This is a genomic window from Streptomyces sp. NPDC054770 (assembly GCF_053611985.1).
In genome coordinates, this window is the sequence record NZ_JBSHBL010000029.1 from 1 (window position 1) to 55,598 (window position 55,598).

A 55,598-nucleotide genomic window follows, 5' to 3' on the forward strand; every position below is an offset into this window, starting at 1 on the left:
CCCGCGGGGCTTTCTGTGGCCCCCCCCCCCCGCGCACCCCCCCGCGCGGCGGGGGGCGGCCCCCGCCCCCGCCCCCCGGGGGGGGGGGCGCGCTCACCCCCGGCCCCCCCCCCCCCCGGTGAAGTCACCCTACCCAAGCACCTATAAAAAAGTACACTCAATTCAGCGTAAGGGCTGTCTTGCAGAGGAGTCGCGATGACCACGACACTCGAACCCGACGGAACCCACGACGGTGTCGCCGCCTACCACTTCGACAACCGGCTCGGCGGCCCGGTGCTCAGCCATCAGAACCGCTGGGACGAGATGGCCGCCGCGCACTCGGGCTTCCGCAGCACCGTCGCCGGCGGCCACTGGGTCGTCACGGACGGCCCGGCGGTGCAGAAGGCGCTCCAGGACTGGCGCACCTTCTCCAACAAGTCGGTGACGGCGCTCGATCCGGATCCGACGTTCCTGTGGATCCCCGAAATGCTGGACCCGCCCGTGCACACCGTGTGGCGGCGGCTGCTGGGCCACTATTTCTCCCCGAAGACCGTCGCCGCCCGCGAGCCGGAGATCCGCCGGGTAGCGGGCGAGCTGATCGACGCGCTGAAAGAGCGCGACGGCGCCGACGTCCTCGACGAGTTCGCGCGCCGTTTCCCGACCCTGATCTTCATGCGCCTGATGGGGCTGCCCGAGGAGGATCTGCCCACCTTCCTGGACTGGGTGCACGAACTGCTGCACCTCTCCCACAGCGAGGATCCGGACGGCAGCAGGCGGCTGGCCGCCATGCGGGCGGTGTCGGCGTACTTCGAGGAGCAGATCGCGCTACGCCGTTCGACTCCGCGCGACGACCTGCTCTCCCACGCCATGACCTGGACCGTCGACGGCATACCGATCAGCGACCGGGACATGCACGCCTTCTGCGTCCTGCTCTTCCAGGCCGGCCTGGACACGGTCCCGATCTCCATCGGCTGGGCCCTGTACCACTTCGCGACGCATCCGGAGCAGCGCAGGGAGATCGTCGCCGACCCCTCGCTCATCGCCACCGGCGTGGAGGAGACCCTGCGGGTCTACTCCTTCGTCGTTCCGGCGCGGAAGGCGACGCGGGACGTCGAGGTCGGCGGCTGTCCGGTGCGGGCGGGCGAGATGGTGATGCTCCCGCTGGCGGTCACCAACCGCGATCCCGACCGGTTCGACAACCCGAGCGAAGTGGACCTGCGGCGCAAGGCCGTCAACCACATCGCGTTCGGCTCGGGTCCCCATCGCTGCCTGGGTTCGCACCTCGCCCGCCTCGAACTCAACGTGGCTGTGGAGGAGTGGCACCGCCGCATCCCCGACTACCGGATCGCGCGCGGTCAGGATCTCTGGCAGCACGGCAACATGTACGGCATCAAGTCGCTCCGCCTGGAGTGGCGTGGCTGAGCGGGCTTGCTGCGCGGCCACGAAATGAGGGCACTCCAATCGTGGCACCGTCCCGTCCCTCCGGCGCGGGGACCCATAGACTCGGGAGCCGCGAGAGCCACCGGAGGAGTGACCCATGGCGACTGCCGTCGATCGCGAGTTCGCCGACGGCGAGACCGGTACCGCGGTCGGCAAACTCGCCGCGCAGACCGCAGCGCGGATCGAGGCCACCGTGATCCGCCGGGGCTGGCCGGTCGGCGAGTCACTCGGCTCCGAAGCGGACCTGCGGGAAAGCCTGGGCGTGAGCCGCGCCGTGCTGCGCGAGGCCGTGCGGCTGGTCGAGCACCATCAGGTCGCGAGGATGCGGCGCGGCCCGGGCGGCGGCCTGATCGTCCGCGCCCCGGACGCCGGACCGGCGACCCGGGCCATGGTGATCTATCTCGAGTACGTCGGCACCAGCGTCACGGACCTGCTCCAGGCCCGCCGACTGCTGGAGCCCATCGCCGCGGGACTCGCGGCCGGGCGCCTCACCGAGGCCGGGATCGCCACCCTGCGCACGGCTCTCGACGACGAACTCGCCCACCTGGACGACCCGTCGGTCCACTCGCAGGAACCACTCCACCCGATGCTCGGCGAGTTGTCGGGCAATCCCGTGCTGCATCTGTTCATCGACGTCCTCACCCGCCTCACCGCCCGGTACGCGCACACCTCCCGTCGGCTCTCCGGGGCGGAGACGCGCGCGGCGAAGGAGTTCTCGCACCGGGAGCATCGCGCGGTCGTCGACGCCGTGATCGCCGACGACGGTGCCCGTGCCCAGACGGAACTCACCGCGCACCTGGAGTCGGTGACCGCCTGGATCGCGAAGCACCGTGTGCGCCGCGGCCGGCGCGTCGAGGGGAACGTCGTCGAACCCGAACCGGTCGAGGGCCCGAGAGCCAAGCTCGCGGAGGTCATCGCCGCCCGGATCCACGACGACATCGCCGCGCGGGGCCGGCAGATCGGGACGGTGCTCGGTTCGGAGGCGGACCTGTTGGCCAGGTACGGCGTCAGCAGGGCCGTGCTGCGCGAGTCCGTCCGACTCCTCGAATACCACTCGGTCGCCCGGATGCGCCGCGGCCCGGGCGGCGGGCTGATCGTCACGGAGCCCGAGCCCCGGGCCAGTGTCGACACGATGGCGCTCTTCCTCGAATACCAGGGCGTCACGGCCGACGACCTGCGGATCGTCCGCAACGCCATCGAACTCGGCATCGTCGCCACGGTGACCGCCCGGCACGCCGAGGGCGACACGGAGGTCGCCGAGCGCCTGTCGAGGGCCGTGCGGTGGACCACGGAGGGCCCGGCCGGAGAGCCCCGCAAGGCCGATCTCTTCCACTCCGAGCTTGCGGCCCTGGCCGGCAACCCGGTGCTGTCGCTCTTCCTCGACATCATCACCGAGCTGTTCCGCCGGCACGCGTCCGGCCACGACCGGCCCCTGCCCGGTGACACGGCCGCCGACGAGGTGCGCCACGTCCACCAGCGCATCCTCGACGCGATCGTGCAGGGGGACACCGGGGTGGCAAGGCACCGGATGCGCCGTCACCTGGACGCGCTCATGCCCTGGTGGCACTGATCCCGACGCACGTCCGAACCCGGTCCTTCGCCCGATAAATAAGTATCCTCAATAGTGAAGCAAGCCCGGTAGAACGGAGTAGCTGAGTGAAGATCACCATCGATGCGGCGCAGTGCTCCGGGCACGCGCGGTGCGCGGCGGCGGCGCCCGGACTCTTCCGTCTCGACGACGACGGTTATGCGCTGCCCTACGACGGAGACGTCCCCGAGGGCCTGGAAGAGGCCGCCCGGGACGGGGAGTCGGCCTGCCCGGAACGGGCGATCACCACAGGGTGACGCCGTGCACGCACGAGCCCCACGGCCTCGGGCCGTGGGGCTCGCGCATGCCCGGTCGCTCAGCCGGCCGGCTGCGGCGGCGGCGTGAAGTGGTGCCCCCAGAACGCGCCGTCGGTGATCTCGTAGACGGGGACGGGCTCCGGCACCTTCAGGCCGTTCCAGCCGAACTCGACGGCGTAGTTCTCCGGTGACCACACGTAGAACGACACCATGTGGTCGTTCGTGTGCTTGCCGAGGCTGTGCATCATCGGCACCTCGTAGGTGCCGGCCCGGTCCAGGGCGCGTCCGACGTCGTCCAGCGTCGCCGCCTCGACCATGAAGTGCAGCAGGCGCCCGGGGCCCGGCATCGGGGTGACGCCGAGGGTGTGGTGCCGGGGATTGCAGCCCATGAACCAGGTCGTGCCGCCCGGCGAGCGCATGGTGTTCCGCTCGATGAAACCGAGCACGTTGACGTAGAACTCGAACGTTGTCCGTGCGTCCTCGGCGGAGACGATCGCGTGCCCGAACCCCATGTCCCCGGTGACGAACTTCGACACCAGGGGGGTGTGCACGGGCACGTGGTCGAGGACGGTGCCGTAGAAGAGCTCGACCGGGTTGCCGCCGGGATCGTTGAACTTGACGAAGCCGGTGACCTTCCGGTCCGCCGCCTCGGCCTCGGTGCCGGGCGTCACCTTGATCCCGGCCTTCTCGACGTCCGCGACCAGGCGTTCGAACTCGCGCTCGTCCAGGACCTCGAAGCCGATCGCCGTCATTGCGGGCTGGGCGCCCGGGGAGACGACGATACGAGCCGGGTAGTCGTCCATCCGGAAGGACAGCGACTCGGAGCCGCCGCCCTCGACCGGCATGAGCCCGAGGAAGTCGGCTCCGAAAGCCTTCCACTTCTCGATGTCGTTGGACTCGAGCCTCAGGTACCCGAGCGAATGAACTCCCATCCGACTCTCTCCTTCACGCTGGCCAGTCCGGGGCGGCCAGGGCCCCGGTTCCTCCATGTGCGCGACGGTAGGCGCTTGGCTGGGCCCGCTGCCCGGGCCGTCCCACTGACCGGGAGAGTCGGGGGCGATGGACACCGGCCGAGTGCGACCGGGTCGGGGCTCGAAGGTCCGTCCGTTGTGCCATCCACGAGGCGTTTATTGTATCGACCGGCTATTCTATTTTTCGCTCGAGAACGCGAAGCCGCGCAACGGGAGCGAGTCATGACCGACAAGGGCGCCGAGGGAACCGACCTGCGCGACGGGCGCATCGGCGAGGACCTCGCCGGCATCGGCCTCACCGGTGTCCGGGGGCCGCTGTGGGCTCGCGAGGGACTGGCCCCGCGCGATCGGAGCCTGGGCACCCTGGGCATCCTCATCGCCCTGGGGGCGGAGAGCGAGCTGAAGACCCACGTCCCGCTGGAGGACTGACGTGGCCGACCGTCCGCGGGGCGGAACAGCCGCCGTCCCGCCCCCGATTTTCCCCCATCCCCCCACTTCCACCTGGAGGAAAGACCATGGCCGAGGCCGACATCAAACCCGCCCTCGACGAACGGATTTACGACTACCAGGACGACCGGGACGCCAAGTGCCCGTTCGCCCCGCCGCCCGGGCTGCGTGCCCTGAACGAGAAGGCTCCCGTGACCCGCGGCCGGATCTGGGACGGCAGCACCCCCTGGCTGGTCACGGGCCACGCCGCCCAGCGCGCGATACTCTCCGACCCACGGGTGAGCTCGGACGACAAACAGCCCGGATTCCCGCTGCCCAACCGGGCGATGGCCGAGAACGTCCAGCACTATCCGCTGACCATCTTCAACGCGGACGGCGCGGACCACAGCCGCATCCGCCGCATGATGACCCGGCCGTTCACCCGTCCTCGGATGGAGGCGCTGCGCCCGGAGATCCAGCGGTTCACCGACGAGCTGATCGACAGGATGCTGGCCGGTCCCAAGCCGGTGGACCTGGTGACCGCGCTGTCGCTGCCGCTGCCCTCGCTGATGATCTGCGCGCTGCTCGGAGTGCCGTACGACGACCATGAGTTCTTCCAGGAGAACGCCTCCTTCGCCACCCGCAGCGACAAGACCGCCGAGGACGACCGGCGGGCCAACGAGGCGCTCGGCGGATACCTGGCGGCGCTGCTCCAGACGAAGATGGAGAACCCCGGCGACGACGTGCTCTCGGACTTCGCCGCGCGGATCAAGGACGGCGACCTCACCCTTCCCGAGGCCACCCTGCTCTCGATGATCCTGCTGATCGCCGGGCACGAGACCAGCGCCAACATGATCACGCTGGGTACCGCCCTGCTGCTCGAAAACCCCGAGCAGCTGGCCCGGTTGCGGGAGACCGACGACACGAAGGCCGTCGCGGGCGCGGTCGAGGAGATCCTGCGCTATCTGACCGTCGCCCAGTTCGGGCAGCGGCGGATCGCCAAGGAGGACTTCGAGTTCGAGGGCGTGCGCATCGAGGCCGGCGACGGCATCGTCGTCCCGCTGCCCGCCGGGAACTGGGACCCGACGGCGTTCCCCGAGCCGGAGAAACTGGACCTCGACCGCAAGGCGAGCCACCACCACGCCTTCGGCTGGGGCATCCACCAGTGCCTCGGCCAGCAGCTCGCCCGGATCGAGCTCCAGGTCGTCTACGGCACCCTCTACCGCCGTGTCCCGACGCTGCGCCTCGCGGTCGACCGCGACGAACTCGCCTTCCGCCCCGCCGACTCGCTCGCCTTCGGCATCAGGGAACTGCCGGTCACCTGGTAGCCGAGGCTCCGTCAGGACGTACCCGCGCCACATGAGTTCGGGCCGCCGCACCGCGGGTTGGGGTGCGGCGGCCCGTGCAGGCCACGGTGCGGTCGAGGTCCTCCGCTCGTGCCGACCTCATGGTCCAGGGACGGGCATCCCGGCGTTCGCGCCGGGGGACGGGATCAGGTGGCCTGGCCGACCTCCGCGTCCTGGAGGCGTTCGGCCCTCGGCACCAGGGTGACGCACAGCCCGCCGAGGGCACAGCAGCCGACGACCAGCCACATCCCGTTGGTGAAACCCTTGTCGAGGTAGAACTGGGTGCCCTTCAGGACCATCCCGTGCTGTGCCATCACCACATAGGCCACCTGGGAGACGATGATCTGCGCCACCCCCTGAGCGAGGTTCTGCGCGCCGTTGGCCAGGGCCTGCTCCTCCGGGCTCACCACTTCGATGATCATGATGGGCACGACGGCGACGACGATGCCGGTGCCGAGTCCCGCGACCACGCCCCAGGAGATGATCTGGGCGGCGGTGTGGTGGACTTGCGTGCCGATGCCGTAGCCGAGGACGGCCAGTGCGGCGCCGATGGCCAGCAGGATCCGGCTGTCGGCGCGGCGGGCGAGCGTACCCGTCCCGACGGCACCCACGATGATCATGACGCTGATCGGGCTGGTGACGATGGCGTTGTGCGTTCCGGACCAGCCGAGGCCGTCGGAGACGTGCGGGATCTTCGGCATCAGCACCAGCAACTGGATCACCACGCCGACGGCGCTGAGCGAACCGGCCGCCACGGAGGTGGCGAGCAGCGCCGTCCACACGGTGCGGCGCCGCGTCATGGCCAGCGGGAACAGCGGCTCGGCGACCCGGCGTTCGACGAGCAGGAAGGCGATCAGCGCGACCACCGCACCCGCGACGAATCCGATGAACTCGCCGCTGCCCCAGCCCCAGTCCGCCCCCTCGCCCACGGCGTAGACGAGGAGGGTGACGCCGCCGCCGAGGAGGATTCCACCGGCCCAGTCCATCCGGCCGCCGCGCTCGCGGACGGGGCTCTCCGGAACGAGGAACGTCACCAGGAGCAGGCTCACGGCCGTGCTGATCGCCATGAACCACAGAACGCCCCGGAAACCGTGGTTGTCGAGCAGCCAGCCCGACAGGAAGGGTCCGCCGAAGGCGACGAGACCCACACCGCCGGCCATGATCCCGTTGGCCAGCCCGACCCAGCGGCGGGGGAAGACGTCACGGGTGATGGCGTAGCAGATCGGAGTGGCGGCCACGTAGATGCCCGCGATGCCGCGTCCGATCAGCAGCGTGCGGTAGTCGGTGGCGACGGCGGCGACCAGGTCTCCGACGAGGCCCAGTGCGGTGGCGACGACCAGGGCGCGCTTCTTGCCGAACAGGGCCGCCCCCTTGACCACGAAGGGGAGGAAGAAGGTCCCGCTCAGCAGGGTCATCAAGATGAACCAGGCGATGTGGGTGGTCCGGAAGTGGATCGCGACCGCGGCCTGGGTGACGCCCGACAGCGCGGCCACGAGGGACACCAGCTGCACGGCCCACAACAGGGCGACGACGATGAGCATGTTGCGCGGGGTCGAGCGGGATCTCTCGGACGTCTCGGGTGGCGTGATCTGCGTCTGGGACATGGAAGGGCCTTCCGTGGGTGAGCGGAGGTCCAGGGAGCGGCTTTGTTCCGGGCGGCGTGGGGGACGCCGGGAGCAGGATCGATCCCTGTGGATGGTGCCGTTCCGAGCGATCGCGGTCCGGGAGGACGGGAGGGGCTCGGCTATGGCGTTCGGTTCGCCGTGTCAGGCCGGACCGGCGGAGGGAACCGACCGGTCGGGGCCGACGCAGGCTTGTCGGCTCCTGTCGCCGCGGCGATGTGGCTGCCCGTAAAATAGACCCAACGGTCGGTACAATCAATGGTTTGGTCAGGAAAAGCAGGCTGGGGCGGTGGCCGCTACCAGGCCGTCCAGCCTCCGTCGACGGTGACCGTGGTGCCGGTCATGAAGCGGGACGCGTCCGAGGCGAGGAAGACCGCGGCGCCGCCCAGCTCGTCGGCTTCGCCGACCCGGCCCAGAGGGGTTCCGCGGACGATCCGTTCGCCCCAGCGGCTGTCGAGCAGGCCGGAGCTGAGATCGGTGCGGAAGTAGCCCGGCGCGAGGGTGTTGACGCGCACTCCGTGCTCGGCCCATTCGACGGCGAGCGCCTTGGTGAGCGCCTCGACGCCGCCCTTGCTCGCGGCGTACGCGGCGATCCGCTCGAAACCGGTGCCGGCGTGCACCGAGGAGACGTTGACGATCGACCCGGAGCCCTGCGCCAGCATCACCTTCCCGGCTTCGCGGCAGCAGTAGAAGGTGCCCGCCAGGTTCACGTCGAGGACCTGCTGCCAGTCCCCGTCGGTGACGTACTCACTGCGGGTGAAGTGCGGACTGATGCCCGCGCAGTTGACCAGGACGTCGAGCCGGCCCGCCCACTCGGTGACACGCTCGACGGCCGTCCGTACGGCGGCCGAGTCGGAGACGGAGGCGGGCACAGCCAGTACCTTGCCGCCGTGGCCCGACAGTTCGCCGGCGAGCTGCTCCAGATCGGCCGCCGTCCGTGCCGTCACGGCCAGGGTGGCCCCCGCCTGGTGGAGAGCCACCGCCATGGCGCGGCCGAGGCCCTTTCCGGCTCCGGTGACCCATACGGTCTTGCCGTCCAGGCGCAGTCGGGTGTTCACGTCGGTCATGCCTGCTCCTCTGCGGGGATGTCGCGCAGGGTCCGCTTGAGGACTTTGCCGGAGGGGGTGCGGGGGAGCGCGTCGACGACGTCGAAGCGGGTGGGCACCTTGAACTTGGCCAGGCGGGCCCGGCAGAACTCGCTCAGTTCCTCCGGCCCGGCCGTGGTGCCGGGCCGGAAGACGACGAAGGCGCGGGGGACTTCACCCCAGCGGGGGTGGGTGAGGCCGACCACGGCGGCCTCCAGGACGGCGGGGTGCTCGTACAGGACCCGCTCGACCTCGGGTGTGGCGATGTTCTCCCCGCCGGAGACGATCATGTCTTTCTTCCGGTCGTCTATATAGAGGAAGCCGTCCTCGTCGACGTGCCCGATGTCACCGGTGTGGAACCAGCCGTCCTTCAGGGCGGCGGCGGTGGCCCGCTCGTCGCGCCAGTAGCCGGCGAAGACCTTCGGGCCGCGCAGGGTGATCTCGCCGAGCTCGCCCGTGGGGGCTTCCTCGCCGGAGTCGCCGACGATGCGGATCCGGGTGTGGGGCACGGGGCGGCCGACGGATCCGAGCTTGGTCAGGGAGTGCTCACGGTCGAGGAAGGTGTCACCGGAGACGGTCTCGGTCAGGCCGTAGGCGTCGGCGAACCAGGCGTTGGGGAAGGCGGTCATGGTCCGGCGCAGCACCGGTTCGGGGGTCTTCTCGCCACCGCCCAGCACGAAACGCACGGACGCGGTGTCGTACGTCTCGCGGTCCGGGACCTCCAGGACGGCGTTGACCATGGCCGGCGCCAGCCAGACGTTGGTGACCTGGTGTTCCTGGATCGCGCGCAGCACGCCCTCCGGGTCGAACCTGCGTTGCAGGACGACCGAGCCGCCCGCGTACAGCACCCCGAGGGCGGGCATGTCCAGCCCCCCGACGTGGTAGAGCGGGCCGCAGACCAGCGTGGTGTCCGCCGCGGTCAGCCCGAAGTGCACGATGTGGGCGAGGTTCTTGGCCTGCACGTTCCCGTAGGTGATGCACACGCCTTTGGGCCGTGAGGTGGTGCCGGAGGTGTACATCAGACGCTGCAGGTCGCCCGGGACCACGTCCACCGGCTCCACCCGGGCGCCCTTGTGGCGGGCCAGCAGCTCCTCGTAACCCGTCCACGGCGGCTGGGTGTCGGGATCGGCGTCGAGCTGGATCCGGTGCTCCAGGTGGCTCAGCCCCGGGTCGATCCGGGCCATGGCGGGGACGAACTCCGGCTCGGTCACGATCACCTTGGCGCGGGCGTGGTCGAGGATGTACTGCCATTCGTCTTCGGACAGCCGGTAGTTCAGCGGCAGGAAAACCGCCCCGATCCGGTTGACGGCATACACCAGCTCAAGGAACTCCGGCCGGTTGTAGAGCAGCAGCCCCACGATGTCGCCCCGGCCCACGCCGAGTTCGGACAGGCCCGCGGCCAGCTGATTGACCCGTTCATGCAGCTCGCGCACGGTCAGGCGCCGTTCGTCCTGTACGACGGTCACGGCGTCGGGCCGCTGGGTCACGTGGTAGTCGAGGATGCTCGCGAAATTGTGCACGGCGACTCTCTCGTTCGGCGACCGGCATTGTCCCGACCGGTCGGTTGCCCACTGAAAAGTTTTCGTGTACTCATTGGTCTATAAAACCGTAGCCGCACTTTACGGCGCTCCGCAGCCACCGACAACCGCCGTGCGGAGCGATTTCCCGCCGAGGAGGAGGGTCTCTGTGCCACGTATTCGATGGGAGGCCGACGGGCCGGTCGTGGTCCTCCGGCTGACAAACCCACCGATGAACGCCTTCGACTCGGAGCAGCGGCGCGAGCTGGCGGCCGCGGTGCGCGAGCTGGCCGACTCCCGTGACGTCCGGGTCGTCGTGCTCTACGGCGGTGAGCGGCTGTTCGCGGCCGGTGCCGACATCCAGGCACTGGCCGCGATGGGACCCGAGGAGATACGGAGCTGGAACCGGGCCCTGCAACGGACTTTCGACGAGGCCGCCCGGCTGCCGATGCCGGTCGTCGCGGGGATCACCGGCTACGCGCTCGGCGGCGGCCTCGAACTGGCGCTGTGCGCTGACTACCGGGTGGCGGCCAGGGACGCCCTGCTCGGTCAGCCGGAGGTGCAGCTCGGCATCATGCCGGGCTCCGGCGGCACCCAGCGACTGACCCGCCTGCTCGGCCCGGCACGGGCGAAGAACCTGCTGATGACCGGCCGCCGGGTGGGTGCCGAGGAGGCGCTGCGGATCGGCCTGGTGGACGAGGTGGTCCCGGCCGACGAGGTACTCGCCGCCGCCCTCGGCTACGCGAAGCGGCTCGCCGAGGGGCCCGCCGCGGCGCTGGAAGCGATCAAGGAGGCGGTGGACCACGGCGCCGACGCCGGCGTGTCCACCGGACTCGCCCTGGAGCGGTCCCTGTTCACAGGGGTCTTCGGCACCGCCGACGCGGCCACCGGACTGCGCTCCTTCCTCGAACACGGCCCGGGAAAGGCGACGTTCGGAGGTCCTGGACGGGACGGCGGCGAGACGGACGACGACACGGAGGGACGTGGGGCGTGAAGGCACTGCGCTGGCACGGTGCACGGGACCTGCGGCTGGACGAGGTACCCGACCCATCGCGACCGGGACCGCACGAAGCGGTCGTGGAGGTCTCCTGGTGCGGTGTGTGCGGCACCGATCTGCATGAGTTCCTCGAAGGCCCGCACATGATCCGCACGGGCCCGCACCCCCTCACCGGAGCGGAGCCGCCCCTGGCGCTGGGACACGAGTTCAGCGGAACCGTCCTCGCGCTGGGCACCGAGGTGCCCGGCATCGAGGTCGGGGACCGGGTGACCGCCGATCCCGTCTGGCGATGCGGCGTGTGCTACTGGTGCCTGCGCGGTGAGTACCACATCTGCCCCAAGAGCGGCTCCGTGGGACTCGCCTCCGCCGGCGCGTTCGCCGAGCGCGTCACCGTGCCCCTTGCGGGGCTGGTCCGGCTGCCCGACAACGTCACCGACGAGATGGCCGCGCTCGCCGAACCACTGGCGGTCGGACTGCACGCGGTGACCCGGGCCGGAGTGCGACCGGGCGACAACGTACTGGTGGTCGGCGGCGGCCCGATCGGCTTCGCGGTCGTGCTCGCCGCGCGTCTCGCGGGAGCGGCCGGCCTGTATGTGAGCGAGCCGCTGAAGGAGCGCAGGGAAAGGCTCCTGGAGATCGGTGTCACGGAGGCGTTCGACCCGGGGGAGACGGACGTACGCCGCGAGGTGTTCCTGCGCACCGGCCGTATCGGCCCGGACGTGGTGATCGACGCCACGGGTGTGGCGGCGCTCGCGGGACAGGCGGTCGCCACCGTCCGGCGCGGCGGCCGGGTCGTCCTCGCGGGGGTGGGCCACGGCAACGTCCAGGTCGACATGGGCCAACTGGTCTTCTACGAGCGGGCCGTGCTGGGAACGCTCGGCTACAACTTCGACATCCCCCGCGTCATCGACCTGATGAGCACCGGGCGCCTGGACGCATCGCCGCTGCTCACCGGCAGGTTCTCGCTGGCACAGGGCATCGGGGTCTTCGGGGACCTGGCCGCGGACCGGGCCCGTCATCTCAAGGTTCTGCTGACTCCCAAGGGGCTGTGACATGGATTTCGACCTGCCGGAAGAGACACGCGCGCTGCAGGACATGGTCCGCGAGTTCGCGGCCCGAGAGATCACGCCGCACGCTGCCGAGTGGTCCGAGAACGAGGAGTTCCCGACCCACATCTTCACCAAACTGGGCGAGCTCGGCCTGATGGGCATGCTGGTGCCCGAGGAGTACGACGGCGCCGGATCGGACCTCGTGTCCTACGTGGCGGTGATGGAGGAACTGGGCGCCGCCGACCAGTCCGTCGCCTCCTCCTGGAACGCCCACTCCACGATCGCCACCCTGCCGCTGCTCGCCTACGGCACCCAGGAGCAGAAGCACCGCTGGCTGGCTCCGCTGGCCCGCGGCGAGGCCATCGGAGCGTTCGGTCTGACCGAGCCCGGGGCCGGCTCCGACGCGGCCGGCATCGGCACCACCGCCCGCCGTGCGGACGGGGGCTGGGTGATCAACGGCACCAAGATGTTCATCACCAACGCCGGCACCGACATCAGCCAGGGCGTGACCCTGCTCGCGGTGACCGGACGCGACGACGGGGGTCGCAAGCGGTTCGCTACCTTCTACGTGCCGACGGACACGCCCGGTTACACCGTCGGCCGCAAACTGAAGAAGCTCGGCTGGCACGCGATGGACACCCGGGAACTCGTCTTCACCGACTGCTTCATCCCCGAGGACCATCTCATCGGCGAGGAAGGCGGGGGACTGCGCCAGTTCCTGTCCGTCCTGGACAAGGGCCGCATCAGCGTGGCGGCACTGGGCATGTCGCTGGCGAAGGCGGCGCTCGCCCTCGCGGTCCAGCACGCCAAGGAGCGCGAGCAGTTCGGCCGTCCGCTGGCCGCCTTCCAGGCGGTGGCCCACAAGATCGCCGATCTGGGCACGGAGTTCGAGGCCGCCCGCTGCATGGTCTACCGCGCCGCCTGGCTCGCCGATCAGGGGCGTCCGCACGCCACCGAGGCCGCGATGGCGAAGCTGTACGCCTCCGAGGTGGCCAACCGCGCGGCCTCTCAGGCGGTACAGATCCACGGCGGCTACGGCTACATGCGGGAGTCGGAGATCTCCCGCTTCTACGCGGACGCCAAGATCCTCGAGATCGGCGAGGGCACCAACGAGATCCAGCGCAACGTCATCGCCAGGGCACTGGTCGAGCGGGCGTGAGATCCGGGTGGCTCCGGCCCCGCCGTGCGGGGCCGGGCACCAGCTCCACAAGGGGACGCAGGAGTAGTGAGGACGCACCATGACCCTGGCACCGCAGATGACCGGAGTGAAATCCACCCACGCGGAACAACTCCTTGAGATGTACCGGCGGATGAGCCGCATCCGCCGGTTCGAGCAGCGGGCGTCGGACCTGTACAAGGCCACCGAGATCCCGGGCTTCCTGCATCTGTCGATCGGACAGGAGGCCAGCGCGGTCGGTGCCTGCTGGCCCCTTCGCGACAGCGACGGCATCACCTCCACCCACCGGGGCCACGGTCATGTGCTGGCCAAGGGGCTGGACACGGCGTCGATGATGGCCGAGCTGATGGGCAAGGAGGCGGGCACCTGCCACGGCCGAGGCGGCTCCATGCACATCGCCGACCCGGGCCTCGGCATCTACGGCGCCAACGGCATCGTCGGCGCGGGCCTGCCCATCGCCACCGGAGTGGCCACCGCCGCCAAGCTGCGCGACGCGGGGGACGTGGTGGTGGCGTTCTTCGGGGACGGCGCGGTCGCGCAGGGCATGTTCCACGAGGCGGTCAACCTCGCCGCCGTCTGGGACCTGCCGGTCGTCTTCCTGTGCGAGAACAACCACTACTCGGAGTTCTCGCCCGCCGCCGAGCAGCACCGGGCGCCGCTCTCGGCCCGCGCCGCCGGATACGGGATCGGCTACGCCCGGGTCGACGGGAACGACGTCCTGGCGGTGGCCGGGATCATGACCGACGTGGTGGAGCGGATCAGGCAGGGCGGCGGCCCGGTCCTGGTGGAGGCGGAGACCTACCGCTGGCACGGCCACTACGAGGGTGACCCGCAGCGCTACCGCAGCCCGGAGGAGGTCGCCGAGGCCAAGGAGCGCGACCCCCTGCTCGTGGCCCGTCGGCATCTGGCGGCGGCCGGGGTGGACGCCTCTCAGGCCGACGCGGTGGACGAGGAGATCGACAAGGAGATCGACGCGGCGGTGGACTGGGCGAGGAGCCTGCCCGAGCCCGCCCCGGAGACCCTCCACGACTTCGTCTCCGCCCCGCGTGCCGTCGTACCCGAGCCGGCCCCGCTGTCGGGCGAGGCGGAGATCTTCCGTTCCATGGATGCCGTACGGCTCGCCCTGGAGCATGAACTCGCCGCGGATTCCTCGGTGTTCGTGGCCGGGATCGACGTCGGAGCCGGCGGCAACGTCTTCGGCCTGACCCGAGGTCTGGCGCAGGCGTTCCCCGGCAGGGTGCGTGACACCCCGATCAGCGAGAGCGCGATCCTCGGTACGGCGGTGGGTGCCGCCATGGCCGGGATGAAGCCGGTCGTGGAGATCATGTACATGGACTTCATCGGTGTCTGCCTCGACATGCTGCTCAACCAGGCGGCGAAGCTGCGTTTCATGACCGGCGGCCGTGCTTCCATGCCGCTCGTCGTCCGCACCCAGTTCGGCGCCGGCCGCTCCTCGGGCAGCCAGCACTCGCAGAGCCTGGAGGCGCTGCTCGCGCACATCCCCGGACTGACCGTGGTGATGCCTGCCAACCCCGCCGACACCTACGGGATGTTGAGGGCCGCGATCCAGGACCCCAATCCGGTCGTCTTCGTCGAGAACCGGCTGCAGTACGGCCTCAAGGGACCACGGCCTCCGGCCGATCACCTGATCCCGCTCGGCAGGGCGAAGGTGGTGCGCGAGGGCACCGACATCACGCTCGTCTCCTGGTCCCGGATGGTTCAGGACTGTCTCGCCGCCGCCGAGCTGCTCAGCGGCGAGGGCGTCAGCGTCGAGGTCGTCGACCTGCGCACGGTGGCCCCGCTCGACCGTGAGACCGTCCTCGCCTCCCTGGCCAAGACGAACCGTCTGGTGATCGCCCACGAGGCGGTGCGGGACTTCGGGGTCGGCGCCGAACTGGCCGCGCTCGCCGTCGACGAGGGCTTCTGGCATCTGGACGCACCGGTCACGCGCGTGGCGCCGCCCCCGGTGCCCGCCCCGTACGCGCCCTCCCTGGAGCGTGCGTGGCTGCCCTCACAGGACACCATCGCCGAGACCCTGCGCCGTATCGCCGCGGTCTGAATCCGGAATGGACCGGGTGATCCAAAGCCCTTTCTCACCCGGCCCGCTCCCCGGCCGGCTGGTTACCGTGCCTAAAATGCTGAATCATGGCAAGACCACCAGGGCACGGACCAGGCTACGAGATCAAGCGTCAGGAGATCATCGACAAGGCGGCCGCGCTGTTCGCCGAGAAGGGGTACGCCGCCACAGGTATCGCAGAGGTGGGCGAGGTCGCGGGGCTGGCCAGGGGCGCGCTCTACTACTACATCGGCTCGAAGGAGCATCTGCTCGTCGAGATCCAGGACCGGGTGATGCGTCCCATGCTCGCCGGTGTGCACCGGATCGCCGCCCTGGACGAGGATCCGGTGCTACGGCTCCGGCTGCTGTCCCAGACACTGCTGGAGAACATCCTGGCCCGGCTGGACCATGTCCGGGTCTACGAACACGACTACCGGAACCTGCGCGGGGACAACCGCACCCGCCTGCTGAGCCAGCGCCGCGAATTCGAGGGCGTCGTCCAGCAGTTGCTGGTTGCCGCGATGGAGGACGGATCGTTCCGCAGGCTCGATCCCCGGCTGGCCACCCTGCAGTTCCTGAACATGCACAACCACACCTACCAGTGGATCAAGCCGGGGAGCGAGTGGGACGCCCGGCGCCTGTCCCGGGAGTACTGCGCGACGCTCTTTGCGGGATTCGCCGGTCCGGGCCGCCGGTTCGACGACATCGAGGACCATGTGAGCGACTTCCTCGCCAAGCGGGAGACCGCCGCTCCCGTGCCGATTCCTCGTTCCTCCGGCAAGGCGTGACACAGGGCCCGTCAGCCGTGTTCCGGGCGTTGCCTACCTCTGCGCGCGCCGATAGTGTGACAAGGATTTAATTCACCGACCGATCGGTCTAACCTCTTGTGTCCTGCTCAGCGGTGGGCGACCGCTCAGCACGAGGAGGGATGTTGAGTGGACTGGCGAACCGAGGCCGACGTCCTGATCGTGGGTGCCGGTACTACAGGCCTTTACCAGCTCTACCGTGCCAGAGCCGAGGGCTTCTCCGCGGTGCTGCTCGAGGCCGGCCTCGGGGTCGGCGGGATCTGGTACTGGAACAACTCCTTCGAGGCACGTTTCGAGGCGGAGAGCAGTGTCCGTGGACACCTCTTCTCGGCAGAGCTGGGAGGCGCGTGGGAGCGGCCCGAGGGAGGCGCCGGGCAACCGGTCATCAAGGGCTATCTCGACCATCTGGTCGACCGTCAGGACCTGCGCCCGCACATCCGGTTGGGCGCCACCGTGGGTTCGGCGGTCTACGACGACCCGACCGGGACCTGGTCGGTGCTGACCGGTGACGCCGTCGAGTACCGGGCACGCTTCCTGGTCGCCGCCACCGGGGCGCTCCCGGCATCCGGCCGGCTCTGTACGGGCGGCCGTCAGCAGGCCGGGGCCGGACGCCGCAGAGGCCGGGACGCCGGGCGGGGTCACCGGGTCGCCCGCCAGGAGCTGTCCGCCCCGCACGTCCCGGCCAACCGTTCGTCCGCGTTCAGCGACAGCGGTGTGTGCGCGGGGGGTCTCATCGTGGCCGGCGATGACGCGTTCAGCGGCGGCACGCTGAAGCGGCTCGGGGTGCGCGGCCGGGACGGCCTCAGGCTGGCGGGCTACTGGGCGGACGGCCCGCGGAGCTATCTCGGTGTCATGACCGCGGGTTTCCCGAACTTCTTCTTCCCCGGCGGCCCGCACTGCGTCCCCGACAACCCTCGTCACCCCGGCGATCAGGTGGACTTCATCACCGGTGCTCTCGTCCGGGCCCGTGAGCACGGGCGGGACGTCGTCGAGGTGGGGCTCGCGGCCGAGGAGCAGTGGACGGACCTGATGACCGGGGCGCCGCTCCCGTGGCGGCCGCACCCGTTGCCGGGATCGCCGCTGGGAGGGCTGGCCGGCGAGACCGCGGACGACGCGTACGGGGCGTTCATCTTCTCCGAAGCCGGACGGGTGGCCTGATGCGGGACCTTCGTGCTGCCGTGCGCACCGCGGGGTGAGCCGCGGGATCCGGCCGACGGATCCGCGCGGTCGTACGCACCCGCACGCCGATGCCCCGGGATGCGTTTCCCGGGGCACCGGCGTGATCGTGGGGGAGAGCGGGTGTCACGCGTCCGTCGCGCTGCCGGCCTTCGACAGGTCGAAGGTGTTGAAGTCGTTCTCCCGGACCTCCTGGATCAGCTCCTGGAGCTTCCACCGACCGGTGGGGTTCAGCAGCTGACTGACCGCCTTGCCGGGGATGTTGGCCCCGTAGAAGTAGCTGGCCTTCTGGAAGATCGACATGTTGTCGCTGTTGTTCATGAGGTCGGTCCACTCCTGCTCCGCGGCGGCCTTGACCTCGATCACGTCGTAGCCCTCCTTGTACGCGTGCAGCAGGGCCTCGTGCGCGAAGTCCACCTGGTCGCCGGCGTAGCGCGGGTTGTTGCCGAGTGCGCCGTGCGGGCCGCCGGGGAAGAAGAAGTTGGGGAACCCGGCCGCGGCGATCCCCAGGTAGGTGCGCGGGCCGTTCGCCCAGTGCTCCTCCAGCGCCAGCCCCTGCCTGCCGCGGACCCCCAGGCGGTTGAGCGCGCCGGTACCGAAGTCGTAGCCGGTGCCCCAGATGACGATGTCGAACTCGCGCAGGCCCGTCGAGGTCTCGATGCCCGTCTCGGTGAACCGGACGATGGGCTCCTCGGGCAGGGAGACGAGCGAGACGGCCGGTTTGTTGTACGCCTCGAAGTAGCCGGTGCCGAACGGCGGGCGCCGGGCGCCGTAGCCGCCGTCGGTGGGGATCAGCTTCTCCGCCGTCGCGGGGTCCTTCACGATGCCGCGGATCTTGCCGGCCATGAAGTCGCACCACTCGGCGTTCACGGTGGGATTGAACGTCATGTCGCGGTAGTGCTCGGTCAGCTTCGTGAAGCCGGGGCTGTTCCAGACCTTCTCGTAGAACTCCTGGCGCTCCTCGGGGCTGACGTCCGCGCCCATGACCGGGTTCATGGTGTGCAGGAACCCGCTGGGAGAGGTGTCGAGGGTGTCCCGGATCCGCTCGTAGTCCGCCTTGAGCCCGGCCTGCTCCTCGGCCGTGATCGGCCTGTTGTTGAGCGGTGTGACCCAGTCCGCCTTCATCTGGAAGACGGTCAGGGAGGCCACCTCGTCGGCGATGGCCGGCACGATCTGGACGCCGCTGGAGCCGGTCCCGACGAGCGCCACCCGCTTGCCGGTGAAGTCGATCGGCTTCTTGGGCCAGCGACTGGTGTGGTGCTGCTCGCCCTTGAAGTCCTCCCGGCCCGCGATGCCGGGGATGAAGGGGACCGAGAGGTTTCCGGTGGCCGCGACGAGGAAACGCGTCCGGACCGTCGTGCCGTTCTCCGCCGTCACCGTCCACGTACCCGACGACTCGTCGAAGACGGCCGAGCTCACCTTGGTGTCGACGGCGATGTCGCGCCGCAGGTCGAAGCGGTCGACCACGTGGTTGAAGTACCGCTCGATCTCCGGCTGCCCGGCGTACTGCTCCGACCACTCCCACTCCTCCCACAGCTCCTTGGAGAAGAGGTAGCCGTAGGTGTAGCTCTCGGAGTCGAAGCGTGCCTCGGGATAGCGGTTCCAGTACCACACGCCGCCGACGCCGCTGCCGGCCTCCAGCAGCTTCGCCGCGAGGCCCGCCTCGCGGGCCCGGTACAGCTGGTAGATGCCGGTGACACCCGCGCCGATGACCACGACGTCCAGCAGGTCGGCCGGATCGGCCTGACCTCCGGGTGCCGCGGCCGCCGTCTTCGTCGTCTTGCTCATCTGCCCTCCACAGTGCACAGGGGGCTGCTCCGCCCGCGTGAGCCCGAGTTTTTTATGTCGACCGATCGATCGAATATTGAGGTGAGAGTAGAGCAGGGCCCTGGCTCGAGCAATGGCCGTGCCGTGGGGAGATGCCTGCGGGGCGGGGTCGGCCCTCTGAATGTCTGCCGCGAACTCCGTCGCGGCCTGGTGACAGGTGATTCCTGTCCTGGTCGTTGATTATACCGACCGATTGGACTAACTTTCGGAGCGCGGGGAGGACACAGTGTCGTGCCAACAGGAGTCGCCCATGACGGCCGAGAATGTCGAAGAGCCGACCGATCTGCGCGGTGCCGGGCTCAAGGCCATGCGAGACGCACTGCCAGGGGTGTTCCCGGACGGGGACATCGACCTGCGGGACGGGCGTCTCGGGGAGGAACTGGTCGAGATCGGCCTGACCAGTGTGTGGGGATCCCTGTGGGCCCGGGAGGGGCTCAGTCCGCGTGACCGCAGCCTGGTCACCCTGGGAATCCTCATCGCGCTGGGCGCGGAGACCGAACTGCGGACCCACTTCCGGATCGGTGTCACCAACGGTCTGACCCGGGACGAGATCGCCGAAGTCATCTACCACGCCAGTGGCTACGCGGGTTTCCCGGCCGCGACGGCCGCCCGGAACGCGGCGCGAGAGGCACTCCCCGACTGACCGGGGGTGGCGCTCCGTGGGGCGCCGGACGAACGCACGGGGCACGTAGCCGGCCGAGCGACGGGGTCTGCCGGAGGCGCGTCGCGCGGTGTCACACGAGTGAGGAGCAGGGGTATGTCGTTGCAGGGAAAGGTCGCCGTCGTCACCGGCGGCGCGCGGGGTATCGGCCAGGCGGTCGCGACGGTGCTGGCGGCGCAGGGTGCGAAGGTCGCGGTGTGGGACCTGGATCTCGGCGGGGCCGAGAAGACCGTCACCGCGATCCAGGAGACGGGCGGAACGGCGATCGCCGTGGGCGGGGATGCGGCCGAGGCCGCTGCCGTGTCCGCGGCGGCGGGCCGGACCCGGGCCGAGCTGGGGCCCGTCACGATCCTCGTCAACAACGCGGGGATCACGGCCTACCAGCCGTTCACCAACATCACCGAGGACGCCTGGGACCGCATGATCGGCATCAATCTCAAGGGGCCGTTCCTGGTCACCAGGGAGCTGGTGCCCGACATGCTGGAGGCGGGCTGGGGGCGCGTCGTCAACATCTCGTCCTCGTCCGCGCAGACCGGTGCCCCGGCCATGGCGCACTACGCGGCCTCCAAGGGCGGGGTCATCGGCCTCACCCGGGCACTGGCCATCGAGTTCGCCGACAAGGGCATCACCGTCAACCACGTCCCCCCGGGCTTCATCGACACCCCGCTGGTCCGGCAAGGGCCGATCGACGTGGACGCGGTCGCGCAGACCATGCCGATGAAGCGGGCCGGCCGGCCCGAGGACGTCGCCTACGCGGTCGCCTATCTGGCCTCCGAAGAAGCCGGATACGTCACCGGGCAGACCCTCAGCACCAACGGCGGACGCTATCTCGCCTGACGTCCCGCCCTGCCGCTTTATTGTTTAGACCGCATGGTCTATTTTGAGAGAACGTATGAAGCAACATCGGAGTCAGCTATGAGGATCGAGCACGGTGTCCAGGCCGCCGGGGTGAGCGCATGACCGCCCCCGGAAGGGTCCTGGTGGTGGGCGCGTCGGCGTCCGGGCTCACCACGGTGGAGTCCCTTCGACGCAAGGGATACACCGGCGAGATCGCCGTGATCGGCGACGAGCCGCACGCGCCGTACGACCGGCCGCCCCTGTCCAAGCAGGTCCTCTCCGGCGCGTGGGAACCACAGCGGGCGACGCTGCGCACGGAGGAGCTCCTCTCCGGCCTCGCCGCCGACTTCGTCCTCGGTGACGAGGCGGTCGCACTGGACCCGGCGGCCCGGACCGTGCGCACCGCGTCCGGACGGGAGCTGTCCGCGGACGCGGTCGTCCTCGCCACCGGCGTCCGGCCTCGCACCCTGCCCGGTCAGGCAGGCCTCGCGGGCGTGCACGTGCTGCGAGGGCTCGACGACGCACTCGCCCTGAAGGCGGAACTGCGCCCCGGCGCGCGACTGGTCGTGGTCGGCGAGGGCGTGCTCGGATCGGAGATCGCGGCCACCGCACGCACGCTGGGGCTGGACGTCACCCTCACCGGCCCGCTGTCCGCGCCGATGGCCCTGCAAGTGGGCCCGATGGTGGGCGGTCTGCTGGCGGAACTCCATCAGGAGCACGGCGTACGACTGCGGTTGGGGGCCGGGGTCGCGGGGCTGAGCGGCCGGGACGGGCGGGTCACCGGGGTGGAACTGAGCACCGGGGAGACTCTCGCGGCGGACGTGGTCGTCGTCGCCATCGGGGCCTCGCCGGCCACCGAGTGGCTGGCGGACAGCGGCCTGACCCTGGACAACGGCGTCGTGTGCGACTCCCGCTGCCGTGCGGCGGACGGGATCTACGCGGTCGGTGACGTGGCCCGGTTCCTTCATGAGAGCTATGGCCGCCTGATGCGCCTGGAGAACCGTACGAACGCCACGGAACAGGCCGCGGCCGTCGCCGGCGTCGTACTCGGCGAGGACCGGCCGTATGCGCCCGTGCCCTACTTCTGGACCGACCAGTTCGAGGCGAAGCTCCAGGTCCACGGGCTGCTGCCCGCGGACGCCGACGTGGAGGTCGTCGAAGGCGACGTGGCGGCCCGCCGGTTCGTCCTCCGGTACTCCAGTGAGGGCGCGGTGACCGGGGTGCTGGGCTGGAACATGCCCAAGCAGACCCGCCTGCGCCGTCAGGACGTCGTCGACGCCCTGCACACCCCGGTCTCCACCCCCTGACACGAATGGGAGAGGTTTCATGAAGGTCCTCATCGACGAGGAGAAGTGCGTCGCCGCCGGGCAGTGCGTGAACGCTTCCCCGGACGTCTTCGACCAGCGGGAGGAGGACGGCATCGTCGTCCTGCTGAACGAGAACCCGTCGGCGGAGCTGGCGGACGACGTCCGTAACGCGGCGGCGGTGTGCCCCGCACTCGCCATCCGCATAGCGGAGTAGCCGGCCGTGGCGGCCCGGAAGACCCCGGAGGCCCGGGAGACCCGGAAGACATGGACGGCGGGACAGCGCAGTACGACAGGAGTCACCCATGAGTGAGTTCAGCTTCGAAGGACGCGTGGCCGTCGTCACCGGCGCGGGGCGGGGGATCGGGCGTGCCCATGCCCGCCTGCTGGCCGAACGGGGAGCGAAGGTCGTCGTCAACGACCTCGGCGGATCGATGGAGGGCGAGGGGACCGACGCCGGGCCGGCGCAGCAGGTGGCCGACTCGATCGTCGCGGCCGGCGGCCAGGCCGTCGCCGACACCAACGACGTCTCCACCGAGACGGGCGGCAAGGCGATCATCGACTCCGCGCTGGACGCCTTCGGCCGTATCGACATCGTCATCAACAACGCCGGCATCATCAGGTGGGCCGGTCTGCCCGAGGTCGACCTCGACAACCTCGAACGCCATCTCGCCGTTCACCTGATCGGTTCGTTCAACACCATGAAGGCCGCCTGGCCGCACTTCGTCGAGCAGGGGTACGGCCGCGTCGTACTGACGACGTCGGCAGGTCTGTTCGGGCTCGACAACAACCTGTCGTACGCGGCGGCCAAGGGCGGCGTGGTCGGGCTGGCCCGCAGCGCACGGCTGGCCGGCGAACCGCACGGCATCAAGGTGAACGTGGTCGCCCCGGCCGCCCTGACCCGTATGGGCGGCATCGAGGACGAGGCCGCGGCCGAGGCCGCCGCCCAGCAGGCGGGCATGCCCTCGGGGGCGGTGTCGCCGATCGTCGCCTATCTCGCGCACGAGGCCTGCCCGGTCAACGGCGAGATCTACGCGGCGGGGGCCAGCCGCTTCGCGCGCTTCTTCATCGGGTCCACGCCCGGCTATGTGCACGAGGACGGTCCGGCCACGATCGAGGACGTCGTGAAGAACTGGGACCTGATCAACGACGAGAAGGACTACTACGTGCCCGGGGACCTCATGGCGTGGACCGGGGCCTTCCTCGGGCACCAGTTCAGCGAGAAGCCGGGCGGCGCGGCCTCGTAGGCGCCCGCCCGACCGGCGGCGGACGCGGGCCGGGGCATCCGGCTCAGGCGTCCCCGCCGGGCTTCGGTCCGGCCAGGTCGCGGCCGATGATCTCCTTCATGATCTCGGTCGTGCCGCCGACGAGTGTCTGCACCCGTGCGTCGGCGTACGCCCGTGAGATCCGGTACTCGTCCATGTAGCCGTAGCCGCCGTGCAGTTGGAGGCAGGCGGCGACCACCCGGTTCTGGAGTTCGGTGGCCCACCACTTGGCCTTGGCTCCGGTCACGGCGTCGAGTGTCCCCTCGTTGAGGTCGAGGATGCAGCGCTCCAGATAGCCGCGGGTCACCTCGACCTCGGTGGTCAGCTCGGCCAGCCGGAACCGGGTGTTCTGGAGGTCGACGAGCCGTCGCCCGAACACCCGGCGCTCCCGCGTGTACGCCACCGTCCAGCGCACGGCCGCCTCCGCCGCCACCACCGCACGCCAGGCGATCGAGAGCCGCTCCAGGGGGAGTTGGGCGGTGAGCTGGCCGAAGCCCGCACCCTCCTCGCCCAGCAGGGACTCCGGGGGCAGCCGCACGTCGTCGAAGTACAGCTCGGCGGTGTCCTGGGCGTGCAGGCCCAACTTCTTCAGCTTGCACCCCCGTTGGAATCCCGGTGCCGTGGACGGCACGAGGAACAGGGAGAGCCGGGAGCGGCCGGCCGCCTCCCCGGTGCGGGCGGCCACGATCACCAGGTCGGAGCTGGAACCGCTGGTGATGAACGTCTTGGCGCCGTTGAGGATCCACTCCGTCCCCTCGCGCCGTGCGGTGGTGCGGATCCCGCGCAGATCGCTGCCGCCGCCCGGCTCGGTCATGGCGATCGAGGCGATCACCTCGCCCGCCGCCATGCCGGGCAGCCACCTCTCCCGCTGCCCGTCGGTCCCGAACCTGACCAGGTACGAGGCGACGATGTCCTCGTTGATGGAGAAGCCGGACGCCAGGGCGGCCGCCCCGACCTCGGCCAGCTCCTCCTGGATCACGCACCGGAAACGGTAGTCGTCGGCGCCCGCCCCGCCGAACCGCTCGGGTATGCGCAGTCCCAGCACACCTGCGGCGGCCGCCGCCTTCCAGACGGAGCGGTCGATGAGGCGTGCCTCCTCCCACTCCTCCAGATGCGGCGCCACCGAGCGTTCGACCAGGCTGCGCACGGTCCGGCGGAACGCGGTGTGGTCGTCCTCGTAGAAGCTGTACGGCATCGTCCGCTCCCAGGTCATTATCTAAAATCGTTAACTGATATACCCTATGGCGCGGGAGTCATCATAGGAGGACCGATGTCAGCGGTTCCACCCCTCGGCGATGTGCGGGTCCTGGAGTTCCTGGGCCTGGGGCCCGGGCCGTTCGCGGGCATGCTGCTCGCCGATCTGGGAGCCGACGTACTGGCCGTCACCAGGCCGCACACCGCCAGGCCCGCGCTGGCGGAGAACCGGCCCGTCGTCGAACTCGACGTCAAGTCGGCCGAGGGCCGCCAGCAGGCGCTGCGGCTCGCCGAGCGGTGCGACGTCCTGATCGAGGGCTTCCGCCCCGACGTCATGGAGCGACTGGGACTGGGGCCGGAGGAAGTGCGGGAGGCCAACCCACGGCTGGTCTACGCGCGCATGACCGGCTGGGGACAGCACGGCCCGCTGGCACCGACGGCCGGGCACGACATCAACTACATAGCGATCACAGGGGCTTTGCACCACGCGGCCCGGCACGGCGAGGTACCCGTCCCGACCGCCAACCTGCTGGGGGACTTCGGCGCGGGCGGCATGTACCTCGTGATGTCCGTCCTGGCCGCGCTGCACGAACGCGACCGCACGGGGTCGGGTCAGGTGCTCGACGTGGCCATCGTGGACGGCACGACCTACCTCACGACCATGCTGCACGAGTACCGGTCGAGAGGTACGTGGTCGGACGTCGCCGGCACCAACAGGCTGGACACCGGGGCGCCTTACTACGACGTCTACCCGTGCGCCGACGGCGGGCACGTCGCGATCGGTGCCCTGGAGGCGCCGTTCTTCGCGGCCCTCGTGGAGTTGCTGGACCTCGACCCCGTGTGGACCGGGATCCGTGAGGACCCGGCCAACTGGCCCGAGCTGCGCCGGGAGATCGAGCGGGCCGTACGGCGGCGCACCCGGGACGCATGGGCGGCGGCGGCCGAGAAGACGGACGCCTGTCTGAGCCCCGTGCTGAACCTGGCGGAGGCCGCCGGCCATCCGCACCTGCGCGCCAGACACGCGCTGGTGCCCGCGCCGGACGGCCGGACGGGATGGCGGCCGACGCTGGGCGGCCGGCGGTTCGCGGGTACGCCGTCGGCGGCGTCGGTGGAGGACACGCTCGCACGGTGGCGCCGGACCGGGCAGCCGGCGGCGGACGAGCCCGGGGGTGACCCGGCGCGCTGACGGGCCCGGCGAGCCCGGCCGGGTCGACACGCGGAACCTGCGATGTGGGAGCGAGGAGAGATGACGGCACGTCAGGCAGTGATCGTGGACGCGGTGCGCACGCCCATCGGGAAGCGCAACGGAGCGCTCAGCGAGGTGCACCCCGTCGACCTCTCGGCGGTGGTCCTGCGCGCGCTCGTCGAGCGCAACGAGGTCCCGCCGGAGTACATCGACGACGTGATGTGGGGCTGCGTCACACAGCTGGGCGACCAGTCCAGCAACATCGCCCGGTTCACCACCCTCGCGGCCGGCTGGCCCGAGAGCATTCCGGGCGTCACCTTCAACCGGGCCTGCGGCTCCAGCCAGCAGGCCGTCGAATCGGCGGTGCACGCCGTCGTCGCGGGCGCCTACGACTGGGTGATCGCGGGCGGCGTCGAGTCCATGTCACGCGTTCCGCTCGGAGCCGCCCGGCAGACCGGCCTGCCCTACGGGCGGACCGTCCTGGACCGCTACCGGACCGACCGGCTGGAACAGGGCACCGGAGCCGAGATGATCGCCCGCAAATGGGGACTCGACCGGCACCGGCTCGACGAGTACGCCTCGCGTTCGCACGCACTGGCCGCCGCCGCCATCGACGCGGAGGTCTTCGACGAGCAGCTGGTCACCGTGCCCGCGGCGCCGGATCTGACGCAGGACGAGGGACTGCGCCGGGGCACGTCCCCCGAGACCCTGGCGAGGCTCAAGCCGTCGTTCCAGGAGGACGGGGTCATCCACGCGGGCAACGCCTCCCAGACCTCCGACGGGGCCGCCGCACTGCTCATCACGACGGCCGAGCTGGCCCGCCGGCACGGACTGCGCCCGCTGGCGACGATCCGCGCGGGCGCCGTCGTCGGGGACGACCCGGTGATGATGCTGACGGCTCCCATCGCCGCCACCCACAAAGTGCTGCAACGCGCCGGCCTGTCGATCGGGGACATCGGCGCCTTCGAGGTCAACGAGGCCTTCGCTCCGGTACCGCTCGCCTGGCAGAGCGAGGTGAAGGCCGATCCGGACCGGGTCAACCCGCTCGGCGGGGCCATCGCGGTGGGACATCCGCTCGGTGCGTCCGGTGCGATCCTCGCCACCCGGCTGCTGCACCACATGCGCCGCCACGGCATCCGGTTCGGCCTCCAGACCATGTGCGAGGGCGGCGGCACCGCCAACGCCACCGTCTTCGAACTGGCCGAGTGACATGACCGCGACGCGGACACCTGAGGAGACGGCAGTGAGCGTGACACCCGAGCAGCGGCGGCAGGACCTGGCCGCGCTGCGGGAGCGCTGGTACCGGGAGGGCCACTACTCCTCGCGCACCATGGCCGATGCCCTGGAGGACGCCGGCCGGCGGGTGCCCGGGACGCGGTTCGTGTTCGCCTCGGAGGTCGAGACGACCACGGTGACCCTGGCGGACGTACTCGCGCTGGGCAGGCGAGCGGCGGCCGGGCTGCGCCGGCTCGGGGCGCGGCCCGGTGACGTGGTCGCCGTACAGGTCCCCAACCGGCTGGAGCTGGTGGTGTCGTACTTCGGCGCCTGGCTGGCCGGCGCGGTCGTGCTGCCCATCACCCACATCTACGACTCCGCCGAGGTCGGGGTCATCCTGCGCGACGCCCGGGCGAGGGTGCTCGTCCTGCCCGACGCCTGGCGCTCCATCGACTTCGTCGACCGCCTGGCCCGCCTCGACGCGGGGCCCACCCTCGAACACGTCGTGATGATCGGCGACCGGCCGGCACCGGACGCGGTCTCCTGGGACACGCTGCTGGCCCACACGGATGAGGCGCCGGCGCCCGTGGACGTACTCGCCGACGACGTGTGCGCGGTGATCTACACCTCGGGGACGACCGGCACGCCCAAGGGCGTGCAGCACACCCACAACACCCTGCTGCACGAGCTGCGCAAGGGCGACCTGATGAACGAGGCCGGACCCGACGACACCCGCCTCATCCCCTGGCCCTCCGGCCATGTCGCGGGGCTGCTGGCCGCGTGCAGCGGGATCGCCGGGGGCACCGACACGGTGCACATGGACCGCTGGAACGAACGCCGGGCCGTCGAACTCGTCGAGGAGTTCCGGTGCACCATCACCAGCGGTACCCCCCTGCACGTGGAGGCGCTGCTGAGGGCCGCCGAGGAGCACGGCCGCGACATCTCCAGCCTGCGGTTCGTCCAGATCGGTGCCGCCAACGTCCCGCCCGCGCTGGTCGCCAGGGCCGACGACGCGGGCATCGTGGTCGCCCGCGCCTACGGCAGCACGGAGCACCCCCGGTGTGCGACCTCCCCGCTGGACGCCTCGGCACGGCAGCGGTCCATGACGGACGGCCTGGTGCGCTTCGGCGACGAGATACGGATCGTCGACGACAAGCTGCGTCCGCTGCCGGTGGGGGAGGCGGGCGAGGTCGTGACCCGTGGCCCCAGCCAGTTCGTCGGCTACCGCAACCGCGCGTACGACGCAGCGGCGTTCCTGCCCGGCGGCTGGTTCCGTACCGGCGACGTGGGGCGGCTCGACGAGGACGGCCACCTGACCATCACCGACCGCATCAAGGACATCATCATCCGCGGCGGGGAGAACATCGCCTCCAAGGAGGTCGAGGACATCCTCACCACCCATCCACGGGTCCGGCACGCCGCCGTGGTCGCGGAACCCGACCCGCGGTACGGCGAGCGGGTGGCCGCCTTCGTGGTCCTCGACAGCGGCACACTCGACGTCGAGGAGGTGCGCGAGCTGTTCGCCCGGCACCGGGTGGCACCGCAGAAGGCACCCGAGCGCATCGTCGTCGTTCCCGATCTCCCGCGGGCCCCCTCGGGGAAGGTCCGCAAGTTCGAGCTGCGCGACCGGTTGCGGGGGGCGGGGGCCACGGAGCAGTCCGCCGAGGAGGCTCGTGCCTGACCTCCTCGCACCTCATCCCCGTGCCGCCGCGATCCGGTGCCGGTCCTGGCCCCGGCCCCGGCGGAAATAGAGAGGCTCCTCATGGACGTGGGACTGCTGATGAGCTACTCGGGCGGCTTCGCCGAAGCCGCCCGGCGGCTGGGCGACTTCGAGGCGGCCGGGGTCGACTCGGTGCTGCTGCCCGAGGCGTACACCTTCGACTCGGTGAGCCAGCTCGGCCACCTCGCCGCCCGCACCGAACGGATGCGCCTCGCGACCAGCATCCTCAACGTGTACTCGCGCACCCCCGCGCTCCTCGCGATGACCGCGGCCGGCCTCGACTTCGTGTCGGAAGGACGGTTCGAGCTGGGCATCGGCGCGTCCGGCCCCCAGGTGGTCGAGGGGTTCCACGGGCTGGCCCACACATCACCGCTGACCCGGATCCGGGAGGTGGTCGAGATCTGCCGGACCGTCTGGCGGCGCGAGCCCCTGCGGCACGAGGGCCGGGTCTTCCAAATGCCGTTGACCGCCGAGCGCGGGGGCACGGGCCGGGGGGGACGTGCCCTGAAACTCATCAACCATCCTGTCCGGCCGGACATCCCGATCGTCCTGGCGGCTCTGGGGCCCAAGAGCGTGGAGCTGGCGGCGGAACTGTGCGAGGGGTGGCAGCCCACGCTGTACTTCCCGGAGGCGGCCAAGGACGTCTTCGGTCCCTCCCTGGAGGCCGGGCGCGCCCGGCGCCGGGCCGGGCTGCCGCCGCTCCGGATCGTCGCCGACGTCAAGGTCCTCGTCAGCGACGACGAGGAGGAACTCGCGGCCGGACGGCAGCGGGTCCGCGAATACGTCGCCCTGTACGTCGGCGGGATGGGAGCCCGGGGCCGGAACTTCTACAACGCCCTCGTCGCGCGGTACGGCTTCGAAGGGCCGGCGGCGGAGATCGAGGAGCTGTACCAGAGCGGCCGCAAGGACGAGGCGGCCGCCGCGGTACCCGGGGAACTGGTCGACGCGGTGGCCCTGGTGGGACCGAGCGGACTGCTCGCGGAACGGGTCGCGGCGTTCCGCGACAGCGGGGTCACGGGGCTGAACGTCTCGCCGATCGCGGTCACCCACGACCGGCGGGTCGAGGACATGGAACTGCTCAAGCGGCTTGCCGGGTGACCGCCGCGCGTTCCAGGTGGGCGAGTACCCGCTGGTGATGGTGGGCGGCGGTGCCGTGGACCAGGGAGTCCACCGTGGCCCGCCGCAGATACAGGTGCAGGTCGTGTTCCCAGGTGAAGCCGGTGCCGCCGTGGGACTGCAGGGCCTCTCCGGCGACCTCGGGGAGGCGTTCGCCGGCGAATGCCTTGGCCACGGCGGCCGCCATGGTGGCGTCCTCGCGGCCCGCGTCGAAGGCCATGGCCGCGTAGTAGGTGGCGGCCCGCAGACCCCGCAGGGTGATCAGCATGTCGGCGGCCTTGTGCTTGACGGCCTGGAAGCTGCCCAGCGGACGGCCGAACTGTTCGCGCACGGTGACATGGCCGACCGTCATCTCCAGCAGCCGCTGCCCCACGCCCAGCGCGTCCGCGGCGGTGAGGACCGTCATCGCGTCCGCCCACCGGTCCGCGTCGTCGGGGCGGTCGGACAGCACCTGCGCGGCCGACACGGTCACCTCGTCGAACACGACGTCGTACCAGGAACGCGTCAGGTCCAGGGTGGTGCGCCGCTCCGTACGGGCAGCGGACGTCGGGACCAGGAGGACGTGCGGTTCGTCCCCGGTGAGCGTCACCAGCAGCCAGTCGGTACAGGCGGCGGCGTGCACGGCCGCGGCCCGGCCCGACAGCACGAGGCCCTGCCCCTCCCGGCGTGCGGTGAGGGAACCGTGGTGTACGAACCCCGCCTTCAGCCGCCCTTCGCCGAGTTCCGTCGCGGCCTGTGCGGAAAGATCGCTCAGGCCTGGGCCCCACGCGGCGGCCATCGACGCCAGGGCCGTCTCCATGAACGGGCCCGGCGTCGCCGCGCGTCCCAACTCCTCGGCTACCAGGCAGAGTTCCGCCAGCCCCTGCTCGGCGCCTCCGTGGCCCTCGGGGGTCGCGAGGCCCGTCCAGCCCATGCGCGCGCCCCTGCTCCACAGCTTCTCGTCGACGTCCAGTCCCGCGTCGAGGACCGAGCGGACGAGATGCGGAGGGCAGTACGAGGTGAGCAGATCCCGCGACGCCTCGCGCAACGCGGCCTGTTCCTCGGAGAGTTCGAAGTCCACCATCGACCGGCCCTTCCATGGTCGTACCGGGTACGGATCGCTAGCCTCTCATTGAGTGTAATGATTAAGCTATCTGGCGTGCCAGCTTCCGGAGGATCCCATCCCGTGGCCGCGAACCCGGCGGGCGAGAGGAACGATGATGTCGGACCAGGAGTTCAGCGCCGGTGAGCGCGCGTACGAGACCGTCCTGTTCGAGGTGACGGATCACGTCGCGACGGTGACTCTCAACCGCCCCCACAAGCTCAACGCGTTCAACCAGACCATGGTGGACGAGTTCCGGGACATCTGGGAGCGTGTGCGCACCGAGGACGCCGTCCACGTGGTGGTCCTGCGGGCCGCCGGCGAACGCGCCTTCTGCACGGGCACCGACGTCGACGACCGGATCCATCTCGCCGGGAACGTCTGGAGCCAGGAGGACCCGGGGCGGGGGCTGAGTCCCAAGCAGAACAGGGTGTGGAAGCCGGTCGTCGCCGCCGTGCACGGGATGGTCGCCGGCGGTGCCTTCTACTGGCTCAACGACTGCGACATCGTGATCGGCGCGGACGACGCCACCTTCTTCGACCCGCATGTGAGTTACGGCATGACGTCGGCCCTGGAGCCCATCGGGCTGGCCCGGCGCATCCCCCTGGGCGAGGCCCTGCGGTGGGCACTGCTCGGGCTGGACGAGCGGATGTCGGCCGCGCGGGCGCGTGAGATCGGTCTGGTGTCCGAGCTGGTGCCCTACCCGGAACTGTGGGGCCGGGCCGACGAGCTGGCGCGCATCATCGCGGCCAAGCCGCCCGCGGCCGTGCAGGGAACCGTCCGGGCGATCTGGGAGACGCACGGCCTGGACCGCGAGGCGGCCCAGGCGCTCGGCTGGCACTACACGACGATCGGCAATCCGCTTGGCAAGCCGCAGGTCTCGCGCGAGACCTTCGTCAAACCCAAGTGGACGCTGCGCTGACCCGGGCCCTGCCCCGTCAGTCGGCGAACCTCGCGATCTCCGCGTCCAGCAGTTCGCCGAGCGTCTCCGCCGGCGGTTCCGGCAGGCGCACCGGGGCCTGACGGGTCGGCAGGAGAACGACGGCCCGTCCCGGTGTCGAGACCTCGCCACGCTGGTTGTGGCAGGCCACCTCGATGTGCACCTCGTTGCCGACGTCGGTCCGCACCTTGTCCACCACGACACCGCGCACCCATGTGGTGTCCCCGACGTAGTTGAACCTGCGGTGCTCGCAGCGGAGTCTGAACAGCCAGCCGTCGTCGCCCATCCAGTCCGTCAGGGCGTGCGTCAGCCAGGTCTCGCGCATGCCGCCGTAGTCGTAGCTCATGGGGATGCCCAGCTCCCGCGCGCGCTCCGGCTCCCAGTGCAGCCGCTGCACGGTGTCCGGGATGTTCCGGGCGTTGGGCGGGTACAGACCGGGGGCTTTGCGCCGTACCCGCCGGGCGACCGCGAAGGCCCCCGGCGGCGTCAGCTGCATGCCCCAGCCCACGTGCCAGACGACCACGTCGGTCACGGTGAGCGGCCCCTTGACCCGGGGCTGGAGCTCGTCGCCGACGTGGACGTCCTCGAAGTAGCGGGTGTTCGCCCCGCGGCGCTCCTCGGCGTCGTAGGCGGCGTCGATCTCGGCGAGTTGCTCGGCGGTGTACGGGGGAAACTCCAGGTCCTCCTTCCCGTCCGCCCGATTCCTGCTGGTGTGCCGTTCGGCGTGGATCCAGGTGCCGCGCTGGAGGGCGACCACCTGGCCCGCGCCGTCGGCGAACAGGAAGTCGTTGGTGACATGGGCGGCCCGGCCCCCGAAGGAGCTCGGCTTGACCTGGACGCCGACCTGGGCCCGCAGACAGGAGCAGCGGTCGCCCAGGTGCAGCGGCCGGTAGTACTCGAACTCCATGGCCGCCTGGTAGGCGCCGAGCCCGGCGAACGGGTCGCCCTTGAGGATCGCCTTGGCCCGGTCGTCCGGTTCGACGGCGTTCTCGCCCATGGTGTACAGGAAGTTCGGCGGTGCGATCGTGCCCTTCCACCGGGTGGCCGGGCCGTGTGCGGGGTCGCACCACAGGGGATTGTCGTCGCCGTATCCGAGCGCGAAGTGACGGATTCCGTCGGTGCTCACCGCCAGGTTGTGCGGTGGCAGGCGGCGCTGGGGGACACCGATGCGGCGGCGTGAGCGCTCCACGGCATCGTCGGTGAGGAGGCCGTAGTCCGGCCGGTCCGTCAACGTGGTCACCATCTCTCCTTGCTTCGTGGGCGGGCGGCCGCCTGTCGGGGCACTAGCTACCGTTGGCGGTGAACAGTTCCTGGAGCCGGGGCCGGTCGACCTTGAGCGAGGGGGTCCGCGGCAGCTGGTCCAGAATCCGCAGATCCACCGGCATCTGATAGCGCGTCAGTCGGCTGGCCAGATGATCGAGCAGGTCCTGCCTGCTGGCCTGACCGCACAACGTGACCGCCACGACCGGCACTTCACCGAGACGTTCGTCCGGCAGCCCGACGGCAGTGGCGTCACTCACCGCCGGATGCTGGTGCAGTGCGTCCTCGATCACGCTCGGCGGAATCTTGAATCCGCCCCGGTTGATCGCGTCGTCCGCGCGGCCGTGGATGAACAGGAAGCCGTCCTCGTCCAGCGAGGCGAGGTCATTGGTGCGCAGCCAGCGCCCGTCGGTGACGGGCAGTTGGGGGCCGCGGACCTCCAGGAGTCCGACGCCGCCCGGTGTCTGGACGTCCTGTGTCGTACGGTCGACCACACGCAGTTCGATGCCGCGGTGCGCGCGGCCCACGCTGCCGCGCTTCGCTTCCGCCCACTGGCGGTGATCGGCGAGCGACCAGCCCGCGATGGCGCCGGCGAACTCGGTGGCGCCGTAGGTGGCGAGGACCGGCACTCCGTACCGCGCCTCGAACTCCTCGGCCAGTTCGGGCGGCAGGGGCGCCGTGCCGGAGCCGATCGCCCGCACGCTGCTGAAGGTGTCGGCGGGGAGTTCCGCGCGCAGCACCATGCGGATCGCGGTGGGCGGCAGGCGCAGTTGGCGGGGCCGGTGCCGGCGTACCAGCCGGGCCCACTCCTCGACCTGGAACCGCTCCATCAGGGCGACGGACCGGCCGTCGACGGCGTGGGCGATCGCGAAGTACAGCCCGCTGATGTGGGCGAGCGAGGACCACAGGATGACGCACCCCCGGCGCAGGCGCGGGCCGGTGCTGTCGTCGAGCATGGTGCCGGCGGCCTGGAAGGCGGCGGTCAGCTGCGGATAGGTCAGCGAGACACGCTTGGGCTTGCCGGTGGTGCCGCTGGTCATCATCACCACGGCCACGTCATCCGCGGGCAGCCGGGGCGGCGCGGGCGTCCAGGAGTCCGGCCGGAGTCGCAGGCCGGAGTCCTGGTGAGCGATCAGGGGGACGGCGCCGATGTCCTCGGCGGCCTCCCGGACGACGCCCCGGGCCCAGTCCTCCTCGTCGGCGATGACGACGTCCGGGCGCAGCGAGCGGATGTCGTCGCCGAGGCCCGTCTCGCCCACGTGGGGGCTGAGGGTGACGACCTGCCGTCCGGTGGCGATCACGGCCAGCAGCGCGGCCAGTTGGGCCGGCCTGTTGCGCAGCACGAGGCCGACCCGTCGGGCGGAGGGGTGGCTGCTCAGGAGAGTGTCCAGATCACGGGTGGCGTCGGCGAGGTACGACCACGGAAGGCTCGACTCCGCGAAGGTCAGTGCCGTCGCGTTCGGGTCGATGCCCATCACGTGACGGAGCCAGTTCGAGAGCAGGGGCAAGGTGCGCCCGGCGGGATGCGAGCGGGCCTGTTTCGTCATGGCACCCTTCTACGGGGAGGCAGACGTTTAAGCTAAATTAGTTACTTGATTCTATCGGTACAGTCCAGGTGAGGCCAATGGGCGGCCCGCACTGGCTAGTTGAGAGCACTGTCGAAACAGACAAATCTTTTATTTGACATGCCTGATTGTTGGGGAGAACGCATGCAGGAGGACACATGCAGCTAGACGCCATCACCGCACTCGTCACCGGCGGTGCCTCCGGCCTGGGAGCCGCGACCGCGGCGGCGTTCGCCGAGGCGGGGGCGAAGGTGGTCATCACCGACCTGCCCAGCTCGTCCGGTGCACAGACGGCTGCCGCGATAGGCGGCGGAGTCCGGTTCGTGCCCGCCGACATCACCGACGAGGACAGTCTGCGGGCCGCCCTCGAAGCGGCCCGGGAGAACGGCGACCTGCGAGCCGTCGTGCACTGCGCGGGCCGCGGCGGGGACCGGCTGCGCATCCTCGACAAGTCCGGCGCACCCGCCGCCCTGGACAGCTACCGGCAGGTCCTGGAGGTCAACCTCGTCGGCAGTTACAACGTCCTGCGGCTGGCCGCGGCCGCCATGGCCGGCAACACCGTCGAGGACGGCGACCGCGGTGCCATCGTGCTGACCGCGTCGGCGGCGGCCTTCGAGGGACAGATCGGCCAGACCTCGTACGCCTCCTCCAAGGGCGGCGTGCACGCGATGACCCTGGTGGCGGCCCGGGACCTCGCGAGCTGGGCGATCCGGGTCAACACCATCGCGCCCGGGACCTTCGACACCCCGATGCTGGCCAGGCTGCGCGAGGACATCCGGCAGAGCATCGCCGAGACCATTCCGCACCCCAGGCGTCTCGGCCATGCCGCGGACTACGCCGACCTGGCGCTGGCCATGGTGCGCAACCCCTACCTCAACGGCGAGACCGTCCGCCTCGACGGCGCCCTGCGCATGGGCCCGAGGTGAGCGCCGCCCCCGAGGTCCTGGTGGACGCCCACGACCGGGTCCTCGTCATCACCGTCAACAGGCCGGCACAGAAGAACGCGATGACCCTGGCGGCCGCCCACCTCGTCGCCCAGGCCGTCGACCGCCTGGACGACTCACCTGACCTGTCCGTCGCCGTCCTCACCGGTGCCGGCGGGACCTTCTGCGCGGGCATGGACCTGAAACGGTTCGCGCTCGGGGAGCGGCCGGCGCTGCCGGGGCGTGGCTTCGGCGGGCTCGTCGAGGCACCCCCCGAGAAGCCGATCATCGCCGCGGTCGAGGGCTGGGCGCTCGGCGGCGGCTGCGAACTCGCCCTCGCCTGCGACCTGGTGGTGGCGGCGCGGGGGGCGCGCTTCGGGCTGCCCGAGGTCAGGCGCGGCCTGGTGGCACGGGGCGGCGGAATGATCAGGCTGCCGCAGCGGCTGCCGCGCTCCGTCGCGATGGAACTGCTGCTCACCGGCGACCCGATCGACGCCGAGCGGGCGGAGCGACTGGGACTGGTCAACCGCGTCGTGCCCGAGGGCCAGGCGCTGGAGGCGGCGCTGCAACTCGCCGGACGTGTCGCCGGGAACGCGCCCTTGGCCGTGCGGTGCGCCAAGGCCGTGGCGAGCGCCGCCCCCGGCTGGCCGCAGGACGAGGTATGGCGCAGACAGGCCCCGTTCTCCGACGCCGTGTTCGCCTCGCAGGACGCGCAGGAAGGAGCACGGGCCTTCGTGGAGCGCAGAGAACCTCGGTGGACAGGGCGTTAGCGCCTGTCCACCGGGTCAGGCGAACGATTACCGAGCCCAAGGACCAGCGGGCCAACCGCCACGCCGCGGTGACGCGGGCGGTCGGCCCACCGGCCTTCGGTGAGACGCGCGCCCGGCGCACCGCGGGTCAGGATGCGAGGGGTGTCACCAGGAGATCACGGGCTTGGCCCCGCCTCCGTCGACATCGATGACCGCACAGTTGACGTAGCCGGCCCCTGGTGACGCCAGGAAGGCGACCGTCTCGGCGACGGTGATGTCGAAGGTGCGCCGCCACGCGTCGTCGCTGGAGGTGGATGTGCCGGTGTCGCGCCACGTTCTTCCGGTACTTCCCCACCAGGGAAGACGTGGCCCTGGCACTGGTCGAGGACCACGCCGAACAGGTCCGGGACGCGCCGGTGCGGCACCCGCAGGACGAACCGGTGTGGACGGCGCTGCGGCACGCGCTGGAACCCCCGGTCCGCGAGCAGGCCAAGGATCTGGGCGCCGCCCTGCAGACGGCCCGGGTGATCGTGGAGTCACCCTCCATCCGCGCCCGCCTTCACGAAAGGAACCGGCGTTGGCGGGAGTTGCTTCTTCCCGAAGTGGCACGCCGTACCGTCCCGGCCACCGCTTCCCGCCCCGACCCTGCGGCCTCCGCCCTTGTCGCCAGCGCCGTGAGCTGTCTGGACGCTGCCGTCGAAGCCTGGGTGCAGGAGGGCGGAAGTGTCCCGCTGCCCAAGCTCCTTGATGAAGCCATGACCGCCGTGCACCCGCTGACGACGCCCGCCGACGCGGTCGTGCCCCGCCGCGCGGAGGCTTGACCGCCGGGGTGTTCCCACGTGAACGGCTGAGGCCGGGAGTGCGGCCCGACGCGGTGTTCTGTTCTGCGGCGTGTCGTGCCAGGCAGTGGCGTCGGGGCCGTCGGCTGCGGAAGCGGGCGGCGGCCGAGCTGGACGGCGACGGGGTGGCCAAGTGCCCGGCCGCGCACGAGGCATGGCTCGGTGAGGTCGAGGGTATCGACCTCACTCTCACCTTCCTCCGGCAGAAACGCGAGGAGACCAAGCGCCTGGCTCGCGTCGCGCCGGTCGAACTCGGCATACCCGTCATCGCAGCACGACGATGACCTGAGTTCACGTCGGGTCGTTCCCAGCGCCGGCATCGAGCTCGGAATGACCCCGCCGAACTGGATCGGCGAGCGAGCGCTTTGCGTCATGAGCGGATGTGGGACGAGGGTGGTTCAGGCGAGATCTTGGGGGTGGAGCACGATGCGCCCGTGGGTCTTGCGGTCGGCCAAGGCCTGATAGGCGTCGCGCACGGCGGTGAGTGGGTACGTTGCGGCGATGGGGATGTACAGGTCGCCGGTAGCGGCGAGGGCGGCCAGTTCGGCCAGCGCCGGGGTGCCGCCGGCATCGGTCGTTCCGAGAGATTTGACGCCCTTCTCTTTCGCTCCGCGATAGTCGACGACGGTGTCGATGCGGTCTATCGGAACGCCGAGGTTGATGGCGAGGTCGATGTAGCCGCCACCGACGGCGTCGATGAAGGCATCGGCTCGGTCGGTCGTGGCGAGGATCCGTTCCTGTTCGCCCTCGCCGTATTGGACAGGCTGGATGCCATTTTGCCGGAGCAGGTCGAAATGTGCGTCGCTGGTCAGACCGATCACCGTCGCTCCGGCACGGAGCGCGAGCTGGGCGGCGGTGAACCCGACGCCGCCCGAGGCGCCCGAGATCACGATGGTCTCGCCCGGCCGGGGGTCAACCGCCCGGATGGCACCGAGGCCCGCCATCGGTGTGGTGTAGAGCGAGCCCGCCACGTCCCAGGGGAGGGCTTGAGGCTTGCTCACCAGCTGGACGGCGGGGATGGCGACGAACTGGGCGTGGGCGTCCCAGCTCTGGAGCCTGCCCAGCACCGCGTCACCGACGGTGAAGTCGAGCACGTCGGCACCGACCGCAACGACTTCACCGGCGAGATCGCGACCCGGCGTGTACGAACTGCCGTGCAGCGCCGGTAGCGCCCCGGGGTTGAGCGCACCGGCCTCGACCCGCACCACCACCTCGCCCGGGCCGGCCACGGGCTCGGGGACGTCCGTGAGGTAAATCCCGTCGATGCCCGAAAAACGGTCATAGCGCACTGCTTTCATCATGTCTCCCGGATTGCGAGTGATTCGAATCGGCCGGATCGCGCAAGAGGACGCTCAGGTACGGCGCAGGAGCGGCAAGAGGATGTCGTCGACGAGATGCGCAACGAAGGCGGCGTCGCACGGTTCGCCCACGACCACGATGCGATGCACGATCACCGCGGGAGCGACCTCGGCAAAGAGCGTTGCCGCCCCGGGCGCCAGCCGCTCGGCCGCTTGGCGAACAAGTCCGTCCGTCATCGAGGTCTCGTCACGCCGCAGGATCCGCCGCATCGCCTGGGCGAGCCGCGCGTCGCTGCGCATGCCGGCGAACAGAGCCCCGAGCAGACCCACGTCCTGTTCGGAGATGCTCTGCGCGAGCCATGCCGCCAGGGAATGCACGTCCTCCCGGAGACTCTCTCCCGCAGGCTGTGGGGGCTTCGCGGGCGCGCGGCGCTCGACCGCTGCGGCGACCAGCGCCGCCTTGTCGCGATACCGGCGGTAGATCGTCGTCTTCGCTGCCCCGGAACGCCCGGCCACCGCCTCCATCGAGAGCTGCTCGTATCCCACCTCGGTCAGCAGTGACAGTGTCGCGTCAAGAATGGCCAGGTCACGGCTGGAATCCCGCGGCCGTCCCATCGCCGAGGGCTGAGTCATGCCGCTGGACTCCGAAGTACCCACCCCGCACCTCAATTCCGCTACGCTACCGTATCGTATCGAAAATACCCTGGTTCGGTCCAACCTGTACGCTGCGGCTTTCCGTGCCGGCTCAAGGCCAGGTGTCCGCTCATCGGCATGAGCGGATGTTGCCGTCGGTCTGAGTGCCCGAACTACGCACGAACCACGGCAGCACACCTGCCTCCGCCATTAGCTTGTTGTTTGTCTCGTGCGGCGGGGCTTTGTACCGACCTTGTGGTGGGCGGGTCGGCTGTATGACTCGCCGGTCACGAGGACTCTGCCCAAGTCATGGCGAGTGGCCGGGCGCCGGTTCTTCGAGCCCGGTGGACGGCGGGGCCCGGGGTGGGACGGTGTCGGTGCACCAGCCGGAGAGCCGGTCTTCGCTCGCAGGTCTACCTCGGGATCGCCCGGCTTCCACTGGTCGGCAGCGACGAGTTGCTCGACGACTTCGCGGAGTTGGACCGCGGTCACCGCGGCGACGTCCGCGCCGGGCTCCAGGTGTACCGCGTCCAGTACCGCCGTCCACGAGGTGCGGCCGGTTTCAAGCGCGGCCGCAATCGAGTACGGCCAGCCAGGGACCATCTGGTGCTTTGCCCGGCCGCGGCCGAACGTGTGGCAGAAGGCCCGGTCGGGGGAGGTGTTGGCGTCTGGACGCAGCCACGGCGAGACGTCCGCGGCCAGCACGATCCGACCGTCCGCCGCCCTCGGCAACGGCATCGAGGCCAGAGCGCGACGGAGCCGGACCCCATCGATCCGTCCTTGGTTGAGGCCGCCATAGAGGGCTCCGTGTCCCCGGCGGTGTTCAGGCGCGAGCGCCAGGTCGACCAGCGTCCGCACCGGCCCATCCGTGCACAGCAGCGCGTCGCATGACTCGAACAGCGCGTCGCCCCGCGCAGTCATACAGGCATGGACCTCGCTCCGGAAGCGGGACAGCATGTCCACTCCTTCGGTCCGCGAGCCATGCTGTGCCGTGCCCACTTGATGGCCTCCTTGATGATGCGTGTCGGGCTCACTTGAGGGTTGAACGACAAGCTGAGGAGACCGCCGACGGCGAGAGGGCCGGCAGCGTCTGCGCGAGCCGGTACGCCCAGATCCTGGCCGAGCTGCGGAAGCCGGTGGAGACAGCCGGCCGGATCCGGTTCGCGTTCGGCGACTGCGCGCTGGAAGTCGAGCCGACGCGTGAGTACGGCGGCCAGGAGAGGGGCGGAGGCCGCCGTTCCGAACGCGGAGGCGAGTTCGGCGAGGCCCGCGACGCGCTCTGGGCGATCCTGCCCGGGAGCTGACTCGGGCCCGACCGGGGACTCGGCCCAGCGCCAGTGAACAGACCGACGGCGTACTCCTGCCCGGCGGGCGAGCCGGTTCAGGAACAGGCACTCAGCTTGTTCTTTATGGTCTGACCTCGAACGATGCCCCGAACGTGATCGCTCATACGGGGATTCCAGGGACGTGAACACGGCCTCCGTCTGATCCTGTGCTCCGACCAGAGAGGCACTTGACCAGTACGAACGCCGTGGGGGAATGGGTCTGCCACTTGGATGTGCCGAGGCTGCGGCAGGTGCTGGCAGGTGCTGGCAGGTGCTGGCAGGTGCTGGCAGGTGCTGGCAGGGCTGCCGCAGCCCGAAGCCGCCGGCGGGCGCCTGGTCCTGGCGGTGGACGTCACCCAGTGGCTCCGGCCGGACGCCACGACCACCGTGGATCGCTTGTTCTGCCACGTCTACGGCCGCAGCGGACGCTCCTCGGACCAGTCCGTGCCCGGCCGGCCTTACTCGTTCTTCGCCGCGCCGGAGTCGGGCCGGACCTCGTGGTGTCAGATCCTGGACGCGCTGCGGCTGGGGGCCGGCCGACGATGTCGCCGAGGTCACTGCTGCCCAGGTCCGCCGCGTGGTCACCGACCTCATCGACATGGGCCGTTGGCAGGCGGGTGACAGCGACGTCCTGATCGTCTTCGACGCCGGCTATGACGCCCCGCGCATGGCTTATCTGCTGGAAGGACTGCCGGTGGAGGTCCTCGGACGGATGCGCACGGACCGTGTGATGCGCAAGCCGGTCCCGGTGCCGTGGATCTGATCGCCGCAGGGCGGACGCCCGCCCAAGCGCGGCAAGGAGTTCCGCTTCCGCTCCCCGTCTGGCTGTGGACGTCGGCCACCGACGTGCCGGGCGAGGGCGTCGACCTGCGCCGGCAGGCGTTCCTTCGCAGATTCGACCTGGAACACACTTCCGGATGATCAAGCAGACGCTGGGCTGGACCCGCCCGAAGCTCCGCACCCTCGACGCGGCGGACCGATGGACATGGCTCATCGTCGCGGCCCACACCCAACTCCGCCTCGCCCGGCCGCTGGCCGCGGACCTCCGCCGCCCCTGGGAGAAACCGGCCGGACCTGACCGGCTCACCCCCGCCCGGGTCCACCGGGGGTTCAGAAACCTCCGCCCGAACCTGCCCTGCCCGGCCCGTGCACCCAAACCCAGCCGGGCCGGCCCGGCCCGGCCCGGCCCCGGCAGACCACTCGGCTCGAAGAACCGGCACCCCGCCACCCGCTACGACGTGGGCAAGACCACCAGACGCCCCGAAAACGTCACCGAACGCGATCAGCTCGGAGGCGGAACACGACTTCAGAACGGAACAGCCAGCCCGGCCTCGCGCAATCGAAGCAGCGCCCTGCCCATGCACTCGGCGACCGAGTCGCCGTCGGCCCTCACCCCACCGTCCAGCGGCCCACCGGAAGCGGCGAATGTCCACGCCGGCTGACCATCACGCATGCGCTCCGCGTCGACCCGGATCATGGCACCGACCCCCTGCTCGCCAAGCCACTTCAGGATGGACAGCGTCACGTCCTCGACACCGCTGTCCAGGTCCACCTTGGGCAGCCGCCCCATCCCCTTGGCCATGGCCACAACCCTACTCAGCATCCGATCGGGTCGCGTCACGCACTCTCATGGCGGCTCGGACCATAAAGAACAAGCTCAGCGTGCCGTTTGAGGTCCGCCGTCGAACTGGGCGGCGCGGCACGGAGGCCGGGATCGTGGGACTGGTCGAGCATGAGGTTCAACGAGACGCGTTCACCGTGGTGGAGGAGGTGGTGCGGCGGGCGTAGGCGCGGGCGGCGCGGGCGCGGTCGCCGCAGCGGGTGGAGCACCAGTGACGGCGGCCGTAGCGGAGCAGGTAGCGGTTGCAGGGTGCAGAGCCGCAGGCGGTGAGGCGGCCCGCATCGGGGCCCGTGAGCAGGTCGGCGGCGTCAGCGGCGAGGGTGGCCAGGGCGTGGTCCACGATCGCGGTGGTGGGGTGGGGGGTGGCGCGGTAGGGGCCGGTCTCGTCGTCCCACTGCAGCAGCGGAGCGGTGGGGACGCGGGTCATCGCGTCGTTGATGGCCCGAACCGCGGCGGGGAGGGCGGGCAGACCTTCGGCGCGGGAGGCGAACAGCGACCTGATCTGTTCGCGCAGCGAGCGCAGCTGTGCCGCGCACACCTCCCGCATGCCGGCGTCGACCGGGGCGAGACCGCGTTCCGTCAGCCAGTGGTTCGCCTGCGCGGGAGTGCCCAGAAGATCGACCGTGTGCCCGCCGGCCAGCGCGATCGCGCTGTTGGCAAGGGCGAGAGAGAGGTGCTCTTCCTCGCCCTGTGCGGGCGGCAGGCTGGGCTGTTCGATCACGGACTCCTTCATGTTCCTCATGGTACGGCTTGCATGCATCCGTGAGAAGCGACTACGGTCGTATCACGGTTCGACGATATCCATCCGTGAGGTGCCTGGTGTCTTCTCTCCCCGCAACGACCAGCCCGTTCCCGGTCCGCGTCTTCGGCGGCCCGACCGCCCTCTTCGAGTACGGCGGCCTGCGCTTCCTGACCGATCCGACCTTCGACGCCCCGGGCGACTACGCCCGTCCCGGCGGCCGGTTCCTGACCAAGACCGCTCCCTCCAGCGGCACCCCCGCCGACCTCGGCCTCATCGACGTGGTCCTGCTCTCGCACGACGAGCACCCCGACAACCTCGACACCTCCGGCCGGGCCCTGCTCGCCGACGTCCCGCTCACCCTCACCACTCCCGGTGGCGGACAGCGCCTGGGGGAGAAGGCCAAGGGCCTGGCCGACTGGGAGTCCATCGAGCTGAACCGACCCGACGGCGGCACGGTTACCGTGACCGGCGTCCCCGCTGTCCACGGCCCCGGTCCGCGTGAGGAGGTCGAGCCGATCACCGGCCAGGTCGTCGGCTTCATCCTGACCGGAGAGGGTCTGCCGACCGTCTACGTCAGCGGCGACAACGCCTCCCTCGACGCGGTCAAGGAGATCGCCGAGCGCTTCGCCCCCATTGACACCGCCCTCCTCTTCGCCGGCGCCCCCCGCTTCCCCGCACTTTTCGACAACCAGCTGATCGTCCTCGACAGCACCCAGGCCACCGAGGCCGCCCAACTCCTCGGCGCCCGCCGCGTGGTCCCCGTCCACTACGACAGCTGGGCCCACTTCACCGAAGGCCACGACGAACTGGCAGCCGCCTTCACCACCGCCGGTCTGGCCGACCGCCTGGACTGGGGTCAGCGAGAGCAGTTCGACTACTGCGGTCCCCTCATGTGACTCCCGAACTCGGGCTCTGGTCCACTTCGTGTGGTCGCGTACAGGGGGACTGTTGATCTCCGCCTAGTGGTGGTTTTGGTGGTCGTAGGCGGTCAGTGCGCGCACGACTGGCCGGCCGCGCATGAACATGGCTCCACTCATCAGGCCCCCTTGGAATCGATCATCTAGGCTGTCGCGGTGACTGATGAGCAGGAGCGGGTGCAGCCGTCGGGAGTGTGGGCCACGGCGGTGGGGGTGGCCAGGGTGCGGGCGCTGGAGACCGAGCGGGAGAACCCGCTGTTCCGCGACCCACTGGCACAGGCCTTTGCCACCGCCGGCGGCTTGTGGCCCTCCTCGCCGCCGCTGCCCGATGACGAGGCCGCGCGCCGCCGTTGGCTGGGTGTGGCGTTCTCCATCGTCATCAGGACGAAGTTCCTCGACGACCTGTTGCAGCAGGCCTCCGCGTCCGGGGTCCGGCAGGTCGTGCTGCTCGGCGCCGGCATGGACAGCCGGGCCTTCCGGATGGAGTGGCCCGAGGGCACCCGGCTGTTCGAGGTCGACACCGCCGCGCCACTGGACTTCAAGGCTTCGGTGCTGCGCCAGGAGCGGGCTGTCGCGCGCTGTGAGCGGATCACCGTCGCGGTGGATCTGCGTGAGGACTGGCCGGGCGCGCTGGCCGCCGCAGGGCACGACCCGGCGGTGCCGACCGTGTGGATCGCCGAAGGACTGCTGATCTATCTGCCCGAGGATGCGGTGGAGTTGCTGTTGGCCCGGATCAGCGCGCAGTCGGCGGCTGGCAGTCGGATGGGGCTGACGTTGGGCTCGCGTGGCGTGATCGAGCGCTTCGGCGCCGATGCCGTGCCGGGATCGGCGGCGTCCATGTGGGTCTCGGAGATGCCCGACGACCCGGTGGGCTGGCTGGCCGGGCACGGCTGGGAGGCCGACAGCCACACCCTGCGCGAGCGCGCTGCCGCCTACGGCCGCCCGATCAGCACCCCGCCGCAGCGCGAGGAGCGGCCCGGCGGACTGATCTCGGCGGTCCGCCGGTAGAAGCGTCTCCCGGTTCCCTGGACGATCGATTCCAAGGGGGCGAATGAGTGGAGCCAGGTTCATGCGCGGCCGGCCAGCCATGCGCGCACTGACCGCCTACAACCACTGAAGTCCGCCCGAAAATCGCCTGGCTGGATGGTGGTGTGGTCGACAGTCCTTCGCCGTGAACGAAGTGCCGCCGCAGTTGAACGAGCTGCTGTTTTCCTCGGCCGAGGGCGTGTTGGTGGAATCGGTCGAGGTGATCGACACGATCGTCCGGGTCGAGGCCCGTACGACCGCAGGGCTGGCGGCCTGTCCGGGGTGCGGGTGCTGGTCGGGGCGAATACACGGCTCCTACCTGCGATTTCCTCGTGATTCGCCGACGGCGGGCAAGTTCGTCGTGGTGGCGTTGCGGGTGCGGAGGTTCGTCTTCGAGGAGGAATCCTGCGAGCGCATGACCTTCGCCGCGCAAGTACCCGGTCCCACGTAGGTTCGGGCGACGGACCGAGCGGCTGCGGTCGATGCTGGTATCGGTCGGTCTTGCGCTCGCGGGCCGGGCCGGCGCCCGGATGACGGACGCCTTCAAGGTTCCGGTCAGCCGGAACACCCTGCTGAGGCTGATCGCCTCGCCTCCGGACCCCGCCAACGCAGTACCCCTCGTGGTCGGCGTGGACGAGTACGCCCAGCGCAAGGGCCGTGTCTACGGAACCGTGCTCGTCGACGTCGAGACACGTCGCCCGGTCGACCTCCTTCCCGATCGGGAGGCGGACACGCTCGCGGCCTGGCTCGCCGAGCGGCCCGGCATCGAGATCGTCTGCCGTGACCGCGCGCCCTTCTTCGCCGAAGGTGCCACCCGCGGCGCCCCGCAGTCCCTCCAGGTCGCCGACCGATGGCATCTCCGGCACGACCTGGGCGAAGCCGCCGAGAAGTGCGTCCACCGGCACCGTGGCTGCTTGCGTCCCGCGCCGGCCCAGCCTGAGGAACCGCAGGAAGAGGCGGAGCCAGCCGCGTCGCCCTGGCCGACAGGGCACCGGTTCGCCGAACGCACCCGCGCCAAGCACGCCACTGTCCACGCTCTCCTCGCCGCCGGGCACAGCAAGCGGGCCGTCGCCCGGCAGCTCGGGACGACCCTCAACACGATCTTGCGTTTCTCCCGTGCCGCTACTGCGGAGGAGATGTTCACCGGGCAGTGGCAAAGCCGTGCGACCAGGCTCGATGACTACAAGCCCTACCTCGATCAGCGTTGGCAGGAAGGTTGCACCAACGCCTGGAAAACTGTGGGAGGAGAACCAGAGAACAGGGCTGTCCCCGCGGCTACGCCAGTGTCCGTGCCTACGTCAGCAGGACGCTTCGCGGCAAACCCCAACCGGTCGGCCCCCGCCCGCCATCAGCCCGGGCCGTTACGCGCTGGATCCTCACCCACTGGCTAGGGCGTCCGCTATCGGCCCCACCGAGGCGAGTTGAACTGGCCCCGGTTCGCGGATGATTCGTGAAGATCGGGCGTTGTGCGGTGGCCCCGGTGGGCGGCTTGATCTGGGACCACCACTGGCCGAGGTGCGGAGCGGCGAGCGCCTGATCGGATTTCAACGCGTGCGGTGATCTCCGGCGCGTCGAGCGAGCGCGTCATGTCGTATTCCCGTCGGCGTGGGTGTGGCGTGGAAGCAGGCAGTCGAAGACGAGCCCCGCCAGCCTCCCGGGCCTCTCACTCGTGCCGCGTCGGCGGCCGGCCGTCAGCGCGGCCACGACGATGGCCTGCACGTCTGCTGCGTCCACGTCGTCGCGCACCGCCCCGGCCTGCTGGGCGCGGGAGAGGAGCACACCGAACAGCTCGCGCAGCTGTGCCGCCAGTTCCTCGGCCTCGACGCCCATGGGGTCGCCCGCCGCCGTGATGGCCTCGGTCAGGTCCTGCTTCGCATCGGCCTCGGCGGTCATCCGGGCGAGGAAGGCGAAGAATGCCGGTCCGGCCTCCGCCTCGGCCAGGGCGGCTCGGGCGTCGAGCGTCAGCTGCTCCAGGTGCTCGCGGACGACGGCCTCGAACAGTGCCTCCTTGGTGGGGAAGTGGCGGTGGACTGTGCCCGGCCCGACCCCGGCCCGGCGGGCGATTTCGTCCAGCGGGACCGCGAGGCCCTCGGCGGCGAAGGCGGTGCGGGCGGTTTGCAGAATGCGCTCCCGGTTGCGGCGTGCGTCGGCGCGCAAGGGGCGCTGTCGCTCGGTGGTCAAGTGCCCTCCAGGGACGGGGGTTTGGAGTATTGATAACCGGGGCCTGCGCCCCGTATATTCAATCATGTAACCGGGGTCATCGCCCCGGTTACGTCGAGAGGAGTGTCCCATGACCACTGCAGCACCGCGTGAAGTCCTCCAGCATTTCCTCCGTCTGACCGCCGACGGCCCTAGCGAGGCGATGGCCGACCTGTTCACCACGGACGCCGTCTTCGAGATGCCCTACCTGCCGCCGGGCGCACCCGTGCAGGAGCCGGGACGGGACGCCTTCCGGGCCCACCTGCAAGAAGGGGCAAGGCTGCAGAAGTTCACGGCCGTGGACCGAGTCCAGGTGCACGAGACGACCGATCCCGAACTCGTCGTCGCCGACTACCGCCTCCACGGCCGCGTCCTGGCCACCGGGAAGCAGTTCGCCTTCGACATGGTGATGTTCGCCCGCATCCGAGACGGACTGATCACCTGGTCGCGCATCTACTCCAACCCGCTCGACGGGGCGATCGCCTTCGACGCGGCCGAGGGACTGCTCGCCGCGATCACGGCTGCTTAGGGCCCCTCGCCGAAGCTTCGCCCAACACCTCGAACGCGACCTCGACGCCGTCACCGCAGGCCTCACACTGCCCTGGAACTCCGGCGTCGTGGAGGGTCATGTCAACCGGATCAAGATGCTCAAGCGCCAGATGTTCGGCCGCGCAGGATTCGATCTCCTGCGCAAACGAGTCCTGTTGGCGTAACCGAGAGTCACGCGACCACACGAAGTGGACCAGAACCCGTCCCCGTGAACAGAGCCAGGCAACTCCAGGCCCGGGACCCCTGGCCACCTGCGAGGGTGGCAGGATCTTGTCGACAGTTCTGCAGGAGGAGGCAACGTGGGCGACCGCTCGAAGCATGACCACTCCGGCTGGGAGGCGGTCGTGCTCGCGGCTCGGGAGCGTGCCCGTTCGCGGCAGGCACGCATGGTCGAGCGCTTCGGCCTGTCCGGAAACGTGCAATACGACTGGGCGATGGACGATGCGCAGATCACGTGGTCGCGCGACGGCAAGGTTTTCCTCACCGGCCGACTCACACTGATCGGCAGCGTCAGCGTTGCCCAGCAGACCTGGCTGTGGTCCTGGGCGAACGAGTCACTCGCGCACGCCGCCCTGGGCGACATGGAGAGGGTGCGGCAGTTCGGCGAGGAGAACGACTACCCCGTCCTTCCTTGGCCGGGCTTCAAGTACGACCCCGAACTCGTCGCCGAGGCTCGGATGGTCGCCGCCTCCGTGCTCGACGCCGAGGGACTGTGGGCGGAGTCGATGGACGACGTGCAACTCCACTTCATGATCCATGACCTGGCGCTCGCTGCCGAGCGACAGTGACGGTTGCACGGATTCCCAGGCTGCTGGTGCTGGCCGCCGGACGTTGAACGGCAAGCTCAGCGGATGGCCACCGGGTTCACCAGGCCGCCGGTGCTGCGCAGGAAGCGCTCGGGTGTCGCGTTCAGCAGGAAGGTGTAGCGGCGGTCCCGGGCGCAGGCCGCCGCGAGGTCCTCGAGCACCCAGTTCTGTCCCTGGATCATGCCCATCATCACCAGGCACAGGACGTGCACGGGCAGCATGACGTCCTCGACGTTCGACGGCAGCAGTTCCATGGGCATGTTGTCGATCGCGGCGGCCGCCGCGCGGCGCTCGTGGAAGAAGAGGGGGGCGTCGTAGTCGAGCGCGGGCACCGGCCGGCGATAGCTCGGGACGTCCGCCAGCAGGAAGTGCGTCGCCTGCCCGGTCCGGACCAGGACGATGTCGCCCTCCTCCACCGGTGTGCCCTGGGCCTCCTCGACGGCCTCCAGGACGGCGCGCGTCACCGGGAACCGGCCCGGAAGGATGCCGACGCCCTGGTGCCGGGCCACGTCCAGGAGGATGCCGCGCGACACGACGGTGCCGGCCGCCTCGATGCCGAGCCGCGTCGCACCGGAGGCGTCGATCGCGTCCGCCGGTACGCCGTTGTACATGACACCGCGGTGACTGCAGTGCGACAGCGCGTCCCAGTGCGTCGCCGCCTGCGTGGGGGTCACCACGAGGTCGTCGCTGTAGGCGACCGAGTCGGGGGAGTCGCCCATCAACGTGTTGATCGCGAGCATCGTCCGGACCGGATTGATCCGCCCCGGGACTCCGATGCCGTTCTGCGGGCCGTCCAGCGACAGCGACATGGAGAGCGAGAAGCTCTCGCCCGTCACCACCGAGGCCGTCGCCCTCCTCACCACTTCGGCGGTGATGAAGTTGAGCGTCCCCCGCTCGTCGTCCGCGCCCCACCGCTTCCAGTTGCTGACCTGCTCGGCCAAGGTGTCGAACTCGGCAACGCTCAGCACGGTTTCCGCCTCTCTTCTCTACGCTGTGGAGCGCGGCTCCCGGGGGAGACCCAGGGCCCGCTCGGCGATGGTCGTGCGCAGCACCTCGTTGGCGCCCCCGGCGATGGTGTAGCCCCGGGCGTAGAGGAGGGCGTCCTGCCAGTAGCCCCCGTCGACGGCACGGTCGTCGCCCTCGGTCAGCAGGCCCTCCAGCCCCTGGAGCCGGACCCCCAGCGAGACGGCGTCGAGGTTGGTGTCGCTGAAGAAGACCTTGACCATCGCAGGGTCGGTCGGTTCGTCGGTGCCCGCCGCCATCCGGGACTGCACGGCCTTGCTCATCAGGTCGGCGACGTACACCCGCGTCGCCAGCCGGCCCAGCCGGTCCCGCACGGCCGCGTCTCCCAGAGGCGGCAGCCCCTCCGGGCCGGGCCGGGCCGCCAGCGCCAGCAGACCGCTGAGGTCGTCGAGCAGTTCGGCGCTCCGTGCGGCCACCGAACCCCGTTCCTGGGCCAGGCTCGCACCGGCGACCCGCCAGCCGCCGTCGACCTCACCGATCACCCGGTCGGCCGGGATGCGCACCCCGTCCAGGAACACCTCGTTGAAGTCGGCGGTGCCGGTGATCTCCCTGAGCGGCCGGATCTCCACTCCCGGGGCGCGCATGTCGAGCGCGAACGCGGTGATGCCCCGGGTCCTCGGCGCCCCGGGATCGGTGCGCGCGAGCAGGTATCCGACGTCGGCGTACTGGGCGTTGGTCGTCCACACCTTCTGGCCGTCGACCACGAAGTGGTCACCGTCCCGGCGGGCCCGGGTCCGCAGCCCCGCCAGGTCGCTGCCGGCCTCCGGTTCACTGAAGAGCTGGCACCACAGGTCCTGGCCGGACCGCAGCCGCGGCAGGAAGCGGCGCTTCTGCTCCTGCGTCCCGTGGGCCAGCAGCGCGCCCGCGGCGAGGGCGCCGGCTCCGATCTGCCCCCAGGCCCGCGCCCGTGCCAGTTCCTCGGCGACGACGAAGGCGGGCTCGGGGCGCGGATCGGCGAGACCGCCGTACTCCGTCGGCCACGACCGGCCGAGATAGCCGGCGTCATGGAGCCGGGCGATCCACCGGCGCAGCTCGGGGACGAGTGCGGGAGCGGGCGCCCGCACCCCCGCATGGGTCTTCCTGCCGGGGGCGTGGGTACGGATGAACGAGCGCACCTCGGTGCGGAAGGCGTCGAGTTCGGCGCTGGTGTCGAGCCTCATCGTGTCTCCAGCCTCATCGTGTCTCCTGTCAGACCGAGGGCATGCCGGGGTCGCGGGGGAGCCCGAGGACCTGTTCGGCGAGGGTGTTGCGCTGGATCTCGGCGGTGCCCGCCCCGATCGTGGAGGCCCGCGTGCGCAGGAAGCCGTGGAGCCACCTGCCGCGCTGCACCGCTTCCTCGGACCCGGGTCCCAGCAGGCCGGCCGGGCCGAGCACGTCGACGGCGAACTCGTGGATGTCCTGCTCGAACTGGGAGATGTGCAGCCGTGCCACGGAGGAGACGGGGCCCGGCTCCCCATGGGTGAGGATGTCGGAGATCGTGCGCTGCCCGTTGTAGTGCATGATCCGTGCCCGGATCTCGAAGTCCGCCATCCGGTCCCGCACCTCCGCGTCCTCCAGCGCGCCGCGTTCCGCGAGGAGCTGCCGGAGTTCGCCGAGGACGCGCCGGTAGGTCGCGGCCTGGTTCATGGCGCCGGCGGCGCGCTCGTGCCCCAGGCTCGTGCGGACCAGCGGCCAGCCCCCGTTCTCCTCGCCGACACGGTCGGCGACCGGTACCCGGACGTCGTCGAAGAACACCTCCGCGAACAGGTGCCCCCCGGTCAGGTCGCGCAGCGGACGGACGTCCACGCCCGGAGCGTGGGCGTCGACGACGAGGTAGGTGATCCCGCGCTGCCGCGACTCGCGCGTCCCCGTGCGCACGAGCGTGAAGAAGACGTCCGCTCTGGCGGCGTGGCTGGTCCACACCTTCTGCCCGTTCACCACGTACACCTCGCCTTCGCGGCGTGCGGTGGTGCGCAGGCCCGGCAGGTCGGAACCGGCCTCCGGCTCGGAGTAGCCCTGCGCCCACACGGTGTCCCCGCGCAGCATGGACGGCAGCCAGCGCCGGCGCTGCTCGTCGGTGCCGTACTTGATGATCGTCGGTGCGGCGATGCCCAGGCCCGTTCCGACCGGGCCGGGCACCCGGGCGCGCGCCAGTTCCTCCTGGTACACGACCTGATGGGCGAACGGCAGGTTCATCCCGCCGTACTCCTCGGGCCAGCTCGGCCCGGCGAAGCCGTGGTCGAAGAGGGCGGCCTGCCAGGCACGTGTCCAGGTGAAGCGCTCCTCGGGATCCCGTGGCCGCCGCCCGGGCCCGTGGCCGGCGAGGAACTCCCGCAGCCGGGAACGGAAGACGTCGAGCGACTCCGGGTTCCGGGGGAGGGGGCGGGCCGAAGCGGTCGTCATGGGCGGGCTCCTTCTGCCATGGTGAGCCGGGCGAGCCGGGCCCGTTCCTCGCGGGGTGTGCCGAACAGCAGCTCCGACGACTTGGCCCGGCGCAGATACAGATGCGCGCGGTGCTCCCAGGTGAAGCCGATCCCCCCATGTATCTGGATGTTCTCCTTCGCGGCGTGGGTGAACGCCTCCGAGCAGTAGGAGCGGGCCACGGCGGCCGCGATCGCCGCCTCGGTGCCGGGTGTGCCCACGACCGACCCGGCGAACCTGGCCGCCGACCGGGCGCACTCCACCTCGACCAGCAGCTGTGCGCACTTGTGCTTGATCGCCTGGAAGGAGCCGATGGGCCGCCCGAACTGTTCACGTGTCCTGGCATGTGCGACCGCCATGTCGAGGCAGGCGGCGGCTCCGCCGACCTGCTCCGCGGCGAGCGCCGCCCGCACGAGGTCCCGCACGGCCGCCAGCGACCCGGCGGCGTCACCGGTCCCGATCCTGGTCGCGGGGGTGGCGTCGAGGCGGATCCGTGCCAGCGGCCGGGTCGCATCCAGGGCGTCCAGCACCGTGCGGGTGAGGCCGGGCGCGGTGGCCGGGACGCCGAAGAGCCCGACGCCGTCGGAGCACCGGGCGGTCACGAGCAGCAGGTCGGCGGTATGCCCGTCCACGACGTACGTCTTCGTGCCGGAGAGCACCCAGCCGTCCGGCTCCCGCTCGGCCACGGTGGCGGGCGGGTCCGTCTCCCATGAGCCGTCCGGCTCGGCCGTCGCCAGGGTCGCGGTGAGCGCTCCCGAGACGATGTCCGGCAGCCACCGCTCCATCGCCGCCTCGTCAGCGCAGTGCGTCAGCGTCTGACCGGCCAGTACGGCCGTGGCGAAGTAGGGGCTCGGGAACAGGGCGCGGCCCATCTCCTCCAGTACGACGCCGAGTTCGGCGGGGCCGAGGCCGGCACCGCCGAACCGCTCGGGCACGGCGAGACCGGTGAGGCCGAGCTGGCCGGACAGCTGGTGCCACAGGCCTCCGTCGTACTCCTGCGGGCCGGTGCCGGCGGGCGGCGGGCTGTGGTTCGTGGCCTTGTCGTCGAGGAACGTGCGCACCAGCAGGCGCAGTTCCTCCTGTTCTGCACCGAGACTGAGGCTCATCGCGTATCCATCGACATCGTCGTGCCCTTCACGCGTCCTGACCCTAACAGTGATCGGATAAATCAGTAAACTGATTGCGGCGTCAAGGGTGGACGACCGTCCCGCTCAGCGGACGGGCGGCCTGGGCGGGATGCGGCCGGACGTCCTTGCCTCGTTCCCGGTAATGAGGTTCTCCGAGCAAGTACACTCATTGTCATGAGTGCCACATTGGGGCCAGTCGGTCAGACGGTCCGCGCGCCCAAGACGGCGGAGCTGATCGCCGCGCAACTGCGCCGGCGCATCGTCCAGGGTGAGCTGACGCCCGGCGAGACGCTGCCGCCCGAGATACAGCTCATGGAGCAGTTCGGCGTCTCGCGGCCCACCCTGCGCGAGGCCTTCCGCATCCTCGAGGCCGAGATGCTCATCAGCGTCCGCCGCGGCAGCCGGGGCGGCGCTCAGGTCATGGCCCCGGACTTCTCCGTCGCGGCCCGGCACGTCGGACTGCTCCTGCAGATGCAGGGGACCACCGTCGACGACGTCTACGAGGCCCGGATGATCGCCGAGCCGGCGTGCGCGCGCATGCTGGCCAAGCGCCGCACCAAGCAGGACCTCACCGACCTCGGCGAGGTGGTGGCGGAACTCCAGTCGGCCGTGGAGTCGAAGGACGACGCCGTGCCCGACCCGGCGTTGTGGTCGCGCCTGACGTACCGGTTCCATGAACTGATCATGGAGCGCTGCGGCAACAAGACCATGGCCGTCCAGGGAGCGGTCCTCCAGGAGATCGTGGCGACCCATCTCGAGATGCGGGTCTCGCGCAACTTCGACAAGACGGAGTCGCCCGAGCGTTTCCAGCGGGCCATCAAGGCCTACAAGCGTCTCGTGGTGCTGGTGGAGGCCCGGGACGCCGAGGGCGCCGAGCGGCACTGGCGCACGCACATGAAGGTCGCGGGCACCTACCTCCTCAAGGACGACCTGCACAACAAGCCCGTGGTGGACCTCTTCGCCTGATCCGAGGCGTCGCCCGCACCTGCCTCGCGGACATCTCCTCGTGGCGGTGCGGGCCGGGGCCCGGGCGACCACGGGCTTCGCAAGACGTGTCGCGGGGGCTTTGCAAGACGTGTCCCGGTCAGCGGGACTCGGGGCCGACGGCTGATCGGCGCCACCTACTCTCCTCCTGTTGGATCCAGCCGACCGGGCATCACGCCCATCGGGACGGACTGAGACCCAGGAGAGCCGCGATGCGACGCGACCATGACCTCACCAGGACGAGGCAGCCGAACTCCCGCATCAGCGCCGGCACGCTTGCCTTAACTCGCTGACGAGCCCGCGCTCCCGCACGTCCGCTTCCCCGGAATCCGAGGGATCCCCCGCAGCTTGCGGAGCCTCTTCCGGCGGCATCACCGGCTCTCCGCGTCAACGGCGCCCCTCGGATCGCCGTCCCCCGGATCGCCGTCCCCTCCTCGCCTCGGTGAGCCACGTCCTCGGCGCCCGGGCGGCACCCGACCATGCGACGGATCAAGGGAGATCCCATGGACGAAAAGCTGAAGTTCAAGCTCTATCGTTTGTCGGTCTGGTGCGGCGTGGTGGTGGTCATAGCCAACACGCTCGCGTTCTCGGTCTTCGGGCACCTCTCGCCGCCCGTCTCGCCCTCGGACAACGCACAGCAGGTGGCCGACTTCCTGACGGAACACCGGACCGGCATCCTGTGGGCCGTGGTCACGATGGGCGTCTTCGCCCCGTTCTTCTACCCGTTCGCGGTCATCACGAGCCTGCAGATGCGCCGGATCGAAGGCGGCTGGGGCCTGTTGTCGATGATCCAGCTGACGACCGCGGTCGTCGCACCCACGGGATGGGTCTACCCGCTCGCCGTGCTGGCCACCGCCGCCTACCGGCCGCACCGCAGCCCCGAGTTGATGCAGCTGCTCAGCGACCAGTTCTGGCTCACGTACGTGGGAGTCGCCGTCATCTTCGTCATCAACGTCGCGGTGATCGGTCTGTCGGCCCTCATCGACCGCCGGCCCGAGCCGGTGTTCCCGCGGTGGTTCGGCTGGCTGAACCTCGTGCTGGCGGTCTCCTTCTTCCCCGGGGTCTTCGTGTACGTGGCGACCGACGGTCCGTTCGCCTGGGACGGGCTGTTCACGGTCCTGATCCCGTCCATCGCGTTCGTCGTCTGGAAGATCGCGATGATCATCGTGCTGCTGCGAGCGGTCAAGTCCGAGGAGCGCGAGGCGCTGGGACGACAGACGGCCGTACCCGCACCCGCGACGGCCTGAGGGCGTACGGAGGGCGAACCGAACTCCCCGATATGTGAGTGGAGTTCGGCTCACCTGCGTCTTGATGCCTCATCCATGAGTAGATTAAGTTAACTCAATAACCTTGATATGTGGCTGCCCGTCAGGTGCGGGTACGTCGGCAGGGAAGGAGCCGTATGGCCGGGAAAGGCAGGCTCGCGACGGGAGCGTCACCGCACGTGGACAAGGCGTTCATCGACCGGGCGCTGGACGACGCCGACCTCAACGCGCTGAGGCTCGCGCTGTACCAAGCCACCGGAGACGAGACCCTGCTCGAACTACCGCTCAAGACCACCCCCATGTACGGCGGCGCCCTCAAGCAGACCGTCCTGGCGGAGGAGGCCGTGGCGCCCCTGCGGGCCAGGGCGACGGAGTTCCTCCTCGGGACGACCGCCGGTTTCACCGAGGTGAAGCCGGACGACGTCGAACTGCGCCGTATGTACGAGGCGTTCCGCAACGAGGAGCTCACCGACCGGGACTGGTCCTACCGCCGCGACCTCGCCGCCTTC

General features: G+C 70.4%; 54 protein-coding genes and 2 pseudogenes (1 of these 56 running past the window's edge). 36 read left to right on the forward strand and 20 right to left on the reverse strand.

What is annotated here, in order from left to right; translation table 11 throughout:
* The first annotated feature begins 195 nt into the window (after positions 1–195).
* The 3 genes from ACWGKQ_RS24365 to ACWGKQ_RS24375 all read left to right on the forward strand — a co-directional run bounded on the left by ACWGKQ_RS24365 (position 196) and on the right by ACWGKQ_RS24375 (position 3,264).
* A complete protein-coding gene (locus ACWGKQ_RS24365; protein ID WP_453294043.1) occupies positions 196–1,401 on the forward strand; it encodes a cytochrome P450 in 1,206 nt (401 codons plus the stop codon).
* Between the two features lie 115 nt (positions 1,402–1,516).
* Positions 1,517–2,989, forward strand: coding sequence for a FadR/GntR family transcriptional regulator (locus ACWGKQ_RS24370; protein WP_453294044.1), 1,473 nt, complete (start codon positions 1,517–1,519; stop codon positions 2,987–2,989).
* A gap of 86 nt (positions 2,990–3,075) precedes the next feature.
* Positions 3,076–3,264: a ferredoxin gene (locus tag ACWGKQ_RS24375; protein WP_453294045.1), complete on the forward strand. Its 189-nt coding sequence runs from the start codon at positions 3,076–3,078 to the stop codon at positions 3,262–3,264.
* Positions 3,265–3,323: 59 nt separating this feature from the next.
* On the opposite strand, the gene ACWGKQ_RS24380 is transcribed toward ACWGKQ_RS24375, so the two are convergent.
* On the reverse strand, positions 3,324–4,196 hold the full coding sequence (locus ACWGKQ_RS24380; protein WP_453294046.1) for a VOC family protein: 873 nt from the start codon (positions 4,194–4,196) through the stop codon (positions 3,324–3,326).
* A 261-nt stretch (positions 4,197–4,457) separates the two neighbouring features.
* Here ACWGKQ_RS24380 and ACWGKQ_RS24385 point away from each other — a divergent pair, with 261 nt between their 5' ends.
* Together ACWGKQ_RS24385 and ACWGKQ_RS24390 are read left to right on the forward strand one after the other, a co-directional pair.
* Positions 4,458–4,664 carry a carboxymuconolactone decarboxylase family protein gene (locus ACWGKQ_RS24385; RefSeq protein ID WP_453294047.1) on the forward strand — a complete coding sequence of 69 codons (207 nt, stop codon included), beginning with the start codon at positions 4,458–4,460 and terminating at the stop codon, positions 4,662–4,664.
* A gap of 86 nt (positions 4,665–4,750) precedes the next feature.
* Positions 4,751–5,989, forward strand: a complete 1,239-nt coding sequence (locus ACWGKQ_RS24390; protein WP_453294048.1) for a cytochrome P450 — start codon at positions 4,751–4,753, stop codon at positions 5,987–5,989.
* 164 nt (positions 5,990–6,153) lie between these two features.
* Here ACWGKQ_RS24390 and ACWGKQ_RS24395 read toward each other — a convergent pair whose 3' ends face one another.
* From ACWGKQ_RS24395 to ACWGKQ_RS24405, 3 genes are all read right to left on the reverse strand, one after another.
* Complete coding sequence (locus tag ACWGKQ_RS24395; protein WP_453294049.1) at positions 6,154–7,611, reverse strand: MFS transporter; 1,458 nt, start codon at positions 7,609–7,611, stop codon at positions 6,154–6,156.
* Positions 7,612–7,925: 314 nt separating this feature from the next.
* Positions 7,926–8,696, reverse strand: a complete 771-nt coding sequence (locus ACWGKQ_RS24400) for an SDR family NAD(P)-dependent oxidoreductase (RefSeq protein WP_453294050.1) — start codon at positions 8,694–8,696, stop codon at positions 7,926–7,928.
* Positions 8,693–10,234, reverse strand: coding sequence for an acyl-CoA synthetase (locus ACWGKQ_RS24405; protein ID WP_453294051.1), 1,542 nt, complete (start codon positions 10,232–10,234; stop codon positions 8,693–8,695). Before ACWGKQ_RS24405 ends, ACWGKQ_RS24400 begins: the two co-directional genes overlap by 4 nt.
* Positions 10,235–10,400: 166 nt before the next feature.
* Here ACWGKQ_RS24405 and ACWGKQ_RS24410 point away from each other — a divergent pair, with 166 nt between their 5' ends.
* The 6 genes from ACWGKQ_RS24410 (at position 10,401) to ACWGKQ_RS24435 (ending at position 17,474) form a co-directional block, all read left to right on the forward strand.
* Positions 10,401–11,225, forward strand: coding sequence for an enoyl-CoA hydratase/isomerase family protein (locus ACWGKQ_RS24410; protein ID WP_453294052.1), 825 nt, complete (start codon positions 10,401–10,403; stop codon positions 11,223–11,225).
* Positions 11,222–12,280 carry an alcohol dehydrogenase catalytic domain-containing protein gene (locus ACWGKQ_RS24415; protein ID WP_453294053.1) on the forward strand — a complete coding sequence of 353 codons (1,059 nt, stop codon included), beginning with the start codon at positions 11,222–11,224 and terminating at the stop codon, positions 12,278–12,280. Before ACWGKQ_RS24410 ends, ACWGKQ_RS24415 begins: the two co-directional genes overlap by 4 nt.
* Position 12,281: 1 nt before the next feature.
* On the forward strand, positions 12,282–13,436 hold the full coding sequence (locus tag ACWGKQ_RS24420) for an acyl-CoA dehydrogenase family protein (RefSeq protein WP_453294054.1): 1,155 nt from the start codon (positions 12,282–12,284) through the stop codon (positions 13,434–13,436).
* Positions 13,437–13,515: 79 nt separating this feature from the next.
* Positions 13,516–15,513, forward strand: coding sequence for an alpha-ketoacid dehydrogenase subunit alpha/beta (locus ACWGKQ_RS24425; protein ID WP_453294055.1), 1,998 nt, complete (start codon positions 13,516–13,518; stop codon positions 15,511–15,513).
* Between the two features lie 86 nt (positions 15,514–15,599).
* A complete protein-coding gene (locus ACWGKQ_RS24430) occupies positions 15,600–16,298 on the forward strand; it encodes a TetR/AcrR family transcriptional regulator (RefSeq protein WP_453294056.1) in 699 nt (232 codons plus the stop codon).
* Positions 16,299–16,445: 147 nt separating this feature from the next.
* Positions 16,446–17,474, forward strand: a complete 1,029-nt coding sequence (locus tag ACWGKQ_RS24435; protein ID WP_453294057.1) for a hypothetical protein — start codon at positions 16,446–16,448, stop codon at positions 17,472–17,474.
* 144 nt (positions 17,475–17,618) lie between these two features.
* Here ACWGKQ_RS24435 and ACWGKQ_RS24440 read toward each other — a convergent pair whose 3' ends face one another.
* Positions 17,619–19,280 carry a flavin-containing monooxygenase gene (locus tag ACWGKQ_RS24440; protein WP_453294058.1) on the reverse strand — a complete coding sequence of 554 codons (1,662 nt, stop codon included), beginning with the start codon at positions 19,278–19,280 and terminating at the stop codon, positions 17,619–17,621.
* A 289-nt stretch (positions 19,281–19,569) separates the two neighbouring features.
* Here ACWGKQ_RS24440 and ACWGKQ_RS24445 point away from each other — a divergent pair, with 289 nt between their 5' ends.
* The 5 genes from ACWGKQ_RS24445 (at position 19,570) to ACWGKQ_RS24465 (ending at position 23,368) form a co-directional block, all read left to right on the forward strand.
* A complete protein-coding gene (locus ACWGKQ_RS24445; protein WP_453294059.1) occupies positions 19,570–19,962 on the forward strand; it encodes a carboxymuconolactone decarboxylase family protein in 393 nt (130 codons plus the stop codon).
* A 114-nt stretch (positions 19,963–20,076) separates the two neighbouring features.
* Complete coding sequence (locus ACWGKQ_RS24450; protein ID WP_453294060.1) at positions 20,077–20,817, forward strand: SDR family NAD(P)-dependent oxidoreductase; 741 nt, start codon at positions 20,077–20,079, stop codon at positions 20,815–20,817.
* 119 nt (positions 20,818–20,936) lie between these two features.
* A complete protein-coding gene (locus tag ACWGKQ_RS24455) occupies positions 20,937–22,124 on the forward strand; it encodes an NAD(P)/FAD-dependent oxidoreductase (protein WP_453294061.1) in 1,188 nt (395 codons plus the stop codon).
* Positions 22,125–22,143: 19 nt separating this feature from the next.
* Positions 22,144–22,338: a ferredoxin gene (locus ACWGKQ_RS24460; protein WP_089103724.1), complete on the forward strand. Its 195-nt coding sequence runs from the start codon at positions 22,144–22,146 to the stop codon at positions 22,336–22,338.
* Between the two features lie 88 nt (positions 22,339–22,426).
* Positions 22,427–23,368 carry an SDR family NAD(P)-dependent oxidoreductase gene (locus ACWGKQ_RS24465; RefSeq protein WP_453294062.1) on the forward strand — a complete coding sequence of 314 codons (942 nt, stop codon included), beginning with the start codon at positions 22,427–22,429 and terminating at the stop codon, positions 23,366–23,368.
* Positions 23,369–23,411: 43 nt separating this feature from the next.
* Here the strand turns inward: ACWGKQ_RS24465 and ACWGKQ_RS24470 are convergent, their stop codons facing one another.
* The gene (locus ACWGKQ_RS24470; protein ID WP_453294145.1) at positions 23,412–24,581 is read right to left on the reverse strand and encodes an acyl-CoA dehydrogenase family protein; all 1,170 of its coding nucleotides are present in this window, start codon (positions 24,579–24,581) and stop codon (positions 23,412–23,414) included.
* Between the two features lie 75 nt (positions 24,582–24,656).
* On the opposite strand from ACWGKQ_RS24470, the gene ACWGKQ_RS24475 reads away from it, so the two are divergent.
* From ACWGKQ_RS24475 to ACWGKQ_RS24490, 4 genes are all read left to right on the forward strand, one after another.
* Positions 24,657–25,766, forward strand: coding sequence for a CaiB/BaiF CoA transferase family protein (locus tag ACWGKQ_RS24475; RefSeq protein WP_453294063.1), 1,110 nt, complete (start codon positions 24,657–24,659; stop codon positions 25,764–25,766).
* Between the two features lie 60 nt (positions 25,767–25,826).
* Entirely contained in the window at positions 25,827–26,975 is a 1,149-nt protein-coding gene (locus ACWGKQ_RS24480) for a thiolase family protein (protein ID WP_453294064.1), read from the forward strand.
* Between the two features lie 34 nt (positions 26,976–27,009).
* Entirely contained in the window at positions 27,010–28,662 is a 1,653-nt protein-coding gene (locus ACWGKQ_RS24485; protein ID WP_453294065.1) for an AMP-binding protein, read from the forward strand.
* An 81-nt stretch (positions 28,663–28,743) separates the two neighbouring features.
* Positions 28,744–29,799: an LLM class F420-dependent oxidoreductase gene (locus tag ACWGKQ_RS24490; protein WP_453294066.1), complete on the forward strand. Its 1,056-nt coding sequence runs from the start codon at positions 28,744–28,746 to the stop codon at positions 29,797–29,799.
* On the opposite strand, the gene ACWGKQ_RS24495 is transcribed toward ACWGKQ_RS24490, so the two are convergent.
* Entirely contained in the window at positions 29,780–30,880 is a 1,101-nt protein-coding gene (locus ACWGKQ_RS24495) for an acyl-CoA dehydrogenase family protein (RefSeq protein ID WP_453294067.1), read from the reverse strand. The genes ACWGKQ_RS24490 and ACWGKQ_RS24495 overlap by 20 nt on opposite strands.
* Positions 30,881–31,013: 133 nt before the next feature.
* Here ACWGKQ_RS24495 and ACWGKQ_RS24500 point away from each other — a divergent pair, with 133 nt between their 5' ends.
* A complete protein-coding gene (locus ACWGKQ_RS24500; RefSeq protein WP_453294068.1) occupies positions 31,014–31,820 on the forward strand; it encodes an enoyl-CoA hydratase/isomerase family protein in 807 nt (268 codons plus the stop codon).
* A 16-nt stretch (positions 31,821–31,836) separates the two neighbouring features.
* On the opposite strand, the gene ACWGKQ_RS24505 is transcribed toward ACWGKQ_RS24500, so the two are convergent.
* Positions 31,837–33,081, reverse strand: coding sequence for an FAS1-like dehydratase domain-containing protein (locus tag ACWGKQ_RS24505; protein ID WP_453294069.1), 1,245 nt, complete (start codon positions 33,079–33,081; stop codon positions 31,837–31,839).
* A gap of 40 nt (positions 33,082–33,121) precedes the next feature.
* Entirely contained in the window at positions 33,122–34,645 is a 1,524-nt protein-coding gene (locus ACWGKQ_RS24510; RefSeq protein ID WP_453294070.1) for a class I adenylate-forming enzyme family protein, read from the reverse strand.
* A 176-nt stretch (positions 34,646–34,821) separates the two neighbouring features.
* Here ACWGKQ_RS24510 and ACWGKQ_RS24515 point away from each other — a divergent pair, with 176 nt between their 5' ends.
* Both ACWGKQ_RS24515 and ACWGKQ_RS24520 read left to right on the forward strand, forming a co-directional pair.
* Positions 34,822–35,589, forward strand: a complete 768-nt coding sequence (locus ACWGKQ_RS24515) for an SDR family NAD(P)-dependent oxidoreductase (protein ID WP_453294071.1) — start codon at positions 34,822–34,824, stop codon at positions 35,587–35,589.
* A complete protein-coding gene (locus ACWGKQ_RS24520; protein ID WP_453294072.1) occupies positions 35,586–36,356 on the forward strand; it encodes a crotonase/enoyl-CoA hydratase family protein in 771 nt (256 codons plus the stop codon). The genes ACWGKQ_RS24515 and ACWGKQ_RS24520 overlap by 4 nt, the downstream gene beginning before the upstream one ends.
* Positions 36,357–36,500: 144 nt before the next feature.
* On the opposite strand, the gene ACWGKQ_RS24525 is transcribed toward ACWGKQ_RS24520, so the two are convergent.
* Complete coding sequence (locus ACWGKQ_RS24525) at positions 36,501–36,713, reverse strand: hypothetical protein (protein ID WP_453294073.1); 213 nt, start codon at positions 36,711–36,713, stop codon at positions 36,501–36,503.
* Between ACWGKQ_RS24525 and ACWGKQ_RS24530 the strand changes: the two genes are divergently transcribed.
* Positions 36,701–37,156 carry an acyl-CoA-like ligand-binding transcription factor gene (locus tag ACWGKQ_RS24530; protein WP_453294074.1) on the forward strand — a complete coding sequence of 152 codons (456 nt, stop codon included), beginning with the start codon at positions 36,701–36,703 and terminating at the stop codon, positions 37,154–37,156. The two genes, ACWGKQ_RS24525 and ACWGKQ_RS24530, sit on opposite strands and share 13 nt — an antisense overlap.
* A gap of 53 nt (positions 37,157–37,209) precedes the next feature.
* Entirely contained in the window at positions 37,210–37,458 is a 249-nt protein-coding gene (locus tag ACWGKQ_RS24535; protein WP_453294075.1) for a hypothetical protein, read from the forward strand.
* Positions 37,459–37,572: 114 nt separating this feature from the next.
* Here ACWGKQ_RS24535 and ACWGKQ_RS24540 read toward each other — a convergent pair whose 3' ends face one another.
* The 3 genes and pseudogenes from ACWGKQ_RS24540 to ACWGKQ_RS24550 all read right to left on the reverse strand — a co-directional run.
* Entirely contained in the window at positions 37,573–38,475 is a 903-nt protein-coding gene (locus ACWGKQ_RS24540) for an NADP-dependent oxidoreductase (RefSeq protein ID WP_453294076.1), read from the reverse strand.
* Between the two features lie 51 nt (positions 38,476–38,526).
* Entirely contained in the window at positions 38,527–39,105 is a 579-nt protein-coding gene (locus ACWGKQ_RS24545; RefSeq protein ID WP_453294077.1) for a TetR/AcrR family transcriptional regulator, read from the reverse strand.
* A 414-nt stretch (positions 39,106–39,519) separates the two neighbouring features.
* Positions 39,520–40,062, reverse strand: a pseudogene (locus ACWGKQ_RS24550) (transposase); the annotation flags it as partial.
* A gap of 77 nt (positions 40,063–40,139) precedes the next feature.
* Between ACWGKQ_RS24550 and ACWGKQ_RS24555 the strand changes: the two are divergent.
* Positions 40,140–40,409 carry a hypothetical protein gene (locus ACWGKQ_RS24555; RefSeq protein WP_453294078.1) on the forward strand — a complete coding sequence of 90 codons (270 nt, stop codon included), beginning with the start codon at positions 40,140–40,142 and terminating at the stop codon, positions 40,407–40,409.
* Between the two features lie 258 nt (positions 40,410–40,667).
* A pseudogene (locus tag ACWGKQ_RS24560) lies at positions 40,668–41,719 on the forward strand (transposase); the annotation flags it as partial.
* Between the two features lie 17 nt (positions 41,720–41,736).
* On the opposite strand, the gene ACWGKQ_RS24565 reads toward ACWGKQ_RS24560, so the two are convergent.
* Positions 41,737–42,012 (reverse strand): hypothetical protein, encoded by a 276-nt coding sequence (locus tag ACWGKQ_RS24565; RefSeq protein WP_453294079.1) that lies wholly within the window; start codon positions 42,010–42,012, stop codon positions 41,737–41,739.
* Positions 42,013–42,169: 157 nt separating this feature from the next.
* Positions 42,170–42,793, reverse strand: coding sequence for a CGNR zinc finger domain-containing protein (locus tag ACWGKQ_RS24570; RefSeq protein ID WP_453294080.1), 624 nt, complete (start codon positions 42,791–42,793; stop codon positions 42,170–42,172).
* Positions 42,794–42,870: 77 nt separating this feature from the next.
* On the opposite strand from ACWGKQ_RS24570, the gene ACWGKQ_RS24575 reads away from it, so the two are divergent.
* From ACWGKQ_RS24575 to ACWGKQ_RS24590, 4 genes are all read left to right on the forward strand, one after another.
* Positions 42,871–43,689: an MBL fold metallo-hydrolase gene (locus ACWGKQ_RS24575; RefSeq protein ID WP_453294081.1), complete on the forward strand. Its 819-nt coding sequence runs from the start codon at positions 42,871–42,873 to the stop codon at positions 43,687–43,689.
* Positions 43,690–43,902: 213 nt separating this feature from the next.
* Positions 43,903–44,718 carry a class I SAM-dependent methyltransferase gene (locus ACWGKQ_RS24580; protein WP_453294146.1) on the forward strand — a complete coding sequence of 272 codons (816 nt, stop codon included), beginning with the start codon at positions 43,903–43,905 and terminating at the stop codon, positions 44,716–44,718.
* 163 nt (positions 44,719–44,881) lie between these two features.
* The gene (locus tag ACWGKQ_RS24585; RefSeq protein ID WP_453294082.1) at positions 44,882–45,187 is read left to right on the forward strand and encodes a transposase family protein; all 306 of its coding nucleotides are present in this window, start codon (positions 44,882–44,884) and stop codon (positions 45,185–45,187) included.
* 79 nt (positions 45,188–45,266) lie between these two features.
* Positions 45,267–46,127: an ISL3 family transposase gene (locus ACWGKQ_RS24590; RefSeq protein ID WP_453294083.1), complete on the forward strand. Its 861-nt coding sequence runs from the start codon at positions 45,267–45,269 to the stop codon at positions 46,125–46,127.
* A 193-nt stretch (positions 46,128–46,320) separates the two neighbouring features.
* Here the strand turns inward: ACWGKQ_RS24590 and ACWGKQ_RS24595 are convergent, their stop codons facing one another.
* Complete coding sequence (locus tag ACWGKQ_RS24595) at positions 46,321–46,917, reverse strand: TetR/AcrR family transcriptional regulator (RefSeq protein WP_453294084.1); 597 nt, start codon at positions 46,915–46,917, stop codon at positions 46,321–46,323.
* Positions 46,918–47,026: 109 nt separating this feature from the next.
* On the opposite strand from ACWGKQ_RS24595, the gene ACWGKQ_RS24600 reads away from it, so the two are divergent.
* Positions 47,027–47,464 (forward strand): nuclear transport factor 2 family protein, encoded by a 438-nt coding sequence (locus ACWGKQ_RS24600; RefSeq protein ID WP_453294085.1) that lies wholly within the window; start codon positions 47,027–47,029, stop codon positions 47,462–47,464.
* Between the two features lie 319 nt (positions 47,465–47,783).
* Positions 47,784–48,272: a DUF6882 domain-containing protein gene (locus ACWGKQ_RS24605; protein ID WP_453294086.1), complete on the forward strand. Its 489-nt coding sequence runs from the start codon at positions 47,784–47,786 to the stop codon at positions 48,270–48,272.
* Positions 48,273–48,328: 56 nt separating this feature from the next.
* Here ACWGKQ_RS24605 and ACWGKQ_RS24610 read toward each other — a convergent pair whose 3' ends face one another.
* Genes ACWGKQ_RS24610 through ACWGKQ_RS24625 form a run of 4 tightly spaced genes read right to left on the reverse strand, consistent with a single transcriptional unit; the run spans position 48,329 to position 52,819 of the window.
* On the reverse strand, positions 48,329–49,258 hold the full coding sequence (locus tag ACWGKQ_RS24610) for a cyclase family protein (RefSeq protein WP_453294087.1): 930 nt from the start codon (positions 49,256–49,258) through the stop codon (positions 48,329–48,331).
* 18 nt (positions 49,259–49,276) lie between these two features.
* Positions 49,277–50,473: an acyl-CoA dehydrogenase family protein gene (locus ACWGKQ_RS24615; RefSeq protein WP_453294088.1), complete on the reverse strand. Its 1,197-nt coding sequence runs from the start codon at positions 50,471–50,473 to the stop codon at positions 49,277–49,279.
* Between the two features lie 28 nt (positions 50,474–50,501).
* On the reverse strand, positions 50,502–51,695 hold the full coding sequence (locus tag ACWGKQ_RS24620) for an acyl-CoA dehydrogenase family protein (RefSeq protein WP_453294089.1): 1,194 nt from the start codon (positions 51,693–51,695) through the stop codon (positions 50,502–50,504).
* A complete protein-coding gene (locus tag ACWGKQ_RS24625) occupies positions 51,692–52,819 on the reverse strand; it encodes an acyl-CoA dehydrogenase family protein (protein WP_453294090.1) in 1,128 nt (375 codons plus the stop codon). Before ACWGKQ_RS24625 ends, ACWGKQ_RS24620 begins: the two co-directional genes overlap by 4 nt.
* A 195-nt stretch (positions 52,820–53,014) precedes the next feature.
* On the opposite strand from ACWGKQ_RS24625, the gene ACWGKQ_RS24630 reads away from it, so the two are divergent.
* The 3 genes from ACWGKQ_RS24630 to ACWGKQ_RS24640 all read left to right on the forward strand — a co-directional run.
* Positions 53,015–53,806 carry a FadR/GntR family transcriptional regulator gene (locus ACWGKQ_RS24630; RefSeq protein ID WP_453294091.1) on the forward strand — a complete coding sequence of 264 codons (792 nt, stop codon included), beginning with the start codon at positions 53,015–53,017 and terminating at the stop codon, positions 53,804–53,806.
* Positions 53,807–54,327: 521 nt separating this feature from the next.
* A complete protein-coding gene (locus ACWGKQ_RS24635; protein WP_453294092.1) occupies positions 54,328–55,071 on the forward strand; it encodes a hypothetical protein in 744 nt (247 codons plus the stop codon).
* 155 nt (positions 55,072–55,226) lie between these two features.
* A protein-coding gene (locus tag ACWGKQ_RS24640) for an FAD-dependent oxidoreductase (RefSeq protein WP_453294093.1) crosses the window boundary here: on the forward strand, positions 55,227–55,598 show its start. It continues 1,566 nt past the right edge of the window; only the first 372 of its 1,938 coding nucleotides appear in the window; the start codon lies at positions 55,227–55,229; its stop codon lies beyond the right edge, outside the window.

Excerpts from the sequence above, each read along its gene's own strand:
- ACWGKQ_RS24365 (WP_453294043.1), top strand. The coding sequence starts at position 196 with ATGACCACGACACTCGAACCCGACGGAACCCACGACGGTGTCGCCGCC.
- ACWGKQ_RS24370 (WP_453294044.1), top strand. The coding sequence starts at position 1,517 with ATGGCGACTGCCGTCGATCGCGAGTTCGCCGACGGCGAGACCGGTACC.
- ACWGKQ_RS24380 (WP_453294046.1), bottom strand. The coding sequence starts at position 4,196 with ATGGGAGTTCATTCGCTCGGGTACCTGAGGCTCGAGTCCAACGACATC.
- ACWGKQ_RS24385 (WP_453294047.1), top strand. The coding sequence starts at position 4,458 with ATGACCGACAAGGGCGCCGAGGGAACCGACCTGCGCGACGGGCGCATC.
- ACWGKQ_RS24390 (WP_453294048.1), top strand. The coding sequence starts at position 4,751 with ATGGCCGAGGCCGACATCAAACCCGCCCTCGACGAACGGATTTACGAC.
- ACWGKQ_RS24395 (WP_453294049.1), bottom strand. The coding sequence starts at position 7,611 with ATGTCCCAGACGCAGATCACGCCACCCGAGACGTCCGAGAGATCCCGC.
- ACWGKQ_RS24400 (WP_453294050.1), bottom strand. The coding sequence starts at position 8,696 with ATGACCGACGTGAACACCCGACTGCGCCTGGACGGCAAGACCGTATGG.
- ACWGKQ_RS24420 (WP_453294054.1), top strand. The coding sequence starts at position 12,282 with ATGGATTTCGACCTGCCGGAAGAGACACGCGCGCTGCAGGACATGGTC.
- ACWGKQ_RS24425 (WP_453294055.1), top strand. The coding sequence starts at position 13,516 with ATGACCCTGGCACCGCAGATGACCGGAGTGAAATCCACCCACGCGGAA.
- ACWGKQ_RS24430 (WP_453294056.1), top strand. The coding sequence starts at position 15,600 with ATGGCAAGACCACCAGGGCACGGACCAGGCTACGAGATCAAGCGTCAG.
- ACWGKQ_RS24440 (WP_453294058.1), bottom strand. The coding sequence starts at position 19,280 with ATGAGCAAGACGACGAAGACGGCGGCCGCGGCACCCGGAGGTCAGGCC.
- ACWGKQ_RS24445 (WP_453294059.1), top strand. The coding sequence starts at position 19,570 with ATGACGGCCGAGAATGTCGAAGAGCCGACCGATCTGCGCGGTGCCGGG.
- ACWGKQ_RS24450 (WP_453294060.1), top strand. The coding sequence starts at position 20,077 with ATGTCGTTGCAGGGAAAGGTCGCCGTCGTCACCGGCGGCGCGCGGGGT.
- ACWGKQ_RS24455 (WP_453294061.1), top strand. The coding sequence starts at position 20,937 with ATGACCGCCCCCGGAAGGGTCCTGGTGGTGGGCGCGTCGGCGTCCGGG.
- ACWGKQ_RS24460 (WP_089103724.1), top strand. The coding sequence starts at position 22,144 with ATGAAGGTCCTCATCGACGAGGAGAAGTGCGTCGCCGCCGGGCAGTGC.
- ACWGKQ_RS24465 (WP_453294062.1), top strand. The coding sequence starts at position 22,427 with ATGAGTGAGTTCAGCTTCGAAGGACGCGTGGCCGTCGTCACCGGCGCG.
- ACWGKQ_RS24470 (WP_453294145.1), bottom strand. The coding sequence starts at position 24,581 with ATGCCGTACAGCTTCTACGAGGACGACCACACCGCGTTCCGCCGGACC.
- ACWGKQ_RS24475 (WP_453294063.1), top strand. The coding sequence starts at position 24,657 with ATGTCAGCGGTTCCACCCCTCGGCGATGTGCGGGTCCTGGAGTTCCTG.
- ACWGKQ_RS24480 (WP_453294064.1), top strand. The coding sequence starts at position 25,827 with ATGACGGCACGTCAGGCAGTGATCGTGGACGCGGTGCGCACGCCCATC.
- ACWGKQ_RS24490 (WP_453294066.1), top strand. The coding sequence starts at position 28,744 with ATGGACGTGGGACTGCTGATGAGCTACTCGGGCGGCTTCGCCGAAGCC.
- ACWGKQ_RS24495 (WP_453294067.1), bottom strand. The coding sequence starts at position 30,880 with ATGGTGGACTTCGAACTCTCCGAGGAACAGGCCGCGTTGCGCGAGGCG.
- ACWGKQ_RS24500 (WP_453294068.1), top strand. The coding sequence starts at position 31,014 with ATGATGTCGGACCAGGAGTTCAGCGCCGGTGAGCGCGCGTACGAGACC.
- ACWGKQ_RS24505 (WP_453294069.1), bottom strand. The coding sequence starts at position 33,081 with ATGGTGACCACGTTGACGGACCGGCCGGACTACGGCCTCCTCACCGAC.
- ACWGKQ_RS24510 (WP_453294070.1), bottom strand. The coding sequence starts at position 34,645 with ATGACGAAACAGGCCCGCTCGCATCCCGCCGGGCGCACCTTGCCCCTG.
- ACWGKQ_RS24515 (WP_453294071.1), top strand. The coding sequence starts at position 34,822 with ATGCAGCTAGACGCCATCACCGCACTCGTCACCGGCGGTGCCTCCGGC.
- ACWGKQ_RS24540 (WP_453294076.1), bottom strand. The coding sequence starts at position 38,475 with ATGATGAAAGCAGTGCGCTATGACCGTTTTTCGGGCATCGACGGGATT.
- ACWGKQ_RS24545 (WP_453294077.1), bottom strand. The coding sequence starts at position 39,105 with ATGACTCAGCCCTCGGCGATGGGACGGCCGCGGGATTCCAGCCGTGAC.
- ACWGKQ_RS24565 (WP_453294079.1), bottom strand. The coding sequence starts at position 42,012 with ATGGCCAAGGGGATGGGGCGGCTGCCCAAGGTGGACCTGGACAGCGGT.
- ACWGKQ_RS24570 (WP_453294080.1), bottom strand. The coding sequence starts at position 42,793 with ATGAGGAACATGAAGGAGTCCGTGATCGAACAGCCCAGCCTGCCGCCC.
- ACWGKQ_RS24590 (WP_453294083.1), top strand. The coding sequence starts at position 45,267 with ATGACGGACGCCTTCAAGGTTCCGGTCAGCCGGAACACCCTGCTGAGG.
- ACWGKQ_RS24600 (WP_453294085.1), top strand. The coding sequence starts at position 47,027 with ATGACCACTGCAGCACCGCGTGAAGTCCTCCAGCATTTCCTCCGTCTG.
- ACWGKQ_RS24615 (WP_453294088.1), bottom strand. The coding sequence starts at position 50,473 with ATGAGGCTCGACACCAGCGCCGAACTCGACGCCTTCCGCACCGAGGTG.
- ACWGKQ_RS24620 (WP_453294089.1), bottom strand. The coding sequence starts at position 51,695 with ATGACGACCGCTTCGGCCCGCCCCCTCCCCCGGAACCCGGAGTCGCTC.
- ACWGKQ_RS24625 (WP_453294090.1), bottom strand. The coding sequence starts at position 52,819 with ATGAGCCTCAGTCTCGGTGCAGAACAGGAGGAACTGCGCCTGCTGGTG.
- ACWGKQ_RS24630 (WP_453294091.1), top strand. The coding sequence starts at position 53,015 with ATGAGTGCCACATTGGGGCCAGTCGGTCAGACGGTCCGCGCGCCCAAG.
- ACWGKQ_RS24635 (WP_453294092.1), top strand. The coding sequence starts at position 54,328 with ATGGACGAAAAGCTGAAGTTCAAGCTCTATCGTTTGTCGGTCTGGTGC.